52 protein-coding genes and 1 pseudogene (2 of these 53 cut by a window edge) are annotated in these 57,671 nt (G+C 41.5%); 39 read left to right on the top strand and 14 right to left on the bottom strand.

The window, feature by feature from the left end:
* Together HMPREF0556_RS04615 and HMPREF0556_RS04610 are read left to right on the top strand one after the other, a co-directional pair.
* Positions 1-686: the 3' portion of an alpha-ketoacid dehydrogenase subunit beta gene (locus HMPREF0556_RS04615; RefSeq protein ID WP_040486476.1), read on the top strand. The gene continues 298 nt to the left of window position 1, outside the view; 686 of the gene's 984 nt are visible here — the last part of the coding sequence; the start codon falls outside the window, past its left edge; the stop codon is at positions 684-686.
* A 24-nt stretch (positions 687-710) separates the two neighbouring features.
* Complete coding sequence (locus tag HMPREF0556_RS04610; RefSeq protein ID WP_003756005.1) at positions 711-1,964, top strand: dihydrolipoamide acetyltransferase family protein; 1,254 nt, start codon at positions 711-713, stop codon at positions 1,962-1,964.
* A gap of 153 nt (positions 1,965-2,117) precedes the next feature.
* On the opposite strand, the gene prli42 is transcribed toward HMPREF0556_RS04610, so the two are convergent.
* A complete protein-coding gene (prli42, locus tag HMPREF0556_RS13305) occupies positions 2,118-2,213 on the bottom strand; it encodes a stressosome-associated protein Prli42 (RefSeq protein ID WP_115345574.1) in 96 nt (31 codons plus the stop codon).
* Between the two features lie 127 nt (positions 2,214-2,340).
* Here prli42 and HMPREF0556_RS04605 point away from each other — a divergent pair, with 127 nt between their 5' ends.
* The 5 genes from HMPREF0556_RS04605 (at position 2,341) to HMPREF0556_RS04585 (ending at position 7,673) form a co-directional block, all read left to right on the top strand.
* Positions 2,341-3,378, top strand: a complete 1,038-nt coding sequence (locus HMPREF0556_RS04605; RefSeq protein ID WP_003756003.1) for a M20/M25/M40 family metallo-hydrolase — start codon at positions 2,341-2,343, stop codon at positions 3,376-3,378.
* 115 nt (positions 3,379-3,493) lie between these two features.
* Positions 3,494-4,933, top strand: coding sequence for an NADP-dependent phosphogluconate dehydrogenase (gndA, locus tag HMPREF0556_RS04600; protein ID WP_256595288.1), 1,440 nt, complete (start codon positions 3,494-3,496; stop codon positions 4,931-4,933).
* 204 nt (positions 4,934-5,137) lie between these two features.
* Positions 5,138-5,818: a response regulator transcription factor gene (locus HMPREF0556_RS04595; RefSeq protein ID WP_003755998.1), complete on the top strand. Its 681-nt coding sequence runs from the start codon at positions 5,138-5,140 to the stop codon at positions 5,816-5,818.
* Positions 5,815-7,272, top strand: coding sequence for a HAMP domain-containing sensor histidine kinase (locus HMPREF0556_RS04590; RefSeq protein ID WP_003755995.1), 1,458 nt, complete (start codon positions 5,815-5,817; stop codon positions 7,270-7,272). Before HMPREF0556_RS04595 ends, HMPREF0556_RS04590 begins: the two co-directional genes overlap by 4 nt.
* Positions 7,273-7,325: 53 nt before the next feature.
* Positions 7,326-7,673, top strand: coding sequence for an iron chaperone (locus tag HMPREF0556_RS04585; protein WP_003755994.1), 348 nt, complete (start codon positions 7,326-7,328; stop codon positions 7,671-7,673).
* Between the two features lie 32 nt (positions 7,674-7,705).
* Here the strand turns inward: HMPREF0556_RS04585 and yidC are convergent, their stop codons facing one another.
* The 3 genes from yidC to HMPREF0556_RS04570 all read right to left on the bottom strand — a co-directional run bounded on the left by yidC (position 7,706) and on the right by HMPREF0556_RS04570 (position 9,204).
* On the bottom strand, positions 7,706-8,530 hold the full coding sequence (gene yidC / locus HMPREF0556_RS04580; protein WP_003755991.1) for a membrane protein insertase YidC: 825 nt from the start codon (positions 8,528-8,530) through the stop codon (positions 7,706-7,708).
* A gap of 37 nt (positions 8,531-8,567) precedes the next feature.
* On the bottom strand, positions 8,568-8,849 hold the full coding sequence (locus HMPREF0556_RS04575) for a hypothetical protein (protein WP_050776988.1): 282 nt from the start codon (positions 8,847-8,849) through the stop codon (positions 8,568-8,570).
* 73 nt (positions 8,850-8,922) lie between these two features.
* Positions 8,923-9,204 (bottom strand): acylphosphatase, encoded by a 282-nt coding sequence (locus HMPREF0556_RS04570; protein ID WP_036104200.1) that lies wholly within the window; start codon positions 9,202-9,204, stop codon positions 8,923-8,925.
* A gap of 136 nt (positions 9,205-9,340) precedes the next feature.
* On the opposite strand from HMPREF0556_RS04570, the gene HMPREF0556_RS04565 reads away from it, so the two are divergent.
* Both HMPREF0556_RS04565 and fni read left to right on the top strand, forming a co-directional pair.
* A complete protein-coding gene (locus HMPREF0556_RS04565) occupies positions 9,341-9,682 on the top strand; it encodes a DUF1033 family protein (protein WP_003755987.1) in 342 nt (113 codons plus the stop codon).
* Between the two features lie 12 nt (positions 9,683-9,694).
* Complete coding sequence (gene fni, locus HMPREF0556_RS04560) at positions 9,695-10,738, top strand: type 2 isopentenyl-diphosphate Delta-isomerase (RefSeq protein ID WP_003755985.1); 1,044 nt, start codon at positions 9,695-9,697, stop codon at positions 10,736-10,738.
* 49 nt (positions 10,739-10,787) lie between these two features.
* On the opposite strand, the gene trhO is transcribed toward fni, so the two are convergent.
* Positions 10,788-11,756 carry an oxygen-dependent tRNA uridine(34) hydroxylase TrhO gene (gene trhO / locus HMPREF0556_RS04555; protein ID WP_040486475.1) on the bottom strand — a complete coding sequence of 323 codons (969 nt, stop codon included), beginning with the start codon at positions 11,754-11,756 and terminating at the stop codon, positions 10,788-10,790.
* Between the two features lie 205 nt (positions 11,757-11,961).
* Here trhO and HMPREF0556_RS04550 point away from each other — a divergent pair, with 205 nt between their 5' ends.
* The 23 genes and pseudogenes from HMPREF0556_RS04550 (at position 11,962) to pflA (ending at position 42,484) form a co-directional block, all read left to right on the top strand.
* Positions 11,962-12,849 carry a YitT family protein gene (locus HMPREF0556_RS04550; RefSeq protein ID WP_050777007.1) on the top strand — a complete coding sequence of 296 codons (888 nt, stop codon included), beginning with the start codon at positions 11,962-11,964 and terminating at the stop codon, positions 12,847-12,849.
* 153 nt (positions 12,850-13,002) lie between these two features.
* Entirely contained in the window at positions 13,003-15,261 is a 2,259-nt protein-coding gene (locus tag HMPREF0556_RS04545; protein ID WP_040486474.1) for a DNA translocase FtsK, read from the top strand.
* A gap of 262 nt (positions 15,262-15,523) precedes the next feature.
* Positions 15,524-16,588, top strand: coding sequence for a BMP family lipoprotein (locus HMPREF0556_RS04540; protein WP_003755976.1), 1,065 nt, complete (start codon positions 15,524-15,526; stop codon positions 16,586-16,588).
* Positions 16,589-16,941: 353 nt separating this feature from the next.
* Positions 16,942-18,477, top strand: a complete 1,536-nt coding sequence (locus tag HMPREF0556_RS04535; RefSeq protein WP_040486473.1) for an ABC transporter ATP-binding protein — start codon at positions 16,942-16,944, stop codon at positions 18,475-18,477.
* The gene (locus HMPREF0556_RS04530) at positions 18,470-19,522 is read left to right on the top strand and encodes an ABC transporter permease (RefSeq protein WP_003755971.1); all 1,053 of its coding nucleotides are present in this window, start codon (positions 18,470-18,472) and stop codon (positions 19,520-19,522) included. Before HMPREF0556_RS04535 ends, HMPREF0556_RS04530 begins: the two co-directional genes overlap by 8 nt.
* On the top strand, positions 19,519-20,475 hold the full coding sequence (locus tag HMPREF0556_RS04525) for an ABC transporter permease (protein WP_003755968.1): 957 nt from the start codon (positions 19,519-19,521) through the stop codon (positions 20,473-20,475). Before HMPREF0556_RS04530 ends, HMPREF0556_RS04525 begins: the two co-directional genes overlap by 4 nt.
* A 146-nt stretch (positions 20,476-20,621) precedes the next feature.
* Positions 20,622-22,574 carry a cation:proton antiporter gene (locus HMPREF0556_RS04520; protein WP_003755967.1) on the top strand — a complete coding sequence of 651 codons (1,953 nt, stop codon included), beginning with the start codon at positions 20,622-20,624 and terminating at the stop codon, positions 22,572-22,574.
* A gap of 75 nt (positions 22,575-22,649) precedes the next feature.
* Positions 22,650-23,946, top strand: a pseudogene (yfmF, locus tag HMPREF0556_RS04515) (EF-P 5-aminopentanol modification-associated protein YfmF); the annotation flags it as partial.
* Positions 23,930-25,219, top strand: a complete 1,290-nt coding sequence (gene yfmH, locus HMPREF0556_RS04510) for an EF-P 5-aminopentanol modification-associated protein YfmH (RefSeq protein WP_003755963.1) — start codon at positions 23,930-23,932, stop codon at positions 25,217-25,219. The pseudogene yfmF and the gene yfmH, both read left to right, overlap by 17 nt.
* A gap of 160 nt (positions 25,220-25,379) precedes the next feature.
* Positions 25,380-26,111, top strand: a complete 732-nt coding sequence (ymfI, locus tag HMPREF0556_RS04505) for an elongation factor P 5-aminopentanone reductase (protein WP_040486472.1) — start codon at positions 25,380-25,382, stop codon at positions 26,109-26,111.
* 34 nt (positions 26,112-26,145) lie between these two features.
* Complete coding sequence (locus HMPREF0556_RS04500) at positions 26,146-27,081, top strand: helix-turn-helix domain-containing protein (RefSeq protein WP_003755958.1); 936 nt, start codon at positions 26,146-26,148, stop codon at positions 27,079-27,081.
* Between the two features lie 78 nt (positions 27,082-27,159).
* Positions 27,160-27,738, top strand: coding sequence for a CDP-diacylglycerol--glycerol-3-phosphate 3-phosphatidyltransferase (pgsA, locus tag HMPREF0556_RS04495; RefSeq protein ID WP_036104180.1), 579 nt, complete (start codon positions 27,160-27,162; stop codon positions 27,736-27,738).
* A gap of 127 nt (positions 27,739-27,865) precedes the next feature.
* Positions 27,866-29,107 carry a competence/damage-inducible protein A gene (locus HMPREF0556_RS04490; RefSeq protein WP_040486471.1) on the top strand — a complete coding sequence of 414 codons (1,242 nt, stop codon included), beginning with the start codon at positions 27,866-27,868 and terminating at the stop codon, positions 29,105-29,107.
* A gap of 218 nt (positions 29,108-29,325) precedes the next feature.
* Positions 29,326-30,369: a recombinase RecA gene (gene recA, locus HMPREF0556_RS04485; protein ID WP_003755952.1), complete on the top strand. Its 1,044-nt coding sequence runs from the start codon at positions 29,326-29,328 to the stop codon at positions 30,367-30,369.
* Positions 30,370-30,648: 279 nt separating this feature from the next.
* On the top strand, positions 30,649-32,217 hold the full coding sequence (gene rny, locus HMPREF0556_RS04480; RefSeq protein WP_003755951.1) for a ribonuclease Y: 1,569 nt from the start codon (positions 30,649-30,651) through the stop codon (positions 32,215-32,217).
* Between the two features lie 91 nt (positions 32,218-32,308).
* Positions 32,309-32,812, top strand: a complete 504-nt coding sequence (locus HMPREF0556_RS04475; protein WP_003755950.1) for a GNAT family N-acetyltransferase — start codon at positions 32,309-32,311, stop codon at positions 32,810-32,812.
* A gap of 43 nt (positions 32,813-32,855) precedes the next feature.
* On the top strand, positions 32,856-33,659 hold the full coding sequence (locus HMPREF0556_RS04470; protein WP_003755948.1) for a TIGR00282 family metallophosphoesterase: 804 nt from the start codon (positions 32,856-32,858) through the stop codon (positions 33,657-33,659).
* 16 nt (positions 33,660-33,675) lie between these two features.
* On the top strand, positions 33,676-34,029 hold the full coding sequence (locus HMPREF0556_RS04465; RefSeq protein WP_036104171.1) for a YlbF/YmcA family competence regulator: 354 nt from the start codon (positions 33,676-33,678) through the stop codon (positions 34,027-34,029).
* Positions 34,030-34,134: 105 nt separating this feature from the next.
* The gene (gene mutS / locus HMPREF0556_RS04460) at positions 34,135-36,705 is read left to right on the top strand and encodes a DNA mismatch repair protein MutS (RefSeq protein ID WP_003755943.1); all 2,571 of its coding nucleotides are present in this window, start codon (positions 34,135-34,137) and stop codon (positions 36,703-36,705) included.
* Positions 36,706-36,725: 20 nt separating this feature from the next.
* Positions 36,726-38,543, top strand: a complete 1,818-nt coding sequence (mutL, locus tag HMPREF0556_RS04455; RefSeq protein WP_003755942.1) for a DNA mismatch repair endonuclease MutL — start codon at positions 36,726-36,728, stop codon at positions 38,541-38,543.
* A gap of 18 nt (positions 38,544-38,561) precedes the next feature.
* On the top strand, positions 38,562-39,107 hold the full coding sequence (locus HMPREF0556_RS04450) for a glycerol-3-phosphate responsive antiterminator (protein ID WP_003755940.1): 546 nt from the start codon (positions 38,562-38,564) through the stop codon (positions 39,105-39,107).
* Positions 39,108-39,442: 335 nt separating this feature from the next.
* Positions 39,443-41,674, top strand: a complete 2,232-nt coding sequence (gene pflB, locus HMPREF0556_RS04445) for a formate C-acetyltransferase (protein ID WP_003755939.1) — start codon at positions 39,443-39,445, stop codon at positions 41,672-41,674.
* Between the two features lie 69 nt (positions 41,675-41,743).
* Positions 41,744-42,484: a pyruvate formate-lyase-activating protein gene (gene pflA / locus HMPREF0556_RS04440; protein WP_003755937.1), complete on the top strand. Its 741-nt coding sequence runs from the start codon at positions 41,744-41,746 to the stop codon at positions 42,482-42,484.
* 32 nt (positions 42,485-42,516) lie between these two features.
* On the opposite strand, the gene HMPREF0556_RS04435 is transcribed toward pflA, so the two are convergent.
* Positions 42,517-43,053 carry a PadR family transcriptional regulator gene (locus HMPREF0556_RS04435; protein WP_040486615.1) on the bottom strand — a complete coding sequence of 179 codons (537 nt, stop codon included), beginning with the start codon at positions 43,051-43,053 and terminating at the stop codon, positions 42,517-42,519.
* Positions 43,054-43,206: 153 nt separating this feature from the next.
* Between HMPREF0556_RS04435 and HMPREF0556_RS04430 the strand changes: the two genes are divergently transcribed.
* The 7 genes from HMPREF0556_RS04430 to HMPREF0556_RS04405 all read left to right on the top strand — a co-directional run bounded on the left by HMPREF0556_RS04430 (position 43,207) and on the right by HMPREF0556_RS04405 (position 50,522).
* The gene (locus tag HMPREF0556_RS04430; protein ID WP_040486470.1) at positions 43,207-44,403 is read left to right on the top strand and encodes an MFS transporter; all 1,197 of its coding nucleotides are present in this window, start codon (positions 43,207-43,209) and stop codon (positions 44,401-44,403) included.
* A gap of 173 nt (positions 44,404-44,576) precedes the next feature.
* The gene (locus HMPREF0556_RS13770; RefSeq protein WP_077904781.1) at positions 44,577-44,912 is read left to right on the top strand and encodes an HTH domain-containing protein; all 336 of its coding nucleotides are present in this window, start codon (positions 44,577-44,579) and stop codon (positions 44,910-44,912) included.
* Complete coding sequence (locus HMPREF0556_RS12990; protein WP_003755931.1) at positions 44,804-45,484, top strand: helix-turn-helix domain-containing protein; 681 nt, start codon at positions 44,804-44,806, stop codon at positions 45,482-45,484. The genes HMPREF0556_RS13770 and HMPREF0556_RS12990 overlap by 109 nt, the downstream gene beginning before the upstream one ends.
* 73 nt (positions 45,485-45,557) lie before the next feature.
* Positions 45,558-46,142 carry a TetR/AcrR family transcriptional regulator gene (locus tag HMPREF0556_RS04420; protein ID WP_077904780.1) on the top strand — a complete coding sequence of 195 codons (585 nt, stop codon included), beginning with the start codon at positions 45,558-45,560 and terminating at the stop codon, positions 46,140-46,142.
* 67 nt (positions 46,143-46,209) lie between these two features.
* Positions 46,210-47,046 (top strand): oxidoreductase, encoded by an 837-nt coding sequence (locus HMPREF0556_RS04415; RefSeq protein WP_003755925.1) that lies wholly within the window; start codon positions 46,210-46,212, stop codon positions 47,044-47,046.
* 122 nt (positions 47,047-47,168) lie between these two features.
* On the top strand, positions 47,169-48,692 hold the full coding sequence (gene cls, locus HMPREF0556_RS04410) for a cardiolipin synthase (protein ID WP_003755924.1): 1,524 nt from the start codon (positions 47,169-47,171) through the stop codon (positions 48,690-48,692).
* A 150-nt stretch (positions 48,693-48,842) separates the two neighbouring features.
* Positions 48,843-50,522 (top strand): glycosyltransferase, encoded by a 1,680-nt coding sequence (locus HMPREF0556_RS04405; RefSeq protein WP_003755922.1) that lies wholly within the window; start codon positions 48,843-48,845, stop codon positions 50,520-50,522.
* Between the two features lie 186 nt (positions 50,523-50,708).
* Here the strand turns inward: HMPREF0556_RS04405 and HMPREF0556_RS13395 are convergent, their stop codons facing one another.
* The 8 genes from HMPREF0556_RS13395 to HMPREF0556_RS04370 form a co-directional block, all read right to left on the bottom strand.
* The gene (locus HMPREF0556_RS13395; RefSeq protein WP_003755920.1) at positions 50,709-50,879 is read right to left on the bottom strand and encodes a hypothetical protein; all 171 of its coding nucleotides are present in this window, start codon (positions 50,877-50,879) and stop codon (positions 50,709-50,711) included.
* Between the two features lie 61 nt (positions 50,880-50,940).
* Positions 50,941-51,288: a MerR family transcriptional regulator gene (locus HMPREF0556_RS04400; RefSeq protein ID WP_040486469.1), complete on the bottom strand. Its 348-nt coding sequence runs from the start codon at positions 51,286-51,288 to the stop codon at positions 50,941-50,943.
* Between the two features lie 102 nt (positions 51,289-51,390).
* Positions 51,391-52,149 (bottom strand): SDR family oxidoreductase, encoded by a 759-nt coding sequence (locus tag HMPREF0556_RS04395; protein WP_003755914.1) that lies wholly within the window; start codon positions 52,147-52,149, stop codon positions 51,391-51,393.
* Positions 52,150-52,228: 79 nt separating this feature from the next.
* Positions 52,229-54,301 carry a right-handed parallel beta-helix repeat-containing protein gene (locus tag HMPREF0556_RS04390; RefSeq protein ID WP_003755911.1) on the bottom strand — a complete coding sequence of 691 codons (2,073 nt, stop codon included), beginning with the start codon at positions 54,299-54,301 and terminating at the stop codon, positions 52,229-52,231.
* Between the two features lie 41 nt (positions 54,302-54,342).
* Positions 54,343-54,753, bottom strand: coding sequence for a right-handed parallel beta-helix repeat-containing protein (locus tag HMPREF0556_RS04385; RefSeq protein ID WP_040486468.1), 411 nt, complete (start codon positions 54,751-54,753; stop codon positions 54,343-54,345).
* A 151-nt stretch (positions 54,754-54,904) separates the two neighbouring features.
* The gene (locus HMPREF0556_RS13390) at positions 54,905-55,759 is read right to left on the bottom strand and encodes a glycine betaine ABC transporter substrate-binding protein (protein ID WP_003755907.1); all 855 of its coding nucleotides are present in this window, start codon (positions 55,757-55,759) and stop codon (positions 54,905-54,907) included.
* Between the two features lie 13 nt (positions 55,760-55,772).
* Complete coding sequence (locus HMPREF0556_RS13385) at positions 55,773-56,636, bottom strand: ABC transporter permease (RefSeq protein WP_003755905.1); 864 nt, start codon at positions 56,634-56,636, stop codon at positions 55,773-55,775.
* Positions 56,633-57,671, bottom strand: the 3' portion of a protein-coding gene (locus HMPREF0556_RS04370; RefSeq protein WP_003755903.1) for a quaternary amine ABC transporter ATP-binding protein. The gene runs 176 nt beyond the window's last position; only the last 1,039 of its 1,215 coding nucleotides appear in the window; the start codon falls outside the window, past its right edge — the gene reads right to left on this strand; its stop codon occupies positions 56,633-56,635. Before HMPREF0556_RS04370 ends, HMPREF0556_RS13385 begins: the two co-directional genes overlap by 4 nt.

The raw sequence follows: 57,671 nt of genomic DNA, 5'->3' as shown, positions 1-57,671 counted from the left end.
GTATTCGCTATCGTTCTAATAACGACTGGAGCTGTCCGATCGTGATCCGTGCTCCATTTGGCGGCGGTGTCCATGGTGCTTTATACCATTCACAATCCCTTGAAAAAGTCTTTTTTGGGCAACCGGGTCTTAAAATCGTCGTACCATCGAATCCTTACGATGCGAAAGGCTTATTGAAAGCTGCTATCCGCGACGAAGATCCCGTGCTTTTCTTTGAACATAAACGGGCTTATCGCTTATTAAAAGGCGAAGTTCCGGAAACAGATTATACGGTTCCGATCGGCAAAGCAAATGTAGTTCGCGAAGGAGACGACATTACAGTCATCACTTATGGACTAGCTGTTTCGTTTGCGGAGCAAGCCGCGGAAATTTTGGCAGAAGATGGAATCAGCAGTCATATTCTCGACTTGCGGACGATTTATCCACTTGACCAAGAGGCTATCATCGAGGCTGCTAAAAAAACGGGTAAGGTATTATTAATAACAGAAGATAATAAACAAGGAAGCGTCATCAGCGAAGTTGCTGCTATCATTGCAGAGCATTGCTTGTTTGAGCTGGATGCCCCAATAAATAGACTTGCAGGTCCAGATACACCGGCGATGCCATTTGCACCAACAATGGAAAAATACTTTATGATCAATCCTGAAAAAGTAGAAGCGGCGATGCGGGAATTAGCAGAGTTCTAATCGTGGATAGAGGAGTGAAATAACGTGGCAATTGAAAAAATAACGATGCCCAAATTAGGTGAAAGTGTGACAGAAGGAACCATCAGCAGCTGGCTGGTCGCTCCCGGAGACAAAGTCGAAAAATACGATGCATTAGCAGAAGTTTTGACAGATAAAGTAACAGCAGAAGTACCATCTTCTTTCAGTGGTATCGTCAAAGAATTAATCGCTGCAGAAGACGAAACACTAGAAGTCGGTGAAGTGATCTGTACGATCGAAACGACGGAAGCAAGAACAACTGAGAGCACAGAAACCTCTGAACCGAAACAAGAACAACCAAAGGAAGCCCCGAAAACAGAAATAGCTAGCGAAAAGTCGGCAGCAACTGGACGTTTTTCGCCAGCAGTACTTCGTTTAGCAGGGGAACATAATATTGATCTCGCGCAAGTTTCCGCAACTGGGAAAGGCGGTCGAATCACTAGAAAAGATATTCTTCGTTACGTGGAAAATCCACAGACCGAAACAGTTCAAGCAACAAATGTCTCAGCATCAGAACCAGCTAAACCGGCTACTGCTAGCCCTGTAGCAACTACTGAACAAGGTGATAAAGAGATTCCTGTAGGCGGCGTTCGGAAAGCAATAGCGAAGCACATGGTAACAAGCGTACAAGAGATTCCGCATGCATGGATGATGGTAGAGGCGGATGCAACGTCCCTCGTTCGTTACCGTGATAAGATCAAAGCGGGATTCAAAAAAGAAGAAGGTTACAACATTACCTACTTTGCCTTTTTCATCAAAGCAGTTGCACAAGCGCTGAAAGAATTTCCTGAACTCAACAGCACTTGGGCTGGCGAAAAGATCATCCAACGCAAAGCGATCAACATTTCGATCGCCGTTGCCACAGAAGACCTGCTCTATGTGCCAGTGATCAAGCATGCCGATGAAAAATCGATCAAAGGTATTGCCAGAGAAGTCACCGAACTTGCCAATAAAGCTCGCAGCGGCAAATTGACCTCAAGCGATATGGAAGGCGGAACTTTCACTGTCAACAGTACGGGTTCGTTCGGTTCGATCCAATCGATGGGGATCATCAACCACCCGCAAGCAGCTATTTTGCAAGTAGAGTCTATCGTAAAGCGTCCGGTCATCATTGATGAAATGATCGCTGTACGCGATATGGTCAACTTATGTCTTTCCATCGATCATCGTATATTAGATGGGCTGATCGCAGGGAAGTTCCTGCAAGCTGTGAAAGCGAATATCGAAAAGATTTCCGAAGCAAATACAGAAATTTATTAAGGTTTGATTTATAGGCATGCGGGTAAAGTATCATACATCTAGATCCATACCCCTAAACTCCCTAGATGTTTTTGAGTAGTACGCTTTGTACTACTCTTTTTTTTGCACCAGTAAAGCACAAAAAGACCCACTCCTGGAGTGGGTCTTTTAAAACTATAAAAGCATTAAAACGCCAGTCATGACGCTAGAAGCCACGATTGCGACTAACATCAAGATAACCACAAAACGTACAAATTTTTTGTTAGACATGAAAGCATTTTGCTCCTTCCCGACTGAATCATTACCCTTATTTTACTGATTAATAAAGGAAACTGCAAGTCATTTCTGCAAATTAAATAGGTTTATTGGTATACTAGAAAAAAGGAGGCAGCAAAACGTGATAGAAACAAACGCAATCGATTATTTTTTAACGATCGCCAAGATGGCAACTCCATCGGGTGGTGAAGATGAATTGATCGCTTACATAGAGACGAAAGCAAGAACATTGGGATTAAAGCTTACAGCGGAAGCGAAGGAATCAGGCTGTCTTGTAGTCCATCAGGAAGGAAGCTATGGCGATCATCCACATTTATTTTTCTTAAGCCATTTAGATACAAGTACTTTTCTAGGTCATTTTAATGGAGTTCGTAACACAGAAGGAGTCATTCGCGCTGAAGATGGGGGATATCTGGGAGCAGATGACAAAGCTGGGGTGGCAGCGATGCTTGCGGCAATGGAATATCTCGTAAAAGCAGAGGTGGCACATGGGCCAATAGACTGGATCTTTACAACAGAAGAAGAAGCCGGACTGATCGGGAGCAAACGTTTTCCCGCTGAGAAAATTGCTGCCGAATTTGGCTATTGTCTAGATGCTCCAGGAGATGTGGGAGGATACCAGTCCTACAGCGATAGCCTTTTTATCTGGACAATCGACATGGATTTGCCAGAAACGCAATCAAGAGCCGCTTTAACCAAACGATTTTTGCAAATTTTAAAAGCGTATCCTGGCAAAATAACTTGGCAAGTCGAGCAGTTTTTTGGCAAGGCAGCAGCTAGTTTCACGCTTCAAGTCCGTATAGAGACACCAGAAGCAGTGACGGGATTGTCTACTTATCTCCATCAAGCTGTAACGATGCTACAACAAGAAATCCTAGGTGCTGTCAAAAGCGAGTTGGAAATTATTTACCCTGGTTTTGCACTTGAAAATGGGCATCCAGCGATCCAGTTATTACGCAAATCCACTAATATACCTTTATATGAAATGAAATTATCAGGCGGCACCGATGCAAATATTTGGAATACAAAAGGAAAACCGACACTGCTTCTTGCAGCAGGCTTTGCCAACATGCATACAGCCGAAGAAAATATATCGATCCATAACTTGCAAACTTTAGCTGCATTAGTTTGCTCACTTTGCACAAAAGCGGTAGATTAAATGAAGAGAAACATCAAGCTGAAACATTGCGAGAGTTCTATTTCTTTGATATAGTAAATACTGTTGAAAGAATTAGCTAACATCACAAGAGAACAAGTAATATTGTTCAATTATATTGGAAAGGAAGAATAAAAACATGGCAAAACAAGAAATTGGCGTTATCGGAATGGGCGTAATGGGACGTAACTTGGCTTTGAATATTGAAAGTCGTGGACATAGCGTATCTATTTTTAACCGTTCTTCTGAAAAAACAAAAGCAGTAATGGAAGAAAATGCAGATAAAAAATTGGTTCCGACTTATAGTTTAGAAGAGTTTGTTGGTTCCCTTGAGATCCCACGCCGCATTCTGATTATGGTAAAAGCTGGAGAAGCTACCGATATGATGATCGATGCCTTGAAACCTTTCCTTGATGAAGGGGACATATTGATTGATGGCGGAAATGCTTTCTTTGAAGATACGATCCGCCGCAACAAGGAACTTAGCGAAGAAGGATTCAACTTCATCGGCACTGGTGTATCCGGCGGTGAAGAAGGTGCGCTAAAAGGTCCTTCTATCATGCCTGGTGGTCAACGTCGTGCGTACGATCTAGTTGCTCCTATTTTACAAGAAATCGCAGCTGTAGCAGACGGAGAACCATGTGTCACTTACATTGGCCCTGACGGTGCTGGACACTACGTAAAAATGGTGCATAATGGTATTGAATATGGAGATATGCAATTGATCGCCGAAGCCTATCACATTTTAAAAGATGTTGCTGGCCTATCTCATGAAGAATTAGCAGATGTCTTTGAAGAATGGAATGAAGGCGAACTAGATAGCTATCTTATTGAGATCACTAAAAATATCTTAAAAGTAAAAGATCCAGAAACTGGTAAACCGATCGTTGATATCATCTTAGACAAAGCTGGACAAAAAGGTACAGGTAAATGGACAAGCCAAAGCGCATTAGATCTTGGCGTGCCGCTTTCCTTGATTACAGAATCTGTATTTGCCCGTTATATCTCAGCACTTAAAACTGAACGTGTTCATGCAAGTTCGATCCTAAAAGGTCCTAAAAAAGCGGCATTCAGCGGCGACAAAAAAGCATTTATCGAATCCGTACGCCGTGCCCTATACTTCAGTAAGATCGCATCTTACGCACAAGGTTTCGCACAAATGAAATCTGCAAGCGATGAATATAACTGGGACTTGCAATACGGTGAGATCGCGAAGATTTTCCGTGCCGGCTGTATTATTCGTGCTCGTTTCTTACAAAAAATCACAGATGCTTATAATAACGACAAAAATCTTAACAACCTATTATTGGATCCATACTTCACAGACATCGCGGATAACTATCAAGATGACTTGCGTAATGTCATTGCAGAAGCAGTCAAAGCTGGTATTCCAGTACCGACATTTGCCGCTGCAATCAGCTATTACGATAGCTATCGTGCGGAAGTATTACCTGCTAACCTTATCCAAGCACAACGTGACTACTTCGGTGCTCACACTTATGAACGTGTGGATAAAGAAGGCATCTTCCATACAGAATGGCCAGAAATCCAAGAATAATTATTGGAAAGAGCGCTTAGACGAACGGTGTCTAAGTGCTCTTTTTTTATGCATAAAATGAGAATTCCATGACAAAAAACGACTTATTCTGATAACTTGCTGAGTTTAGCAAGAAATGTTTATCATTCCGCCTATTATTAGTTGTTTTTAACCAAAAGTTCGTTACAATAGAAATAGGAATGCTCGAAAGAGAGGAAGAGACTAGTGAGTAGAATTTTAATCATAGAAGACGAAAAGAATTTATCGCGGTTTATTGAACTAGAACTGCAACACGAAAATTACGAAACACAAGTTGCCAATGACGGACGCAGCGGTTTGGAACTTGCTTTGAATGAAGACTGGGATGCGATCCTGCTCGATTTGATGCTACCACATTTGAATGGTGTAGAAGTCTGTCGCCGCTTACGCCAGGTCAAACAAACACCGATCATCATGATCACTGCCCGTGATTCCGTGATCGACCGTGTTTCTGGACTTGATCATGGTGCGGATGATTATATTGTTAAACCATTTGCGATCGAAGAATTACTGGCACGTCTGCGCTCTTTATTGCGACGCGTAGAGCATGCGGAAGAAGCCGCAAAACAGACCACATTGGAATATCGGGATATCGTTGTTGAAAAAGAAAACCGTATCGTCAAACGTGGCGATGAGATCATCGACCTGACGAAGCGTGAATACGAGTTATTGTTGACATTGATGGAAAATATCAATATCGTACTGACTCGAGAAGTATTGTTAAATAAAGTTTGGGGCTATGAAACTGAGGTGGAGACGAATGTAGTCGATGTATACGTCCGTTATTTGCGGAATAAAATCGACCATCCTTCCGAAGAGAGCTATATCCAAACAGTACGCGGTACGGGATATGTGATGCGTACATGAAGCAGAGCGTATTCTCATTAAAAAGCCGCTCACTGAAATTTAAATGGACATTTGGTGCGAGCGCAGCGATCTTTCTGACATTTTTCTTGTTTTCTTACGCGATTTTTCAAGGGATCGGCCAAATGCTGCTAAACGAAGAAGAGAAAAAAGTAAACGACCTGTTAGCTTCTACGACTAGTTTGCTGAAAGCACGCAATCTTAATGATTCGCAAGCAGTCATGGAACTTTTTCGTGAAAACCTTAGTGTGAGCGGAAAGATCCAGGATCAAGTGTTGATCACGTACAATGCGAACGGCGATTTTATCAATAAATATATCTTCCTACAGAGTAAAGAAGTAGCAAAACATGATTTCAGCAAATACTTTATGAATAATACGGGCTTTTCTTTTTCAAGTAAACCAAAGATCGACGGTAAAAAAATGATCATTGCCCAAATGCCGATCGTTGGCCGTGATAATTCCAAGATCATCGGCTATGCCCAAGTCGTCAATCCGCTCACTTCTTATAATAAGATGATGAACAAACTACTTATCACTATCATTGTGCTTGGCGCCGTTGCATTGTTTCTAAGTGGTATGTTAGGGTATTTGTTAGCGCAAAATTTCCTAAACCCGCTCACAAAAATGGCAAAAACAATGAATGATATTCGTAAAAATGGCTTTCAAAAGCGGATCGAACCAAAAACAAATTCCCGAGATGAGATCGGCGAATTGACGGTTATCTTCAATGATATGATGACACGGATCGAAACGAGCTTTGAACAGCAGAAACAATTTGTAGAGGATGCCTCGCATGAATTGCGGACACCTGTACAGATCATGGAAGGACATTTGAAGCTCCTCAACCGCTGGGGGAAAGATGACCCTGCCGTTTTAGACGAGTCGCTGCATGCTTCGTTAACAGAACTAGAACGAATGAAAAAACTAGTCCAGGAAATGCTGGATCTCTCCCGTGCTGAGCAAGTTTCACAAACAAAAGAACTACAAATATCAGATATCAACGCTACGGTCGAGCAAGTATGCCGTAACTTTGAAGTGATGTATGAGCAGTTTACTTTTCATCTCGATGAGAAGGTGAAGGGGCTTAGCGCACTGATTCAGCTTAACCATTTGGAGCAGATTCTTATCATCATTATGGATAATGCGGTGAAATATTCTGGTGATTCCAAGCAAATCGATGTGGAGATCACTGCCAACAATGATAAGGCGGTTATTACCGTCCGTGATTACGGTGTCGGTATTTCCAGCGAAGAAATCGATAAGATCTTTAATCGCTTTTATCGGGTAGATAAAGCTCGAAGCCGTGAAAAAGGCGGCAATGGCTTAGGTCTTGCTATCGCGAAACAGCTAGTAGAAGGCTATCTGGGTACTATTTCTGCAGAAAGCGAAGTAGATAAAGGGACCTCCATCCATATCACATTGCCAATGATCGATCGGATCGAAAAGAAAGCTTAACAAAAGGCACCAATGCTTGCCATTGGTGCTTTTTTTAGAAAGGAGCAGTTAGTATGAATAGCCAAACAGTTGAAGCGTATATCGCCAATACTCCTGCGGCAGTGCAACCAATCTTAGAGAAGGTAAGGAAGACGATTCGAGCAGCTGCGCCGGAAGCCAATGAAAAAATAAGTTACGGCATTCCGACATTTCATCAAGGAGAAAATCTGATTCATTTTGCCGCAGCGAAAAAACATTTAGGGATTTATCCGACACCAAAAGCGATCGTCCACTTTCAAAAAGAGTTGGCCAACTATCAAACGTCCAAAGGAACAGTCCAGTTTCCATACGATCAACCAATTCCATATGATCTGATCACGAAAATGACGAAGTATCGTGTTGCTGAAACAGCAAACAAATAAAAGCCACTTATCGCTGGATAAGTGACTTTTTCTTATTTTTCTTTATTTTTGTCGAGCATGTCTTGGATTTCTTGCTCTTCTTTTTCGATCTCTTTGATCTCCGGATGTTTATTCATGTAAAGTTTTTTGGTCAATAATGTTTGTCCGGCTAAGAAAAGACCACCAACTGCCCAGTAAAGCGCAAGTGCTGACGGCGCTGAGAAAGAGATGAACAGGATCATCGCTGGGGAAATCAGTCCCATCACTCGCATTTGTTTCTTTTGTTCCGGCGTATTGCCGATCATGGAAACAAAGTACTGCAGCAAGTAAACAAGTCCGGCTAGGATCGCTAAAACCATATCAGGATGTCCAAGGTTGAACCACAAGAACGTATGTGTTGCGATTTCTTGGGAACCACGGATCGCATAGTAGAATGCCATCAAGATCGGCATTTGGATAATCAGTGGCAAACAGCCCATTTGCAATGGATTGATGTCATATTTTTGATATACGAGCGTCATTTCTTGCTGGATCTTGACTTGTTCTTCTTTCGTAGCAGCTCGTTTTACTCGTGCTTGGATATCATCAATCTCAGGTTTGGCAGCAGCCATCTTTGTTTGCATGCCCATTTGCGCTTTTGCCGTACGCAGATTTAATGGCATGATGATGGCACGGATGATGATCGTTGTGATAATGATCGCGATCCCATAGCTACCATCAAAGAAAGAAGCAAAGAATTTAATAACGCTTGCGAAAGGCTTGATCAAATAAACATTGAAGAAACCATCTTGATTTTGGGAAGGGTCTAAACTACAACCACTTAATACTAAGAGCGCTCCCAATGCGACTAACATGAGTATGACATATTTCTTTTTCACTATTACTATTTCCTCCTAATTAAAAAATCTATGTTCGTCAGTTAGAAAAGGAAATAGAGGCATCTTCATCCGTAAAGGTATGTTGCCGCTTCAAAAGACTTAACCAAACGATCAGCGAGTCCAGTAGAATCGGAAAGGTTTCCTTTTCCTTATTGAGCGGTAATTCGATCGCTGGAAAAAATCCCTGTCCCACTGTCATAGAAGGTTTCAGAAACGAAATGACGGTCCAATACCTTAGCACAGTAAGAACCAAGAGGAATGTGACTGTCATTGCGATGAAATCTGGTTCTTGGAATATTTGTAGGGTGGATAACAACATGAATTGTCGCTCCTTTATCATTATAGATTACTTCTCTAACTATAATCCAAACGACTTGTTAATTCAACAACTATTAGTAAATAATATCAAATGTACGGCGCTCTTCGACGGGAGCGTTCATATACATATAGACATGTTCGATGCGGGCACTTGGAGAAGGCCCTTTTTTGACAGCCTCAATAAATTGATCTAGCTTGGACTCCTCACCGAGCGCTTGGATCTCCACACTGCCGTCATCCAAATTTTTGACGGTACCGCTAATGTCGTATTTATACGCAATGTGCTTCGTCGTATAACGGAATCCCACACCTTGCACCATTCCAGTAACACGTAGTATTGCTGTTTTCTGTGTCAAGTGACTCACCATTCCTTTCGTATCTACTATATCTCTAGTGTACCCGTTTTTTTACCCGCTTTCAAAACATAGAATGCGAATTTGTTAAATGTAGTATGTTATAATAAACCCATTAAGAAAAGTTAGGGGTTTTACCATGACACAGTGGCAAGTACTAGTAACAGAAGCTGATTATGAACCATGGTGGTTTTTTGAAGAATGGGAAGAAACAATAACAGAAACCTACGAATTTCAAGATAAGAACGAAGCGCTGGAAAAATATCATGCGATCGCCTCGGATTGGCGCGTAAAATATCCGGAACACGCTGTCAAAAAAGATATTCTTCTGGCAGCATGGAATCCAGAAGAAGTCGTCTACTGCGAAGATTGTGAAGATGATATCCAAAATTATCACGGACTCTTACTGCTCGCAGACGGAGAAGTATATCAGCCCAACGCAATGGAGAAAAAAACCTACTTTGAAAGAAAAGAAAAATGACAGGAGAAGAAAATGGATAAAAATGAAAACCTGCAAAGAGAACGAAGAAAAGACGAGCATGTCACGCTAGCGCTCAAACAAAATCAAGAGCTGGCGGGCGATACATTCAAAGAGATAGAAGTCATTGGCATGTCCGTTCCAAAATATGATTATGCAGATATTGATCTATCAACGACGATCGCAGACATCGCCATACCATTTCCGCTTTACATTAATGCAATGACTGGCGGAAGCAGACATACTAAGGAAATCAATGGCAACCTTGCTGAAATTGCCGCAGCTACTGGAATACCAATGGCTGTTGGCTCACAATCTTCTGCTTTGAAAAATGCCGAATTAGCAGACACCTTTCAAATCGCGCGGAAAAGGAACCCGAATGGCGTCTTATTTGCTAATGTCAGCCCAGAAATAAAAGTGGCGGACGGGCTTCGTGCGGTTGAAATGATCGAAGCCAATGCGCTGCAGATTCATATCAATCCGGTTCAGGAACTTGTGATGAAAGAAGGCGATCGCAATTTTGCCCATTGGCTTAAAAGCATCGAAACGTATCAGAAAGAGCTTTCGATTCCGATCATAGTCAAAGAAGTCGGATTCGGGATCACGAGGGAAACAGCGGAATTATTGAAACGAATCGGTGTCAAAACGATCGATGTAGGAGGCAAAGGCGGAACTAATTTTGCAGCGATTGAAAATGACCGTCGACGCGATCATGCTTATGATTATTTGACAGATTGGGGAATCACGACCCCACAGTCGCTGCTTGACTGTCAATTAGTCACAGATGTTGATTTTCTTGCCTCCGGCGGTGTGAAAAATCCACTTGATATGCTTAAGTCACTGATTCTTGGTGCAAATGCGGTTGGCATGTCTGGTCCATTGTTGCTGAAGTTAAAAGAACATGGGGTCGAAAAAACGATCGCGCAAATCGAAGCGTGGAAAGAACAATTGACATCGTTATTTTTGCTTGCCAATGCAAAAGATATCCAAGAAGTAAGACAAACACCGATCGCTTTATACGGGCATCTGAAAGAATGGCAGGAAAATCGCAGCAAATAAAAACGCGTGAGCAAAACCATCTACATGGTGCTCACGCGTTTTTTTTTATTTAACGAGACGTTTCAGCTTGCAGAGTTTCGCCGATCGCTTCAAGGCGAGCTTCTAATTCTGCTTCGCTCAGTTCCTGTTTTTTCACATATAAATTATCGGGATGAACGCGGCATTCATGCGAACAGCTATGCAGATACTTTTCTTCATTTTCTTCCGAAGCAAGGATCTGCTTATTGCAGTACGGATTCGCACAATTGATATAACGTTCGCAAGGTGTACCGTCAAAATAATCATGTCCGACGATCGTTGGGTCGACTTGGTTGATCGGCACGCTGATACGTTCATCAAAGACATACATTTGACCATCCCAATATTGACCTTTCATTTCTTCGTCTTTACCATAAGTTGCAATTCCGCCATGTAACTGACCTACATCCTCAAAGCCAGCTGTTTTTAGCCAACCAGAGAATTTTTCGCAGCGGATACCACCTGTACAATAAGTAACGATTTTTTTGCCATCTAATTGTTCGCGGTTTTCTTCTACCCATTCAGGAAGTTCCCGGAATGTTTGGATATCAGGACGAATGGCACCGCGGAAATGACCTAAATCAAATTCATAATCATTACGAGCATCTAAGATCACAGTTTCTTCATCTAATAAAGCTTCTTTAAATTCAGCAGGGCTAAGGTAATCACCAGTCACTTCTAGTGGATCGACATCTTCTGTCAACGAGAGTGAGACGATTTCTGGACGAGGCCGAACGTGCATTTTTTTGAATGCGTGCTTGTCAGCGGGGTCGATTTTGAATACCATGTCGTGGAAACGGCTATCGGCATGCATATGCTCCATGTATTTTTCTGTAGCTTCGATTGTTCCAGAGACTGTTCCGTTGATACCTTCCGTTGCAACTAAGATCCGTCCTTTAAGACCGATGCTATTGCAAAATTGGAGGTGTTCTTTAGCAAATTGTTCTGGATCATCAACCGTTGTGTATTTGTAATATAACAACACTTGATAATTATTCATTCTTTTATCACCCTTATTATTTATTCCTGTGAAAATTCTCCACAAGTTGCGCATAATATACTATACTATAGCCGCGATTTTGTGGCAAGTCCAAAGGAATTATACCTAGAAAAACAGCGCTTTCTTATGCTATAATAAGAAAAAGACATAGAAGAAAGGTGGGGATTCGGTTATTGTGCAGCTGAACGAACAGTATTTAGAAAAAATGGCGCTTCGTAATGTAAAAGCGCATCGCAGAAGACGGTTAAGCACATTCGTCTATCGATTCTTACTGATTACAGTAGGTGCTGTTTGCATGGGGATCGGACTGGAATTATTTTTAGTTAATAATCAGATCCTAGATGGCGGAGTCGTCGGAATCTCCATTATTATTTCGCAACTTACACCGCTACCGCTAGGAATATTGACATTTGTCTTGAATATCCCGTTTTTTATTATCGGTTACAAAAAAATCGGCAAATCGTTTGCCATCAGTACGTTATATGCCATTGCTGTTATGTCGGCAATGACATTGCTCTTACATAAAGTCGACCCTGTAACCGATGATTTACTGCTGGCTACCGTCTTTGGCGGGATCACACTGGGTTTGGGAGTGGGACTCGTCATTCGTAATGGCGGTGCTTTAGATGGAACAGAGATCGTTTCTATTATCGTCAACGGCAAAACGCCATTTTCGACAGGACAGATCATCATGGCCATCAATATCGTTATTTTCTTGATAGCTGGCTTGGTTTTTAACTGGGACAGAGCAATGTATTCACTGATCACCTATTTTCTAGCTTACAAAATCATTGATATCGTTATTCAAGGCGTCGATGAACGGAAAAGTGCCTTTATTATTAGTCGTTATTATGAAGAGATCGGCGAAGCCCTTGGCGAACAGCTTGGAAAAGGTGTGACCTATATCGAAACTTCGAGTAATTACTTAGAAGGCGGGCAAAAATTGATTTTCATCATTATTTCTCGTTTTGAAGAAGTAAAAGTAAAAGCAATCCTCGACGACATTGATCCAGATGCTTTTCTTGCAGTAGGAGGGAGCATGTCTGAAATCAAGGGCGGCCGAGTTATGAACCAAAAGACGCCGAAATTATAAAAACGACAAGGAAGGCGCCCAACGTCATCCTGTCGCCGGCGTTTTTATTTTTTGTCCAAGCGGCGAACGTATGTACTTTATTAGGACTAAAGAATGACGGAATACATATGGTTTTGTGGTATAATAAGCAAAAAAGGAAAGGGAGGAAATAAAGTGGCAACAAAACGAAAGAAGACGAATACCAAGCGAAAAAAAACTACACGCAGAAATACAAAAAAAACCTCCTATTCTTATGAGATAACAGGCAGTATATTTGTTTTGGTCGGATTGATCGGTTTGTTCCGCCTTGGGTTTATCGGACGCTTTTTCTTCGCACTCGGAGAATTAGTAGTCGGATCGGCAAGTTATTTACTATTGCTGGCAGGAATCTTATTAGGCGGCTATTTATTTGTTAAGCGCCAAGCACCGATATTTTTCTCAAAACGATTGGTCGGTTGCTATGCGTTAGTAACGGCACTCGTCATTTTCTTACATATCCCGCTGGCGGATCACTACCGAGAAGCAGGTACTATTTTGACTTCGAGTGCCAAGCAATTGATCAGTCATTTATTCCATCCGGCACAGTCCATTTCAACCGGTGGAGGCATCTACGGCGCAGCATGGACGGCGCTTGGGTATTTTTTGATCGCAAAAATCGGGACGATCTGTTTGGCGCTCCTTTTCATTTTGATCGGGATTTCCTGTATCACGAATATCCCGGTGAGAGAGCAATTAGGAAAAATAGCCGGAGTGGGTCGTTTTATCGGTCAGAAAGCCCGCAGCTTTTTTGAAAAAAGACGCACCACCAAACGAGCAAAACAAGCAGAGAGAGCAGTCAAACCAGAACCAATCATTGAGGCAGAACCGATCTCTTCAGAGCGTTCCGAAGCGGTGCCACCAATCATTTCCGGTTTTAGACCTCCAACAGAAGAACGTCCGGCAGAAAAAGATCCAGCAGCCGAAGAAAAAGAGCCGGAGTTAGTATCGTTTGAACAAGAATCTTTTGAAAATGAGATCTATCAATTGCCTTCGATTGACCTGCTTGCAAAAGCCAAACCAACGGATCAAAGCGAAGAATACGCAAAAATCAAAGAAAATGCCAGTAAATTAGAGCAAACATTTGACAGTTTTGGCGTAAAAGCAAAGATCACCCAGATTCATCTGGGACCGGCGGTGACAAAGTATGAAGTGCAACCAGCAGTCGGCGTAAAAGTAAGCAAGATCGTTTCCTTAGGAGATGACATCGCGTTGGCACTTGCTGCGAAAGATATTCGGATCGAAGCGCCGATTCCCGGGAAGTCCGCGATCGGAATCGAAGTGGCGAATCAAAACGTCGCGATGGTCTCTCTGCGCGAAGTTTTGGAAAACAACCCACAAAACAAAGCGGATGAAAAACTTCAGATCGCCCTTGGCCGCGATATTTCCGGAGAAGCAGTCATGATCAGCTTGGATAAAATGCCGCATTTACTCGTTGCAGGAGCGACGGGAAGTGGTAAATCTGTATGTATCAATGGAATCATCACCAGTATCTTGATGCGCGCCAAACCACATGAAGTCAAAATGATGATGATCGACCCGAAAATGGTCGAATTAAATGTTTATAACGGTATTCCTCATCTGCTTGCACCTGTCGTTACGAATCCGAAAAAAGCAGCACAGGCACTGCAAAAAGTAGTAGCAGAAATGGAGCGTCGTTATGATTTATTCTCTCATACAGGTACGCGAAATATGCAAGGATATAATGAGCAGGTGCGCCGGCACAACGAAGAGAATGTGGAAAAACAGCCGGAATTACCTTACATTGTGGTGATAGTAGATGAATTAGCTGACTTGATGATGGTAGCTTCCAATGATGTCGAAGATGCGATCACTCGATTAGCACAAATGGCCCGAGCAGCCGGAATCCATTTGATTATCGCAACGCAGCGTCCTTCCGTTGACGTCATTACCGGCGTCATCAAAGCCAACATCCCGTCCCGGATCGCTTTTGCTGTTTCCAGCGCGATCGATTCCCGGACGATCCTCGATACGGGCGGTGCAGAAAAACTGCTTGGTCGCGGCGATATGTTACTTTTGCCTGTCGGAGCGAGCAAGCCGACACGGGTGCAAGGCGCCTTTTTATCGGATCAAGAAGTGGAGGACATCGTCAATTATGTTGTTTCTCAACAAAAAGCGCAGTACAACGAAGAGATGATTCCGGATGAGATCCAAGATGTCGAAGGCGAAGCAGAGGACGAATTATATCAAGAAGCAGTGGAGCTGGTAGTCGAAATGCAGACTGCCTCCGTTTCAATGCTGCAGCGGCGTTTTCGCGTTGGTTATAATCGAGCTGCCAGATTGATCGATGAAATGGAAGCAAGAGGAGTCGTTGGCCCTCATGAGGGAAGTAAACCCCGAAAAGTAAACATCGAAGCATTTCCAGATAACGAATAAAGCTCAGGACACTTAGTAGATTTCCCCGCTAAGTGTCTTTTTAGCAATTACATGAATTTTCAAAATAAACTGCTATTAGTAAAAATAGAAATTCGTTGTTTATTTATTTTTAGTTACATGATATATTAAAAACAGTTAGAAAACCTTTTCATTAAACAAAGCGGAAATCGCCTAACTCTTTACATAATTTCATACTTTTTCCACAATGTTCGTGAATTGGTGATTATAACCATACTATTTATCTCTTGGGAGGGGTTTAAAGGTGAAAAAGCGTACATTTGCTTTAGCACTATCATTGGTCCTAGCTACTGGGGTTATCCTAGGTGCTTGTGGAGCTAACAGTAAGTCCGGAAGTGGTAAGAAAGGTGATAATTTCACATTAGCAATGGTAACAGATACTGGTGGTGTTGATGATCGCTCATTCAACCAATCAGCTTGGGAAGGTATCACTAAATTTGGTAAAGACAACGATTTAACAAAAGGTAAAGATGGTTACAATTACTTGCAATCCGCTTCTGAAGCAGATTTCAAAACAAACTTGAACACAGCAGTTCGCAGTAACTATGACTTGATTTACGGAATTGGATATAAATTAAAAGATGCAATCACAGAAATCGCGAAACAAAATCCGAAAAAACACTTTGCTATCGTAGATGACCAAATCGACGGTCTTAAAAATGTTGCGAGCATTGGTTTCAAAGATAACGACGGTTCATTCCTAGTTGGTGTTGTTGCTGGTCTAACAACTAAAACAAACAAAGTCGGCTTTGTCGGCGGCGTAAAAGGTCCCGTTATCGACCGTTTTGAAGCTGGATTCACAAAAGGCGTAAAAGCAGTGAACCCGAAAGCGAAAGTAGAAGTACAATATGCAAATGACTTTGCAAAAGCAGATAAAGGGCAACAAATCGCTGCAACAATGTACAGCGGCGGTGCTGACATTATCTTCCATGCAGCTGGTGCAACTGGTAACGGTGTATTCGCTGAAGCAAAAAACTTGAAGAAAAAAGATCCAAAACGTGGCGTTTGGGTAATCGGTGTTGACCGTGACCAATGGGACGAAGGTAAAGTTACAGCTAACGACGGCAAGAGCTACAACGTAACATTGACTTCTGAAATCAAACGTGTTGACGTAGCAGTAGAAGATTTAGCGAAACGTGCAAAAGATGGTAAATTCCCTGGTGGCGAAAAAATCCAATACGGTCTTGACAAAGATGCTGTAGGTCTATCTGATCACCAAGAAAACATTTCTAAAGACGTTCTTAAAAAAGTAGATGAATACAAAGAAAAAATCGGAAAAGGCGACATCACTGTTCCAGAAAAACCTTGATCCGTTTTTAATGCTTAGTAAAACAATTTACGAAAGCCGAATTCAACGTTCGGCTTTCCTTTTCAATCAAATTTGAAAGCGCTTCCTGGTTAGGTAAAACCTTTTACTATTTAAAATTATCAAATAATTTCTTCTAAAACCAAAAATTAGATTGCAATAGGCCAGGTTTAGAAATAAAATAAAGTGATGTCGCAATTTTATATTGTTCACCACAGTTAAAAGAGACATTCTTTAAACGGATAAAAAACTCAAAAACTTTTAGTAAGCTGATTGAGGAGAGGCGGCGTTATTCGAGAGAATCACGCGTGTGGCTGTTTTTCCGTAATTCAAAAAGAATTAAGGAGCGTGAGGAAGTGGATTATGTTATTGAAATGTTAGGAATCAGAAAAGAATTTTCTGGATTTGTAGCAAATGATAACATTACCTTACAGTTAAAGCAGGGAGAGATCCATGCGTTGTTAGGTGAGAATGGTGCTGGTAAATCCACACTGATGAATGTTCTGTTTGGCCTTTATGAGCCAGATGGCGGCGAGATCCGTGTACGCGGAGAAAAGAAAATGATCAATAATCCGAACGTAGCAAATGATCTCGGCATTGGTATGGTGCATCAGCATTTTATGTTAGTCGACAAATTTACCGTCGCTGAAAATATCATGCTTGGAAAAGAGCCAACGAAACTTGGTATTATTGAGCGAAAAAAAGCTATCAAAGAAATCAGCGAGATCTCGGAGCGCTATGGATTGCGCGTTGACCCGAATGCAGTAGTTCGCGATATCTCGATCGGTATGCAACAACGAGTAGAAATTTTAAAAACATTGTACCGTGGTGCTGATATCCTGATTTTTGATGAACCAACAGCTGTACTGACACCACAAGAAATCAAAGAGTTGATTCAAATCATGCGAACCTTGATCAAAGAAGGAAAATCGATCATCTTGATCACCCATAAGTTAAAAGAGATCATGGATGTTTGTGATCGTGTAACGGTTATCCGGCGCGGTAAAGGGATGGGAACAGTAGATGTTTCCGAGACAAGTCCGCAAGACCTAGCTAATCGTATGGTGGGCCGCGAAGTTGTTTTCAAAACAGAGAAAAAACCAGCGACACCAGGCGAAGATGTACTAGAAATCAAAGATCTCGTGGTGAAAGAGAGCCGCGGCGTGGAAAGCGTACGTGGGTTAAACCTTTCGGTGCGTGCTGGTGAGATCGTCGGTATCGCCGGCGTAGATGGGAACGGCCAAAGTGAATTATTGGCTGCAATCAGCGGACTGACTAAAGTTGCCAGCGGTTCAATCAAGCTGAACAACAAATCGATTGAGAATAAAAAACCGCGTAAGATCACAGAAGCAGGACTTGGGCATATTCCCGAAGATCGCCATAAACATGGCTTAGTATTGGAAATGTCGATCGGTGAAAATATTGCTTTGCAAACTTATTATAAAAAACCGATTTCGAACCACGGCTTCATCAATCACCGCAGCATGTATGATTTTGCGAGAAAATTGATTGAAGAATACGATGTTCGGACAAGCAGCGAATATGTGCCAGCTAAATCATTATCCGGTGGTAATCAGCAAAAAGCCATCATTGCTCGTGAAGTCAGCCGTGATCCGGATTTCTTGATCGCAGCACAACCGACGCGTGGTCTTGATGTCGGAGCGATCGAATTTATCCATCGTCGCTTGATCGAGCAACGTGATAAGGGGAAAGCGGTCTTATTGATGTCATTTGAATTAGAAGAAATCATGAATGTCAGTGATCGAATCGCTGTTATCTACGAGGGCAAGATCGTTGCGATCGTAAAACCCGAAGAAACAACGGAACAAGAATTAGGACTGCTTATGGCAGGTTCTAAAACTGCAGAAGTGGGGGTAGAAGAAAATGTCTAAACGTGTACAAACGCTTGTTATCCCGGTGACAGCAGTTATTTTAGGACTGCTTTGCGGTGCGATCATTATGCTTGTCTTTGGTTATGATCCAATCGGCGGTTACTCCTCTCTAATTGAAGGTGTCGTAGGTCAACCGTTTTACATTGGGGAAACGATCCGTCAAGCAACACCTTATATCTTGATCGGACTTTCAGTAGCGATTGCTTTCAAAGCTGGTTTGTTCAATATCGGGGCAGAAGGTCAAATGCTGATGGGCTGGATCGGTTCTATCATTATTGCTACCAATTTCCATGATTTGCCAAAATGGATCCACTTGCCATTCGCCATTATCGTCGGCGCGCTATTCGGAGCTTTTTGGGCATTCATTCCTGGTATTTTAAAAGCAACATTGCGTGTGAATGAAGTTATTGTCACAATCATGCTCAATTATACGGCTCTTTATGTATTCAATTACATCGTGCAGTATCGATTGACAAAAGGACTGGATAAAACGAAAATGATTGACAGTTCTGCCTCTTTGCAATCTACTTTCTTACAAAACATTACCACCCATTCTTCTCTTCACTGGGGGATTTTGATCGCACTTGGCGTCGCGATCATCATGTGGTTTGTCCTTAAAAAGACAACATTCGGTTACGAAATCGAAGCGGTCGGCTTTAACGAAAATGCCTCCCAATATGCTGGTATGAGTGTTAAAAAGACAATCATAATGGCAATGGTACTAGCTGGTGCGTTATCGGGCCTTGCTGGTGTTATGGAAGGCCTAGGCAACTACGCTAATGCGTATGTGCTAAGTTCATCGCCAGGAATCGGCTTTGATGGTATTGCGGTAGCATTACTAGGCGGAAGCTCTCCAATTGGAATCATCCTGTCGGCATTGCTGTTTGCAGCACTTAAGATCGGTGCGTTGAATATGTCTGCTATTGCAGGTGTTCCGAACGAATTAGTCGACATCATTATTGCATTAATTATTTTCTTCGTCGCTTCTAGCTATATTATTCGCTGGGCAATGGCGAAATTCAAGAAAGGGGCGAATGTAAAATGACGCTTACAGTTATGCTTGCGACAATCGTATCGAGCACGCTCTTAATGGCTGGCCCACTAATTTTTACAGCGCTTGGCGGAGTTTACTCTGAACGCGGCGGTATTGTTAATATTGGACTAGAAGGAATGATGGTAGTCGGTGCGTTTTCTGCGATCGTCTTTAACCTGACATTCCAAAATGTTTTCGGAAACTTGACTCCTTGGATCGCGTTGATCGCTGCCATGGTCGTCGGAGCATTATTCTCATTGATCCATGCCGTTGCAACGATCAACTTCCGTGCTGACCATGTGATCAGCGGGGTTGCGATCAACTTGCTAGCGACAGGATTGGCGCTCTTCTTAGTAAAAGTATTTTACGATAAAGGGCAAACAGACCAAATTAAATATTACTTTGGCAAACCGGATATTCCTGGTTTGAAAAACATTCCTTTTGTTGGCGATATTTTCTTCAAAAATGTCCCAGTAATGAGTTATGTCGCGATTGCTTTTGCCATTATTTCTTGGTTTATCATCTATAAAACAAGATTCGGTCTTCGCCTTCGTTCTGTCGGCGAGCACCCACTAGCAGCTGATACAATGGGTATCAAAGTTAAATGGATGCGATATCAAGGTGTCATCATTTCGGGGATCCTAGGCGGACTGGGCGGAGCTGTTTATGCCCAATCATTTACACTTGATTTCGGTCACGCAACGATTTCGGGACAAGGCTTCATGGCACTAGCTGCCATGATCTTCGGTAAATGGAACCCACTTGGCGCAATGGGCGCGGCTATTTTCTTTGGATTCGCCCAATGTTTGGCAATTACTGGCGGTTCGCTGCCATTGTTCCAAAACATTCCAGACGTTTACTTGCAAATTGCGCCTTATGTCTTAACAATCTTGGCGCTTGTTGGTTTCATCGGAAAATCCGAAGCACCAAAAGCAGATGGCGTGAACTATATCAAAGGAAAATAAAGGGAACTTTCGAAGGACTGCGATCTTATGATTGCAGTCTTTTTTTGCGGTTATGATTAGATTTTTCAGTCGGAGTATTGTATGATGAAGCATATTGAAATAGAGACAACTGTATATAGAAAACCTACATAAAAGGGGAATTGCAAATGGAAATTTTTGAGAACATTTTATTGATGTTAAGCGCTGTGTTTTTATCTAATGTATTGAGCCGTTTCGTGCCAAATGTGGCTATCCCGCTCATTCAAGTTTTTTTAGGAGTATGTCTGACGATACCACTAGCAGCAAATGATCATTTGATTGAGATCAGTCCCGAATTGTTTTTACTGCTTTTCCTAGCACCATTGCTATTTAATGACGGGACGAATGCAGATAAAGTATCATTTTGGAAATATCGGAAATCGATCTTATCCTTATCAGTTGGATTAGTGTTTATCACAGTGGGCGTTTTAGGCGGCTTCATTCACTGGCTTTTACCGCAAGTTCCCTTAGCTGCATGTTTCGCGTTAGCTGCAGCACTTGCTCCAACTGATGCTGTCGCAGTATCAGCGCTTGCCGAGAAATTGAAGATCCCTTCTAAAATGATGCACACTTTAGAAGGAGAATCACTGATCAATGATGCTTCAGGCCTAGTTTCCTTCCAGTTTGCCGTTGCAGCACTTTTGACGGGGACATTCTCCTTTGTAAATGCTGGAACGAGTTTTTTGATGCTTTCGATTGGCGGTATTTTGCTTGGACTTGTCATGACTGCACTGAAAATCAAAGTAATGTCGCTGCTTCGTAGTGCGGGCATTGAAAATGCTGTGTCCTTTATTTTAATGGAGTTACTATTACCGTTTTTCATTTTTGTTACCGCAGAAAAGATCGGTGTCAACGGTATTTTGGCAGTTGTCAGTGGCGGTATGCTTCATTCTTTTAGTTATCGCAAATTAGATCCCGGTATCGCTCAATTAAACTTATTGTCACGCAATACTTGGGCGGTGTTGACATTCAGCTTGAATGGCTTGGTATTCATTCTTCTAGGAACACAATTGCCGCATATCATTCGTACCATCTGGCTCTCAAATAAAGTAAGCAATGTTACTGTTTTTCTTTATATTTTCGCCATAACAGCTATCTTGTTAGCGATTCGGTTTATTTGGATATGGCTTGCAAGGAATTTCGACGACACAAAAGTGGCGCCCGGTGAGCGACTGAAACAAGCGCTGCTATATACTGTTTCTGGAGTCAGAGGAACAATCACCCTCGTCAGTGCGTTATCACTACCATTTGTGTTGAGTGGAAATCAAGATTTTGTCGCCAGAGACTTGCTCGTATTTATTGCTGCCGGGGTAATTACAGTAACGCTCTTACTTGCTAATTTCACAATGCCATTGCTTGCCCCTAAAAAAGCTGAGGCACTGGGAGAATCCGATACTGAAATCGAGGCAGATATCTTGCGGGAAGTAATCAATAAGTTAAAAAGTTATCAAACCGACGAAAACAAGCAAGAGGTTGCCGGTGTGATCAGCATGTATAATGACCGGATACTCACACTTAATAATTTTTTCGATAATAATGAAGAAAATCGGAAAATACGCACACTTGTGATGCAATGGCAATATGAAAATATCCTGCACATGCTATATAAAAGAGAAATCACCATGCAGGCAGCGTATCCTACTTTAAGGCGCTTGAAAAAACGACTTTACGGGCTTACTAAGAAAAAAGAGTATAAATCCAATCTTTTCTACGATAGAGCTTTCCGTAAAAACCTGCGAGCGCTCAATATACTGCCGCTTACTTTTGAAGAACGCAGAAAACAGCGGTATAAAATCATTCGTTCTAATAATACGTATATTATTGAACAGTTGGAAAAACTGCCAGCTAATGATTTTTCACAAGATTTGATCGACCGCTACATTTTTACTTACGAACGCATCGGCAACGAAAATCGAAACTTTTCGAGCGAATCTTTACAGGAATGGATGGATGTGGCGATTCAAGAGGAACGAAAACTAATCCAGCAATATTTTGAAACAGGCAAGATCGATCGTGCGGAAATGAAGAAGTTCCGCGATAACGTGCTAGCTTTGGAAAACTCGAGTTCGTTTACCAACTAACAGCTATGCAATAAAATTGTGTATCGGGAATGCGTACGATACAATGAACAAGAGAATAAAGGAAGGGGCTTACCTATGGCAAATCCAGAAACGATTTCTAATCAACAGGTCGGGGCAATGAATGTAACGATCATCCCGACAACTAAATTTAAAACCACAAAAATTGTATTCAAATTCCGTGCGCCGCTTGATCGTGCGACTGTGACAAAACGCTCCTTACTGGCGGTCCTATTTGAGACAAATAACGCTGCTTATCCAACGCAGACGGCATTTCGTCGTAAATTAGCTGAATTATACGGTGCCAGTTTTTATACTTCTGCAAGTAAAAAAGGCGATGAGCACATCATTTCAGCTGTATTCGACTTTGTCGATCCGCAGTACTTAATGGAGAAAACAGACCTGCTTCGGGAAGTTGTTCACTTTTTGAGAACGATCTTTTTCGATCCAAATGTCCGTGACAATCAATTTGAAAAGGCGACATTTGAGCGGGAAAAAGAAAATTTGAAGTCCCAATTAGAAAGTATTTATGATGATAAGATCACATATGCTGCCAAGCGGACGATTGAAGAGATGTATCAATCGGAAGGTTATCAATATTCGGCAAATGGGATCATTGAAGATTTGGATAACCTTACTGCTGCTGAAACATACGACTACTATCAAACTGATTTTTTGAAAAATGACGTGATCGATGTTTTTGTGTGTGGGGATATAGATTCCAGCGTACTGCTCGATCATTTGCAACTGCTTCCATTTGCCGAAAGACCAAATCGGGCTTTCCATTCCGTTCCTAAGGTTGCTCCGGGAAAAGTGCATACGATCCATGAAACGCAAGCGATCAATCAAGGGAAACTCGTTCTTGGCTATCAAACTGGCATTCTCTTCGGGGATGAAAAGTTTGTTCCGCTACAAATCGCGAACGGATTATTGGGCGGTTTTGCTAACTCGAAAATTTTTATCAATGTCCGTGAAAAAGCGAGCCTGGCATATTATGCTTCGAGCCGGATCGATTCTTTTAAAGGATATCTATTGATTCAAGCAGGAATCGAAGAAACAAATTATGAGCAAGCCGTTGCGATCATTAAAGAACAAGTAACAGCAATGAAACAAGGCGATTTCACCGACGAAGATATCGAACAGACTAAACAGTTGTTAGTCAATCAAATGCTTGAAGCAAGCGATCAAGCCGGCGGATTAGTAGAACTGACCTATAATAATATCGTGAAACCAAGCGATTTGGCTATTTCGGAATGGATCAGCAAAATCAAAGCCGTGACCAAAGCAGAAATCATAGCGGCTATGGCAGATGTTTTGCCAGATACCATCTATTTCCTAAGCAAAGGAGGAGAAGCTTGATGGAAAAAATCCAATTCGAGCAAGTAAAAGAGCAAGTAGTGCACGAAAGACTGGAAAACGGATTAGAAGTTTACTTGCTGCCTAAAGAAGGGTTCCATAAAACATTTGCGATCTTTACGACAAAATATGGTTCGGTCGATAATCGCTTTGTCCCGCTTGGTGAAAAAGATTTTACTACTGTTCCAGATGGGATCGCCCATTTTTTAGAACATAAATTATTTGAAAAAGAAGATGGGGATGTCTTTTTCAAATTTGGTGAAAAAGGCGCTTTTACTAATGCTTTTACATCCTTCACAAAAACCGCTTATCTTTTTTCCAGCACTTCAAATGTATCTGAGAATTTAGAAACGCTGCTCGACTTTGTCCAAGAGCCGTATTTTACCAAAGAAACCGTTGAAAAAGAAAAAGGGATCATCGGTCAAGAGATTCGGATGTATGACGATGATGCTGATTTCAGGGTGTATTTCGGAGCAATTGAAAACATGTATCACAACCATCCGGTGAAGATCGATATTGCTGGAACTGTGGAATCAATCGCTGAGATCGACAAAGATCTGCTTTACTTGTGTTACCATACTTTCTACCACCCGAACAACATGGTCTTATTCGTAGTAGGGAATTTGGAACCGGAAGCATTATTAGCAGAAATCAAAGCAAATCAATCCAGCAAGACCTTTGCGCCACCGACTGAGATAGAGCGTGAATTCCCTGAAGAGCCTGCTAGTGTAGCGATTCCTGAACGAAAATTGGCATTTCCTGTCAAGATTGCTAAAAACCTTATCGGTATCAAAGAAGACTTTGGCCCGTTAAAAGGAATTGCCGGCGTGAAGCATGAGATCGTTGCAGACATGGCACTTGAAATGCTGTTCGGAACGACTTCCGACAACTACCTGACACTTTATAATGAAGGAATCATCGATGATACTTTCGGATTCGACTACACCAATCAAGACAGCTTCTCTTTTGTTTTGATCGGTGGCGATGCGAAAGATCCTGATAAACAGAAAGAAGCCGTGCTCACGATCTTGAAAGAAGCCGCCGAAAAAGGATTGGATCAAGCCAGTCTGGATCTGGTTCGTAAAAAACGGATCGGTGGTTTCCTCGGAGCATTGAACTCGCCGGAGTTTATTGCCAATAAATTTACACAATATGTAATGCGAGATGCCTCGTTATTCGATATCTTGCCGGCTTTAAACGAGGTCACATTGGAAGAAGTTAATCAGTTTTTAACTTCACTTGTAGCGCACGAAGACCGCATCACTTCGTTTCAATTAATACCGGAAGAATAATAAAAAACACGAAAATAAGGCGATTTCTTCGTTCTTATTTTCGTGTTTTCTACATAAAGTTTAATATTTTCTAAAAAAAATCAAATTAGCAAAGAAAAAATGGCAAATTCACACAAGACATGCTATCATGAAATAAATGGATCAGAAAGGTGTGCAAGCTTTGAACACGAAGGTGAAGTATGCCCTGATTACTGGTGCTAGCGGCGCGATCGGACAAGCGATTGCTTTGAAACTCGCGAAGCAGGGATTTCATTTATATTTACACTACCGGGCGAACAAGGACTCGATCGATCAGTTGATACCGAAGTTGTTAGCAGAAGGGGTCGATGTGATTCCGATTCAAGCCGATTTTTCGAAATCGGAAGATGTGAGTCATGTGGAGGCGCAACTTTTTCAAATCGATTTGTTTGTTCATGCAGCGGGAAATAGTTATTATCAGCTTTTTCAAGATACCGAAATGGCAACGGTCGACGAACTTTGGGATATCCATGTCCGTTTTCCGATGCAATTATTGCAAGGTATCCTGCCAAAGTTGCTTCAAAATAAAGAAGGACGAATTATTTTTATCAGTTCGATCTGGGGAGAAATTGGTGCGTCCATGGAAGTAGCCTATTCTACTGTGAAAGGTGCGCAGATTGCATTTTGCCGTGCTTTAAGCAAGGAAATAGCTTCCTCCGGAGTGACTGTAAATGTTGTTTCACCAGGTTATATCGAAACAGCAATGAATCAAGGTTTTGATGAAGGGGAAAAGCAGGCGATCCAAGCAGAGATCCCGTTAAGACATTTTGGGAAAAGTGATGATGTCGCAGAAGCCGTCGCTTTTTTGGCAAGTTCGGATTCCCATTATATTACAGGACAAGTGCTACGGATCAACGGCGGTTGGCTGATGTGAAAAACGAAAAGAAAATAATGGCAGGTGTTTACGATTGACAGAATTAGGAGAGAAATTGAAACAAGCTAGACAGCAAAAAGGAATCAGTCTAGACGAATTACAACAAATTACCAAGATCCAAAAGCGGTATCTGATCGCGATCGAAGAAGGAAACTTCTCTGTTATGCCAGGGAAGTTTTACGCGCGGGCCTTTATCAAGCAGTACGCAGAAGCTGTGGATCTTAATAGTGCAGAACTGTTTGCGGAGTTTGAACAAGAAGTTCCGGATACACCAAACGAACAAGGGGCAGAATTGTCGCGTGCGACGCAGAAACGTGCTTCTATCGCCTCAAGACAAGTAGGCGCAGCAAGTGCTCATCGTAATCGCTTTTTAGATGTGCTGCCGAAGATATTGATCGCTGTTTTTATTGTATTCATTTTATTTATCGTATGGCTATTTGTTTTCAACCGTCCAGGGAACGACGCGCAGGAAGTGAAAAATAAAACGGCTGAAAATGCGATCAAAGTGGATAACAGCACAGAAGAATCGAATAACGATAAATCAAAAGATACCGCGAAAGATTCGAAAAAAGATACAGATGCTGACAAAAAAGAAGCGGACAAGGACGATTCTAAAGAAGCAGATAAAGACAAAGAAAAAGAGAAAAAAGAGGTAAGCGTCGATAAAGGACAAACGCAGGGAAACAGCACAACTTTCAACGTTAAAAACACCGACAAGTTGTCTATCTCGCTTGGTGCAACGAATGCCCAATCTTGGGTAAGTGTAACAGATGCGAACGGTGCAAGCTTATTCACAAAGACTTTGAATCCAGGCGACTCTGAGACCGTGGATGCCAAAGACAGCCAAACGGTGAAGTTGACGATCGGAAATGCTCCGGCTACTTCGCTAAAAGTAAATGGCAAGACACTTGAATTACCGGCAAACCTTGTGAAACAACTCGTAACGATCCAGTTGCAAAAAGATGAATAAAATGATGAAGAGTTCAGCTTCTGTTAAATGAGAAGTTGTGCTCTTCCATTTTTAAAAGGAAAGAAAGAGGGGATGAAAATGAATTTACCTAATAAATTAACTGTTTTGCGGATCTTTATGATTCCGATTTTTGTTATTATTACCGTTATTCCATATACATGGGGAACCGTGCACTGGATAGGCTCAGATATTGCAGTCACACATCTCGTTGCGACGATCATCTTTATTGTTGCGGCTGCAACGGATTGGTTCGACGGCTATTTAGCCCGTAAATATAATTTGATCACGAACTTCGGAAAATTTGCCGATCCAATGGCAGATAAATTATTGGTGGCTGCTGCCTTTATCATTTTAGTCGAAATGAACATCGCGCCGGCTTGGGTCGTGATCTTGATCATTTCCAGAGAATTGGCAGTAACAGGATTACGTTTGTTATTAGTAGAAGGCGGCGAAGTTCTTGCAGCTGGACAATTAGGGAAAATCAAAACATTTACGCAAATGATCGCGATTCCGTTGATGCTGCTACATAATTTCCCATTTGCTTGGTCAGGAATTCGCGTTGATCTGATTTTCTTATATGTATGTGCCTTTTTTGCAGTTTGGTCGGGAATCGACTATTTCTACAAAAATCGCGGTGTGTTTAAAGGCTCCATGTAAGTGGGTATAGTCATGCAGTTACGGCTTTACTCAGCTTATGACATGGATAGTATTTCAACTGGAGTGCAGCTTGTCCATAGCTGCACTATTTTTTATTTTTAGTGAGGATTCGGAAAGGGATGGAAACATGACACGAACAGAAATCATAGCAGTAGGAACAGAAATTTTAATGGGACAGATCGTCAATTCTAACGCGGCATTTATCTCTGAAATATTAGCCAATCAAGGCATTTATGTCTATCACCATACTGCAGTCGGTGATAATCCGGGTAGACTGACAGAGGTCATTAAAAATGCCGAAGACCGCAGTGATCTCATCATCTTAACGGGCGGATTAGGACCAACAGAAGATGATTTGACCAAACAAACTTTAGCCAAACATTTAGGGAAAAAACTAGTTGTGGATGAAGCACATATGCAAAAAATCATCCACTATTATGAAGCGCAAAATAAGGTCATGACCGAAAATAATAAACTGCAAGCAATGGTGATCGAAGGAGCAACCGTGCTTAAAAATGAATTCGGTTTTGCAGCAGGGATGTATTTGGAAACGAAAACACACCGCTATGTATTGCTGCCAGGTCCACCTTCTGAAATGAAGCCGATGTTTCAAAATCAAGCGATTCCGCTTTTGGCGAAAGCAGAGGGGAACAGTCATCTGCAATCCAAGATCCTACGCTTTTTCGGAATCGGTGAATCAAAACTTGCTGATGATTTGAAAGATCTGATCCATCAACAAACCAACCCGACTTTAGCCACTTATGCAGGGGAAAACGAAGTGGTGATCCGCATAACCGCCACGGGTGAAACAAAAGAAGAAGCAGCAGAAAAAATTGCTGGACTTGAAGCTGAGATTTTGAGACGCGATGGAGAATTTTTATATGGCTATGGCGATAAATCTCTTGCCGAAGTGGTGATTTCTAAGCTGTTAGAAAAAAATATCACGATCTCTGCTGCGGAAAGCCTGACTGCTGGATTATTTCAATCTTCATTAGGCGAAAAAACAGGGATCTCGCAAATATTCCCAGGTGGAGTCGTTACTTATAGCTCAGCAGCTAAACAAAAACTATTAGGGGTTTCCGCTGATACAATCAACAAGTATGGTGTGGTCAGCAAAGAGTGTGCTAGAGAAATGGCAATGCAGGTGAAAAAACAGTTTGATACAGAGATCGGTATCAGTTTTACCGGAGTAGCCGGACCGGACTCATTAGAAGGTCAAAAAGCCGGATCTGTGTGGATCGGACTCAGCACTCCAGATGGCAAAACCGATGCATTCTTCTATCAATTTGGTCGCGATCGCAACCATAATCGCCACCGCGCGGTCAAACAAGGATTTCAACTGATAAAAAACTATTTAGACCAACAATAAAGCTGCTTTTTTACTTGAAAGTCAGTTAGCGCCGCTAAAAAAAACATCGACATTTTGCCCCTACTAAACGTATACTAATGATATGTACCGGTACAAATAAAAAAGCGAACATTTATTCGCTTTTTCCTTGCTTCTTGCTTTAAAATCATGTATAGTATGTGTAGGGTAAAAAAACAAAGAGAATAGTTACTCGTTATCTATTTGAAGGAGGCAAAATCGTGACTGATCGTCAAGTAGCTTTAGACCAAGCGTTAAAACAAATTGAAAAACAATTCGGTAAAGGTTCCATTATGAAATTAGGAGAACACTCTGATCAAAACGTTTCCACCGTATCCAGTGGTTCTTTGGCAATAGATGTTGCATTAGGTGTCGGCGGTTATCCGCGCGGACGTATTATTGAAATTTATGGTCCTGAAAGTTCCGGTAAAACAACTGTTGCGCTTCATGCGATCGCAGAAGTACAAACTCAAGGCGGTACCGCTGCATTTATCGATGCAGAGCATGCGCTTGATCCTACTTATGCCAAAAATTTAGGTGTCAATATCGACGAATTACTTTTATCGCAACCAGATACGGGCGAACAAGCGCTTGAAATCGCAGAAGCCTTAGTCCGTAGTGGTGCGGTAGATATTTTAGTCATTGACTCTGTTGCAGCATTAGTTCCCCGCGCTGAAATCGAAGGCGAAATGGGCGATGCTCACGTTGGTTTACAAGCACGTTTAATGTCTCAAGCATTGCGAAAACTTTCTGGTGCTATTAATAAAAGTAAAACGATCGCTGTCTTCATCAACCAAATTCGAGAAAAAGTCGGCGTTATGTTCGGTAACCCGGAAACTACTCCAGGGGGACGTGCGCTTAAATTCTACTCAACGGTTCGATTAGAAGTGCGCCGTGCAGAACAATTGAAACAGGGCACAGAAGTTATTGGTAACAAAACAAAAGTCAAAGTCGTAAAAAATAAAGTGGCTCCTCCATTCCGCGTGGCAGAAGTGGATATCATGTATGGAGAAGGAATTTCTCGCGAAGGCGAACTATTAGACATGGCTTCCGAAGTGGATGTCGTGAATAAGAGTGGCTCTTGGTATTCTTATAACGAAGAAAGAATCGGCCAAGGTCGTGAAAATGCGAAACAATTCCTGAAAGAACATGCGGAATTGCTGGACGAGATCTCTAAAAAAGTAAGACGAGAATACGATATCGATGGTACAGCTGTAGTTCCTGCTGAAGAAACAGAGGAAACTCTCGATTTATTAGATGAATAAAAAAGCCAAGTGGATCGTTTTTAACTAGCTAAGTTGCGCGTTATTTATACGCGCAACTTATTTTTATACATAAAAGTTGAAATATATATAGCTTTCCTTGACAATGAACATTTTCAACTATAAAATTAAATTGTATATTTTATACGGCTGACTTACCCATTAAGTCAGTTTCAATTAGACCATTCTAATTGTTTCTAAAAATACACATTGTGTTAGCAATGGATTTGCTAACCACCGACATAATCAAAAGATAAATTGAATAGCAAAGGAGGTGGAAGGATGACGAATCTAATTATTTTCACCAGCATCTCCGGTTTGCTTTTCTTAATCGTCGGTCTCGTTGTTGGTTATGTATTCTTTAAGTCTAGTACAGAGAAAAAATTAGCAGCTGCCAGAGGAACTGCTGAATTGATAGTAGAAGATGCGAAAAAAGAAGCAGAAACTGCGAAAAAAGAGGCGTTGCTTGAAGCTAAAGAAGAAAACCATAAGTTACGTACTGAAATCGAAAATGAACTTCGTGGGCGAAGAACAGAGTTACAAAAATCAGAAAATCGCTTATTGCAAAGGGAGGAAAACCTCGACCGTAAAGATACTTCTCTAAGTAAGCGAGAAGCTGCACTTGAGAGAAAAGAGGAGAGTATCAGTAAACGACAACAACATATTGAAGAGGAAGAAAGCAAACTTGCTGAGATGGTTCGACAAGAACAGGTGGAATTAGAACGCATTTCTGCGCTTAGCAAAGAAGAAGCGAAAGGGATCATCCTGAACCAGGTAGAGGAAGAACTTAGCCACGATACAGCAATTATGGTGAGAGAATCAGAGGCAAGAGCAAAAGAGGATGCGGATAAGAAAGCGAAAAACATTCTATCCTTAGCCATCCAACGTTGTGCAGCCGATTTTGTAGCTGAAAACACTGTATCCGTTGTTACCCTTCCAAATGACGAAATGAAAGGCCGCATCATCGGTCGTGAAGGACGAAATATCCGTACACTGGAAACATTGACTGGTATTGATCTTATCATTGATGATACGCCGGAAGCTGTTATATTATCTGGCTTTGATCCGATTCGTCGTGAGATTGCTCGAATCGCACTTGAAAAACTTGTCCAAGACGGACGTATCCATCCTGCACGTATCGAAGAAATGGTCGATAAAGCGCGCAAAGAAGTGGATGAACACATTCGTGAAATCGGAGAACAAGCGACATTTGACATCGGAATCCATTCGATTCATCCCGATCTTATTAAGATCCTTGGTCGTTTGCGCTACCGTACAAGTTATGGTCAAAACGTCTTGAATCATTCGCTGGAAGTAGCGAGACTGGCTGGCATCATGGCTGGTGAGCTAGGCGAAGATGTGACACTTGCCAAACGTGCTGGTTTGCTTCATGATATTGGGAAAGCAATTGACCATGAAATTGAAGGAAGCCATGTCGAAATCGGCGTTGAGCTTGCTACGAAGTACAAGGAAAATGAAGTAGTCGTGAATAGTATCGCTTCCCATCACGGGGATACCGATCCAACTTCGATTATTGCTGTCATTGTTGCTGCCGCAGATGCACTTTCTGCAGCGCGTCCGGGTGCACGAAGCGAAACGTTGGAAAACTACATCCGTCGTCTTGAGAAACTGGAAGAAATTTCCGAATCTTATGATGGTGTAGAAAAATCTTACGCGATCCAAGCTGGCCGTGAAGTTCGTATCATGGTGGAACCAGACACGATCGATGATTTAGCTTCTTACCGTTTAGCACGCGATATCCGCAAACGGATTGAAGATGAACTCGATTACCCTGGTCATATCAAAGTAACGGTCATTCGTGAAACAAGAGCAGTAGAATATGCCAAATAAAAACGTTGCCGCTAGCCGGCAGCGTTTTTTTGTGATTGCAGAACAGTCTGCTTTTCGGGTATAATCAGTTTTAAAAAGAGGAGGAAGTTATATGACCAAGCCGCTACTACGAAAGATGCAACCAGAAGATTATCCGGCTATGCAGGCCATCTATCAAGAAGGTATCTTGACGAAAAACGCGACCTTTCAAAAAGAAGTAATGGCTTTTGAAGAATGGGATCATAAATATTTATCCACCTGTCGATTAGTTGCGGTACTTGAAAAGGAAGTAGTCGGGTTTGCTGCGTTATTGCCATTTTCTAGTATGGAAAGCTACCGGGGCGTTGCCGAAGTCAGTATTTACATAAGCAGCAAAGCAAGAGGAAATGGTATTGGTTCGCTATTGATGCAACAGTTGATCGAAGCGAGCGAGGAAGAGGGCTATTGGACTTTGCAATCCTTGATATTCCCAGAAAATGTAGCCAGTATTTCCCTGCATCATAAAGCCGGCTTCGAGCTGCGGGCCAGACATCCTCGTCTAGGCGAGATGGATGGGATTTTTAGAGATGTTCTTTTATTAGAACGCCGCAGTCAGACAGTTGGACTAGATAGATAAAGAAAAATGAGCTATACTGGACGAAGATAGGAGTTTTAGACGTATGAAAATATTATTTATCGGGGATGTAGTTGGCTCATTAGGAAGAAATGCCGTAACTGAATTTCTTCCACAACTAAAAAAGAAATACAAACCGACGATCACTATTATTAATGGTGAAAATGCTGCTTCAGGAAGAGGGATCACTGAAAAGATCTATAAACAATTCCTTGAGCTAGGCGCGAATGCCGTAACGCTTGGAAACCATGCGTGGGATAATCGGGATATCTTTGAATTTATTGAAGAAGCAAAATATTTAGTACGACCGGCCAATTTTCCCGAAGACACTACCCCGGGAACTGGAATCGTATTTGTCAAAAGCAACCAAGTAGAGATAGCCGTCATCAACTTGCAAGGTCGCACTTTTTTAGCGGATCTCGACGACCCATTTCGAAAAGCGGATGAATTGATCGAAACAGCTAAAAAACGTACTCCGCTGATTTTTGTTGATTTCCATGCAGAAACGACAAGTGAAAAAGAAGCCATGGGTTGGTATTTGGATGGCCGTGTCAGTGCTGTCGTTGGCACACATACTCATGTACAGACTTCTGATGAACGCATCTTGCCAAATGGAACAGCCTATTTGACCGATGTCGGGATGACTGGACCTTATGATGGGGTGCTGGGAATGAACAAAGAAGCTGTATTACGCCGTTTCTTATCTTCCCTACCTACTCGTTTTGAAGTTCCTAAAGAAGGCAGGACGGTGCTGTCCGGCTGTCTGATCGACATTGATGATACAACTGGGAAAGCGAAAAAGATCGAGCGTGTCTTGATCAATGAAGATCATCCTTATTTGTTTGATTAGAAAGAAGGTTTGCGAAGTGACCTATTCAAAAGCAGAGATTCTGCAGGCAGCTGAAAAGCTGAAACAGCAGCTTGAAAATACAGAAGAGATCCAGTTTTATAAATTAGCGGAAGAAAAGATCAATGCCAACAAAAAAGTAGCAGCCAAAGTAGCGCAGATCAAGGCTTTACAAAAGGAAGCTGTTAATTTAGAGCATTATCAAAAGTATGAAGCTATGAAACTGACAGAAAAGAAAATCGATCAAGTACAGGCGGAAATCGATAACTTGCCGATCGTTGCCGAATTCAGACGGGCACAAGCAGAAGCAAATGAATTGCTCCAATCGGTGACCAAAGAAATCAATGTGGAAGTTTCGGAATCAGCCGATTAGCCATTTTCTCCGGAAAGTGGCTTTTTTTGTGGAGCAAGACAAGAGAATTTACGGCGATTATGCTATAATGGAGAAATGAAAAACATAGAGAAGGACTGATGAGGGATGACAGAATATACACCGATGATGCGCCAATACCTAACGATCAAGGCAAACTATCAAGATGCCTTTTTATTCTTCCGGCTAGGAGATTTTTACGAAATGTTCTTTGATGATGCACTGAAAGCATCGCAAATTTTGGAGATTACACTGACAGGTAGAGAAGGCGGAGGGACGGAGAAAATCCCGATGTGCGGCGTTCCGTATCATTCTGCAAGCGGCTATATCGAAACATTGATCGATAAAGGCTATAAAGTGGCGATCTGCGAGCAAGTAGAAGATCCTAAAACCACCAAAGGCATGGTCAAGCGAGAAGTCGTCCAATTGATTTCGCCAGGAACGGTCATGGATGAAAAAGGGCTAAAAGAAAAAGAAAACAATTATATCTCGGCATTATACAGTGATGGCGATGCTCGTTTTGGTTTTGCCTACTGCGATCTTTCCACCGGAGAATTAAAAGCAACGACCTTGCAGGCAGAGACCAATAAGCTGCTAAATGAACTGACAACACTATCAGCAAAAGAACTGATCGTCGACAGCGCCAATCAAGCCCTTTTATCTAATAATTTAAAAGAAGAACTTGGACTGACGATTTCACTGGAAGAATCCACCGCGCTCCAAGCTGACTACCAGCATTTAGTTGACGGCGAATGGGGGGGAGTCGAGCAAAAAGCGGTCGCGAAACTGATTACTTATCTAGCAGAGTCACAAAAACGCGATCTTGGCCACTTGCAGCAAGCGGTTCATTATGAAACGAGCCATTTCATGAAAATGGATTATTATTCGAAACGCAATTTGGAACTTTCCGAATCGAATCGCGGGAAAGGTAAGCAAGGAACCCTATTATGGCTACTCGACCATACCAAAACAGCAATGGGCGGACGGCTGCTCAAGCAATGGATCGACCGACCGCTTATCGACAAAGAGATCATCACGCAAAGGCAAGATGATGTTGCCGCTTTTATCCGTGCCTTCTTTGAGCGCATGGATCTCGTCGAACATCTGAAAAATGTGTATGACTTAGAACGACTTGCTGGACGTGTGGCTTATGGGAACGTCAACGCTAGAGACCTGATCCAGCTGCGAAATTCCTTATATCAGATTCCGAAAATCAAAGCGATTCTTGCTTCGATCGAGTCAGATAGCCTGCAGACGATTGCTGATAAATTAGATCCATGCGAAGAATTGATGACGATCTTAGAACAAGCGATCATTGACAGTCCGCCAATCTCGATCCGCGAAGGCGGCATCATCAAAGACGGTTACAATGAACAGCTTGACACTTATCGCGATGCCAGCCGCAATGGCAAAAGCTGGATCGCTGAATTAGAGAGTAAAGAACGAGAAATCACTGGAATCAAGTCACTCAAAGTCGGCTTTAATCGAGTTTTCGGATATTATATCGAAGTAACAAGAGCAAATACCCACCACCTTCCCGAAGGACGTTATGAACGCAAACAAACATTGACCAATGCCGAGCGTTATATCACGCCTGAATTAAAAGAGAAAGAAAAATTGATTTTAGAAGCCGAAGAAAAAAGTGTGGAGCTCGAATATCAATTGTTTATCGAAGTGCGTGAGCAAGTGAAGTCCTTTATCCACCGCTTGCAAGCTCTTGCGAAATTGGTTAGTGAGATCGACTGCTTGCAGAGTTTCGCAGAAGTCAGCGAAAAGAATCACTTTATTCGCCCAGTTTTGAGTGAAACAGGCAAACTTTCTGTCAAACAGGGACGTCACCCCGTAGTCGAACGCGTCATGGGGGCACAGAGCTATGTAGCGAACGACTGTCAAATGGATGATGACCGAGAGATATTATTGATCACCGGTCCGAATATGTCCGGTAAGAGCACGTATATGCGCCAAGTCGCTTTGACCGCGATCTGTGCTCAAATTGGTTGTTTTGTACCGGCAGAAGAAGCAACCTTGCCAGTTTTCGATCAGATTTTTACTAGAATCGGTGCAGCAGACGACCTGATTGCTGGTCAAAGTACATTCATGGTAGAAATGCTTGAAGCCCGCAATGCGATCGTTAATGCAACGAAAGACAGTTTGATCCTTTTCGACGAGATCGGCCGCGGGACAGCAACTTATGATGGAATGGCGCTTGCCCAAGCGATCATTGAATATATCCATGAAAATGTCAAAGCAAAAACATTATTCTCGACCCATTATCATGAACTAACTGTTTTGGATCAAGAACTTGCATCCCTTGCCAATATACATGTAAGTGCTGTCGAAGAAAACGGCAAAGTCGTATTTCTGCATAAAATAAAAGAGGGACCCGCAGATAAAAGCTATGGGATCCATGTTGCTCAGCTGGCAGAACTTCCTGCTGATCTTATCAAACGGGCGAGCCAGATCTTGGCGGAACTGGAAGCGGAAAAAGAACAGACTACTCCCCAAGTTGAAAAAACAGAAGAAGACATCCAGCTTGCGATGTTCCAAGTAGAAGATATCCCTGCTCCTAAAAAAGCAGATCGCGATCTCCGCAAAGAAATCGCGCAACTTAATTTGATGCAAATGACGCCAATGGAAGCAATGAACGTACTTTACAAGTTACAGCAAAAAGCGATGTAAAGAAAAAGAAGGTGAGCCAAATGGCTAATAAAATTGTTGAATTGACAGAACTTTTATCCAATAAGATCGCAGCTGGCGAAGTAGTAGAACGCCCGGCTTCCGTTGTCAAAGAATTGACGGAAAACGCGATCGATGCCGGAAGTACCGTGATCGATATTTTGATCGAAGAAGCTGGTCTAAATAAGATCACCGTGATCGACAACGGTAGCGGAATCGAGCCTGAAGATGTAGAAACGGCTTTTCTGCGTCATGCTACTAGCAAAATCAAAAATGAGCACGACCTTTTCCGCGTGCACACATTAGGTTTCCGCGGGGAAGCATTACCAAGTATCGCCTCTGTCGCGCAAGTGAAAATCACCACGTCGACCGGAGAAAAGCAAGGCAAGCATTTAACGATCCAAGGCGGAAAAATTTTAGAAGAAATAAGCAGTGATGCTCGAAAAGGTACGGAAATCGAAGTCACACAATTATTCTATAATACACCGGCTCGCTTGAAGTACTTAAAGAGTCTGCCGACAGAACTTGGAAATATCACAGATATCATCAATCGCCTAGCGCTATCCCATCCGGAAATCAGTTTCCGACTTTCTCATAACGGAAAATCACTGTTGCAAACAAGCGGGAATGGAGATCTGCGTCAAGTGATCGCTGCGATCTACGGCGTGTCGATCGCCCGCAAAGCGCTTCCGGTAAGTGCTGAATCGCTTGATTTCAAAGTGAATGGCTATGCGATCTTGCCAGAGATCAACCGGGCCAATCGTAATTATGTCTCCATGATCGTTAACGGTCGTTATATCAAAAATTTTGCCCTTGTAAAAGCGATCCAGGAAGGGTATCATACGCTCCTGCCGATCGGTCGTTATCCGATCATTGTCCTGCAGATCGAAATGGATCCGATCATCGTGGATGTCAATGTGCATCCGGCTAAACTGGAGGTGCGACTCAGCAAAGAAAAAGAATTAGGGCAATTGATCGCGCAAATGCTGAAAGGAGCTTTCCACCAGCAACAGCTTATCCCAAGCGGTGAAGTTTCCAAAAAGCAGAAACTCGCTTCCGAGCAACTGCAGATCGACTTTGATAAAAAACAGTCGGAACCGCCAAGACTCGATCAACCATTTCATTACAAGCAGCCGCCCGAACAAGATAATTCCTATGTGGCCGAAGAAAATGCTTTATATGAAAGTTTAGATGCGCTCCTGGATCGTCCAGAAGAAAAGCAGGAGGAGCAAGAAGAAGTCACCATCACACCAACGGAACGTTTGCCAAAACTATATCCGATCGGACAGATGCATGCGACGTACATTCTGGCACAAAATGAAAAAGGCCTTTATATCATTGACCAGCATGCTGCACAAGAACGAATCAAATATGAGTTTTATCGCGAAAAAATCGGTGAAGTAGCAAGAGAATTACAAGATTTGCTTGTTCCGATCGTGTTGGAATTTTCAACAGATGAATATGTGCGGTTAGAAGAGCAAAAACAGAAACTGGAAGAAGTGGGCGTTTTCTTGGAATCATTTGGTCAAAACAGTTATATCATTCGTTCGCATCCGAATTGGTTCCCGAAAGACCAAGAAGAGGAGACCTTGCGGGAGATCATTGACGAAGCGCTTAATGCGCCGAGCATCAGTATCCATAAATTGCGGGAAGATACAGCCATTATGATGAGCTGCAAAAAATCGATCAAAGCCAACCATTATTTGACAAAAGAAGACATGGAGGCTTTGCTGGATACGTTGCGCGAGGCAAGCGATCCATTTACCTGCCCGCACGGTCGACCAGTCGTTATCGAATATACCACTTATGAACTGGAAAAAATGTTTAAACGTGTTATGTAGCCAAAGGAGTGGACAAAAGTGTTTGGACAACAGAAAATCATCCCTGCAGCGCACCAAGAGCGTGACATTGAAAAAATAATCGCTTTAGACGGAGAATATCTCGTCATGCTGGAAACGCATATTGCGCAATTAAAATCGCTTGTCAATCTGGCTAAGTCTGCAAATAAAAAAGTCATCTTGCATGCAGATTTGATCAATGGGTTAAAAAACGATGATTATGGTGCGGAATATCTTTGTCAAGAGATTCGGCCAGCAGGAATCGTTTCTACAAGAAGTAATGTCGTGATCAAAGCTAAACAGCAGCACATTATTGCGATCCAGCGCTTATTTACGATCGATTCAAGCGCGTATACAAAAGGGATTGCGATGATTGAGAAAACAAATCCAGATGCGATCGAATTACTGCCAGGTATTTTGCCAAATCAAATCGCGCGCATGAAAGCGATGATGAATATACCACTCATTGCCGGCGGATTGATCGAGACGGAGGAACAAGTGAACGCTGCACTAGAAAATGGGGCTATCGCGATCACAACTTCCAATAAAAAATTATGGAATCTGTGAGGGGGAATTCTCCTCACTTTTTTCATGAAAAACAGTTTGATGAAAACGCTTGTTTATAGCGAATTTCGCTTGTGTCACAGTACACAAGCGTTTTTATCTGTATTATAACAATTTTCACCATTCGGCTAATACAGAACGCCACTTTAATAAGAGCAGTAAAAAAGTAATTGGGGCTATTAGTGACTTTTAGCCTGTTTAATAATTTTTTCACAAAAAGTTTCTCAAAAACTGTAGCATTTTTTGAGAAATGTGGTATCATAACAGTGTAAGCATTTACAAATAGTTATGCTCATTATTTAACGCTCAAAATTGAACAAAAATTGGAGGCTATTTAAATGAAAGAACAATGGAAAGAATTTGTCGGTGGAACTTGGCAAGAGGAAATCGATGTAAGAGACTTTATCCTAAAAAACTATCGACTTTATGAAGGTGATGATTCCTTCTTAGTCGGCCCAACTGATGCGACCAATAAATTATGGGAACAAGTAATGGATCTTACCAAACAAGAACGCGATAATGGCGGCGTCCTTGATATGGATACTAAAATCGTTTCCACGATTACTTCTCATGATCCTGGCTACCTGAACAAAGATTTGGAAAAAGTCGTTGGTTTCCAAACAGATAAACCATTCAAACGCAGCTTACAACCATTCGGTGGTATCCGCATGGCAGAAACTGCAGCAGAAGCATACGGCTTTGAGATCGATGCAGAGATCAGCCACATTTTCTCAGAATATCGTAAAACACATAACCAAGGCGTGTTCGATGCCTATACACCTGAAATGCGCGCAGCTCGTAAATCTGGTATCATCACTGGACTTCCAGATGCTTATGGTCGTGGACGTATCATCGGTGACTATCGCCGTGTAGCATTATACGGTATCGACTTCTTGATCGCAGAAAAGAAAAAAGATTTGAACAACACAGGTCTTCGCACAATGAGCGATGATATTATCCGTTTGCGTGAAGAACTTAACGAACAAATCCGTGCATTAGGCGAATTAAAAGTACTAGGCGAAAAACACGGATTCGATCTTTCCCGCCCTGCAGAAACAGCTCAAGAAGCTTTCCAATGGTTATACCTTGGCTATCTAGCAGCAATCAAAGAACAAAATGGTGCAGCAATGAGTCTAGGCCGTACCTCTACATTCTTAGATATTTATGTAGAACGTGATCTTAGAAATGGTGTATTAACAGAAGAACAAGCACAAGAAATCGTAGATCATTTCATCATGAAATTACGTCTAGTGAAATTTGCTCGTACTCCAGATTACAATGAATTATTCTCTGGCGACCCAACATGGGTAACAGAATCCATTGGTGGTATCTCAGAAGACGGCATCCCGCTTGTTACAAAAAACTCCTTCCGTTTCTTGCATACATTAGATAACTTAGGACCTGCTCCAGAACCTAACTTGACTGTTCTTTGGTCCACACACTTGCCATCAGGATTTAAAAAATTCTGTGCCAACATGTCGATCAAAACAAGTGCGATCCAATACGAAAACGATGATGTGATGCGTCCTAAATGGGGCGATGATTATGCGATCGCTTGTTGTGTATCCGCAATGCGTGTCGGCAAACAAATGCAATTCTTCGGCGCACGTGCTAACTTAGCGAAAACATTGTTATATGCCATCAATGGTGGTATCGATGAAAAATCGAAAGCACAAGTTGGACCTGCTTACCGTCCAATCACAAGCGACGTTTTAGATTACAAAGAAGTGCTTGAAAAATACGATGCGATGATGGAATGGATCGCAGAACTATACTTGAATACATTGAATGTTATTCACTATATGCATGATAAATATGCGTACGAAAGATTAGAAATGGCGCTTCATGATACACATGTCTTACGTACAATGGCAACTGGTATCGCTGGATTATCTGTAGCGGTCGATTCTCTTTCGGCAATCAAATATGCAACTGTAAAAGCAGTCCGCGATGAAAATGGCGTAGCAGTTGACTTTGAAATCGAAGGCGATTATCCGAAATACGGCAATAATGACGATCGCGTTGACCAAATCGCAGTCGACCTTCTAAAAACATTCATGACAAAAGTGAAAAAACACAAAACTTATCGTGACTCTGTTCATACAACTTCAGTGCTTACCATTACTTCCAATGTTGTTTATGGTAAGAAAACAGGGAACACACCAGATGGACGCCGCGCAGGCGAACCATTCGCACCAGGAGCTAACCCAATGCATGGCCGTGATACGAAAGGTGCATTAGCATCCTTATCATCCGTTGCTAAGCTTCCATATGAATACGGGCAAGACGGAATTTCCAACACATTCTCGATCGTACCGAAAGCACTAGGCCGTGATGACAGTGCGCAAGTCGACAACCTAGTAGCAATGCTAGACGGTTATTCTACAAAAATGGGACATCACTTGAACATCAACGTTTTCAACCGCGATACATTATTAGATGCGATGGATCACCCAGAAGAATATCCGCAATTAACGATCCGAGTTTCCGGATATGCTGTAAACTTCATCAAATTAACGCGTGAACAACAATTAGATGTTATTCACCGTACGATGCACGAATCCATGTAAGAATAGTGATCAAAAGCTGGAGGCGGACTTTCCGCCTCTCGATTGAAAAGAGAAGGGATTGGATAAAAAATGACAAACACAATTGGAAGGGTTCATTCGATAGAAACAATGGGGACAGTAGATGGGCCGGGAATTCGTTTTATTGTCTTTATGCAGGGATGTCTGCTTCGTTGTCAGTTTTGTCACAACCCAGATACTTGGAAAATCGGAAAAGGAACAGAACGCACCGCACAAGATGTATTTGATGAGGCTATCAAATATAAAGAATTTTGGGACGCATCCGGCGGCGGTATCACAGTAAGCGGTGGAGAGCCCTTGCTGCAAGTCGATTTTTTGATCGAATTATTCACGCTATGCAAACAAGCAGGTGTGAATACGACTATTGATTCTTGCGGTGGCTGTTTCAGCAGAGATCCAGAATTTATTGAAAAATTGGATCGTTTGATGGAAGTGACCGATTTGATCTTATTAGATATCAAACAGATCAATCCGGAAAAACACTTGAAGCTCACAACGCGTCCAAATGCACCAATCTTGGACTTTGCAAATTATTTGAAAGAAAAAAATCAGCCGATCTGGATTCGCCACGTCTTAGTACCAACGAAAACAGATGATGTGGATGATTTGACCAACTTGCGCCATTTCATTGATACGCTTCCCAATGTGCAGCGGGTAGAGGTACTTCCTTACCACACAATGGGTGTTTATAAATGGAAAGAAATGGGGATTCGCTATCCGCTTGAAGGAATCGAACCGCCAGAAGAAGCAAGTGTGAAATTAGCAAAAGACATTTTAGAGTTTGCTAAATAATAAAAAACGCCATCTAACATAGATGGCGTTTTTTAATTAGCTCGATTGGCTAGCATACGCTCGCACCATTCCAACTCTACAACAAGCAATTCTCGTTTGCGAGCATATACTTGGTAGGGCATATCCGCTTGCCTAGCAGCATCCGTATCTAAATGTAGCAGTTTTTCAAAATGATGAAGTGTTTCATCGACCATTTCCAGCTGTTCTTCTAAATAGGTTTGACGTTCCTTCAGCAAACTTTCTGTCCGGATTTTATTGACCCAATCAAGCTGTAACTTAATAATAAATTCATCTTTGGTGACTGGATTCTTTAAAGGCGTTTCCGACCATTCTGCTAAGGCATCGATCCCTTTTTCTGTAATCGCATAGATCTTCTTATCAGGAAGTTTTTCCTGTGCTTGCCTGTGGACAGTCAAGTAGCCATCTTCTTCTAATTTTGATAAAGCGGGATAAATCTGACTATGATGCGTGTTTTGCATGATCCGTAAACGGTGCACCAGCTCATAACCATTTGTTGATTCCCTGGCAATCATCTGCAGAAGTGTATAACCGAGTAAATTAGGCATTATTTCCACCCTTTTGCTTTTTTTATTATTGTAAGCTTTTTCCGCCTAATTGTAAAATACTAACATATGTAAGTTTTTACATATGTATATATTGACATCTATTTAACGCAGGCGTACAATAATAGATAGAATTTGGAAAGGGAAGTGTATGAAGAAATGATAGAAGAAAACCCGAATCAAAATGGGGTAGCGAAATGGATCACAGCAGCAGGGTGTCTGCTTGCATTTATGGGAATCGGGGTAGTTGATCCGTTATTGCCTTCGATCGCAGCAAGTATTGGTGCATCACATTCGCAAGTAGAAATGTTGTTTACGGCTTATATCTTTACAATGGCGATCATGATGATACCAATTGGTATTATTGCAAATAAAGTTGGAGATAAAAAATTGATTGTTACTGGCTTATTTGTTGTCACGATTTTCGCTTTATTATGCGGCTTTTCTAATTCGATTGGCGCACTGTCGATTTTTCGTGCAGGATGGGGATTTGGGAACTCGATGTTTCTAGCTACAGCGATGACTATGTTGATCTCCTTATCGAGAACACCTGGGCACGCGATCGGCCTTTATGAGGCTGCCATGGGACTGGGAATGGCATTTGGTCCTTTACTTGGTGGCGTACTGGGGAATGAATCTTGGCGTTTTCCGTTTTTCGCAACTGCTGGTTTGATTTTTATCGCCTTTTTACTTATCTTATTAAAAGTGAAAGAACCTGAAAAAGAGATACTTGCTGATCCAAGTGCTGTCAAACAGCAGCCGATCAAGCAAATGCTGCACTTATTTACGTACAAACCATTTTTGCAAATCGCATTTAGCGGTATGTTTTATTACTATTGTTTCTTTACAATCTTAGCCTATTCACCGTTAGTACTTGGTTTGAGCGCTATCAAGATCGGATTCGTATTCTTTGCTTGGGGACTTTGCCTAGCATTAGGATCCGCAAAAATCTCGCACATGCTGGAAGTGAAATTTGATTCGAAAGCAATTTTACGAGGTTCACTATTCATCTGTGCCTTGATTTTGATCGGACTTGGTTTCTTACCAGGCTTAGCCGTGAAGATCGTCTTGATCGTTCTATCCGGACTTGTGCTAGGTATCAATAACGCAGTATTCACAACGACCGTCATGGAGCACTCCCCATATGCACGAAGCGTGACAAGTGGGGCATACAACTTTGTCCGCTGGCTTGGCGCTGCCTTCGCTCCAATTTGTTCTGGTTTGATCAGCGAAGCATTTGGCTTCAATATACCGTTCGTTGTTGCAGCTGTGATCTGCCTTGTTGGTATGGGGCTACTGTTCCTCACATTGAAAACACCACATACATCTGAAGATACAACTGCTGTTACAGAATAATAAGTAATGGATAAACTCCCTAAAACTGCTATAGTTAAGAGGGGGTTTATTTTTTTTACCTCATTACTGGAAAAAAATTAGGATTTGCAGAACGAATAAAAGAAGTTAGGATAAAACTATCAAGAAGGCCTTCTTGCATAGTTTTAAAAGTTGATAGGAATTCAGGTGAAAAAATGTTGAAGGAAAATCAGTATACGCTTTTAAAATTATTATTGAATGAACATGAGTACCAATCGGCCGAATATTTTGCGGCGGGATTGGATGTAAGTACAAAAACGATTCAAAATTACTTGCAGCAAATGGAGCCATACTTTGCGGCGCATCAATATCAATTATTGCGAAAAAGAGGACGGGGATTGAAGCTACTTTCCACTGCAAAAAGGACCGATCAGAAACAAAAATGGAAGCGCTTCATCAAGATTCGGCATCGCTTCGCCGGGAAAAACTCAAACTTTTTTTGCTCTTCAATTTTAATGGCTACACGCGCAAGACTTCGATCAAGCAATTAGTCGCTAAATACTTTGTGGGCAAGAATTCGATTGTAGCTGACCTGAATACGATCAAACCACAGCTAATGGAATATCAGCTCCAATTGATTCGTGATAAAGATGGCACACAGATCAAAGGACGGCGGAAAAATATCAAGACAGCGATCTTGGATTCGTTCCATCGTTTTCAAAAAGAGTTGCTATTTGATAATCTTGCTGAATTTCAAACAGATAATCCGCTTGACAAGATCATCTTCGACAACCATTTAAAAGAAGTCGTCCTGATACTGATCGAAGAAATGCAGAAGGATTACGGCTACCAATTTGACCGGGATTTTAAATATAGCTTTTTGATCAATTTAATGGTCGATATCAAATTTTCAGGAATCATGCGGATCGTTGGTTCCGTTGAAGTGAAGAAGCTAGGCAGCAGTAGATGGTCGTGGTTGCTAGGAGTTGGAGTATTGGAAGCCGTTATCGGGTTCGCAACTTTATTCAATCCAGTCTTGGCCGTTATCGGGATCACAGCAATTATTGTTATTTTATTCTTAATGGAAGGTATTGCGACGATTGCGCTGGCTTTCCATAAATAAAAAGGATCTCTCCAAGCATTAAATTGTTTGGAGATTCTTTCTTGTTGAAAATAAGTGAATAATCATTTATTATATGTCTATGAGAATAAAAGATGAAGCGAAAGTTACCGCGATCAGTCAAGCTGTATTTCAAATCACGAAGCAAGAAGGGCTAAATAATGCCAGTATCTCTAAAATCGCCAAACTTGCAAGTGTAAGTCCTGCTACTGTGTATATCTATTATCAAGATAAAAGCGATATGCTCAGTAAAATCTATCTACAAGTAAAAGAATTGATGGATAGAGGGCTGGCGAAAAAATTACAAAGTGAAACAAATGTCAAAGCACAGATACGAGCTGCGATGCAACACTTTGCCAGTCGTTTTAGAGAGTACCCGGACGAAGCTCAATTTATGCGTGCGATCCATTCCAATCCGCAATTTGTGACAACAGAAACGCATCAAATCGCGGATGAGATCGCTAAACCACTTAATGATGTCATCGAATATGCCATAACTCATAAGTTGTTGGTGACCCAAAACCGAGATATCATTTACGCATTCTTTGCTGGCCCCCTTACTTATTTGCTTGAAACACGCCAAGTACATGATCGCGTGACGACGAATGAAGAAATAGAAGAATTGATCGAAATGGTGGTTCAATCTCTTTGCGCCGATTAAAATCGGCTTTTCTTCAACGCTTAAATAAATGATTATTCACTTATAATTGAAAGGATGGTAAATTAAAATGACAGAAAAGAAAATTGCAGTCGTTACAGGAATATCTTCGGGAATCGGAAAGGCAACCGCATTGAGATTGGTAGAAGAAGGCTTTATCGTATATGGAGGAGCACGCCGGGTAGACCGTTTACAAGAACTGAAAGTACAAGGTGTTCGCGTGCAAGCACTAGATGTCACTGATGAAGCATCGAACCGAGCGCTTATCGATCGGGTATTGAATGAAGAAAAACGGATTGATATATTAGTCAATAACGCTGGCTATGGAGAGTATGGAGCATTGGAAGAAGTGACTACAGAAGCAGCTAAGAAACAGTTCGATGTGAACTTATTTGGACTCGCAAATATCACTCAACTGGTTTTACCGACGATGCGGGCTCAGCAATCAGGACGGATCATTAATATCAGTTCGATCGGAGGAAGGATATATTCTCCAGTTGGAGGTTGGTACCATGCTTCTAAACATGCGCTAGAGGTTTATTCCGATGTCCTAAGGATGGAAACTAAATCCTTCGGAATCAAAGTGATCGTGGTTGAACCATCAGGAACAAAGACCGAATGGGGGGCGATCGCCTCCGATAATGCAAAAGCAGCAACTAGTCAAGGTTCTGCTTATTCTGAAATGATCCATACTTACAGTAATTTTGAAAATGCTGCTGGAAGTTCTGACAGCGCAGAGGACATCGCTTCACTCATTTACAAAGCAATCTCGGATAATAAACCAAAATATCGCTATTTACCTAGTTTCAGCGCTAAAATGATTACATTTATCGCTCGAAAATTCCCGGTAAGCTGGTATGACCGTTTTATTACTGCTATGATGAAACGATTATTACGAAATAAATAAATATTACTTGTATTCCTCCATTTCAGGTCATTATAATAAAGGTAGTAATGCGGGTTGGGGGAATTGTCTTTCTAATTCGCTCTTTACATATTGTAAGAATGCCGCAAAAAGGAGGAATACATATGAAAAAACGCTTTCAATTACCACTTATTGTACTTGTTATCTTAGCAATCGGCTATTTTCTCATGCAATGGTCTGGTTCTGGAACGCTAATTGTTATTTTAGGAACCTTAGTTGAAATCGTTGGGGTCATTATCACGATCCGTTTATTACTTTGGGATCGTCGCGTCACTACTTCAAAAGTTGCCTGGATTGCGGTTATCTTTATTCTTCCTATTTTCGGTGTTGTTTTCTATTTGTTTTTTGGAAGAAATCCGCAAAAGCGCATTTTTTTACCCAATCAAACTAGAGAAATGAACAAATTAACCGACAAGATACACCACTTGCCTAGTTATCATTCGGAAGGAGAACCGCCAACTTTATCTAAAAGCATCGCACACCTAACTGGTATCCAGCCAATCAGCGGTAATGATGTCCAGCTTTTGACAAATGGGGAAGAAACTTTCCCTGCTATAATCGCTGCACTGAAAGAAGCGAAGAATCATATCCATATGCAATATTATATTTACAAGGCTGATGCGATCGGTACTGAGATTCGCGATATTTTGATCGAACGCGCGCAAGCAGGTGTCAAAGTCCGCTTTATGTATGATGCTTGGGGATCCGCCAAGCTCACACCAGCCTTTTTAGCACCACTCAAAAATGCTGGGATCGAGACAGTTGCTTTTGATCCGATAAGCTCATTGACGTTCGCCCGCACAGCCAATCTCCGTAATCATAGAAAAGTCATTATCATTGACGGGCAAACTGCTTTTACTGGTGGGCTTAATGTCGGCGAAGAGTATCGCAGTAATACGCCTGACTTTGTGATTTGGCGGGATACACATCTCCGCTTAGCCGGTCCGGCAGTTATGGAATTACAGGAATCCTTTTTGGTCGACTGGATCTATATGCAAAACCGCGCTGGTTCGGCAACTGAATTTATCAGTAAAAATGGGATTGCTCGCTATTTCAGTCCCACAGCAGCCGGCGTGGACTGGGCACAGGTCATTTACGGTGGACCCTATGATAAAGAGAAGTGGGTAAGAGATGCCATGCTAGATCTGATCGATTCTGCAAAAGAAAGCGTCTGGATTGCCTCGCCTTATTTTGTGCCTGATGAAGAGGCATTAGCCGTTGTCAGGCGCGTTGCCATGAGCGGTATCGATGTCCGAATCATCTTACCAGGAAAAGGTGACCGTGGCATCTCGTTTCACGGCAGCAATGCTTATATCGAAACACTGATTGAAGCAGGCGTGAAGGTATATGCTTATCGGGCTGACTCCTTTGTGCATAGCAAACTCTTGCTAGTAGATGGAAAACGCGCCGCTGTCGGAACGGCTAATTTTGATATCCGTAGTTTCCGTTTAAATCATGAATTGATGGTGTTTTTATATAACCGTGATCCAGCCATTGTTCAAATGGAAACTGATTTTCAGGCTGATTTTTTGGAAAGCACACTATATACAATGGGCGATATGCGAGCGAAATCATTATACGTCCGGTTGAAGGAAAATCTTTCCAGCTTATTGTCGCCGATATTGTAAACAAAAGCAGCTAAACTTTAGTATTCCTGAGTATAAAGGGAGTTCTGGAGTTTAGTTGCTTTATAAAGAGGGAAAAGAAGGAAGTAACATTCTAACTCAGAGGTACCAGATTGATTGAAAAATATAGGTACGTCGAGAGGAACATGTAGCATGAATGGAAAAACAGAATATGTAAAGGCTTATAAAAATAATCAACTAATACACAATAAAGTGATTTTTTTCACAAAAGAAAAGGAAAAAGCTCAAGCGCTATTAGCAAGTAATCTACATTTTATTGGAAAGAGCATTTCTTATTTACAAGATATAACCACAAAAGAAGCTGCGATCGCTCTAGCTGAGGCAGAGTGGATTCTTTCTACAATAGAATTACCAACTTATTTTATCAAAAAAGAAAACCAAAATTACCTGCAAATCTTGCCTGAAGAAACATTAAATGCCAACCAAATACGACTACTATTGCACGCAGATTTTATCATGCAGGAAAATGCACCGCAATCGCTCGCGCAGATCAAACCAATTCTCACGGCTGATTTCATTTCAGTTAAAGACTGGGCTCAATATGTTTTCACTAAAACACCTATACAACAAAAAGTGAAGAAAAATATCGTAATGTATTGTGGTGGCTTTAAAAAGAATGGAGTAACAACTTCCGCGCTGAATCTTATGCATAATCTCGATAAGGAAAAATATCAACTGATTGTTATAGAAGAAGATAATTTGGGTTACTATGAACAGAAAAACTTTGACAAGATCCCAGCAAACGTTGTTAAAGTACAAATTCCCGGCGATTGTAATATTTTCCCAGAAGAAACAGCAGCATTCACCCAATTTCATGAGGAACCACTGCCACATCTTATAAAAAATGGAAAAGCTAACTTTTTAACAGCAGATATCAAAGCAATCTACCAACGTGAACTTAAACGGATTCTTGGGCCAACAAAGATCGATATCGCCTTAGATTTTGATGGCTATTTCAAATATTGGACGCTCTTATTCGCTGCTTCACAAGATTCCAAGAAAATTATTTTCCAACATAATGAAATGATGCATGAATATAGCAAAAAAACAGCTGGAAATTATAAACATCGTGACGACTTAAATATTATTTTCCCGTTATACAACTATTTTGACCATGTTGTTTCCGTTGCTGAGCACACTGGAGATGTCAACAAAGATTTCTTGAAGCATCTAGTAAAAGATACGTCCAAAATGACTTATGTACACAATAGCATTGATTATAAGCGCATCTTAGAAGCCTCTGACGAAGAAAACGGCGTACAATTACCGGCAGATACTTTTAATTTCGTTACAATGGGCCGTTTAGCACCTGAAAAAAATCAGAAAATGATGATTGATGCATTTTATCAGTTACAAGAAAAATACTCGGCTACTAGTTTATATATCATTGGTTCTGGTGAATTGGAAGCTGAATTAACGGAATATGTAGCTGATCCACGATTACAAGGAAAAGTGCATTTGTTAGGTCAGCTCGATAATCCGTTCCCAACAATAAAAGCTGCTGATGCGTTTGTTTTATCATCTGTACATGAAGGCCAGCCAATGGTATTGTTAGAATCTTTAGTATTGGATACAAATATCCTGTCCACAAATATCCCTGGTTGTTATAGTATTTTAAAAGATGGCTACGGTTTATTAGTAGACAATGATACAACAGGTTTGGTCAATGGGATGGAAAAAATGTATACGCACGAATTTAAACAAAAACGATTTGATTATAAGAAATATAATGAAGAAGCAATTGAAATGATTGAAAATATGCTGGATGACGTATCAATAGCACAAATTAGTAAGATCGATATTGAGATTTAAGTAAAGCTAATACTTCCTATAATATATATTATGTAAACTAGAAAATTTTAGACTTATGAAGAGGAAGTTTGGCTTCCTCTCTTGATTTATAAACAGTTAATTGTATTCACTATTAAATAACACAGTTAGCATACAATGAATGTAATTAACTGTTTATAGATTTTCTATATCAATATCTTATGTAAATTATTTATGATCTCTTTGGATTGAGACGGATTGATATATTATATCGCCTTCTTTAAAGCCCTTCTCTGCAAAAAAAGCTTTTATTTGAGCATCAAAATCTTCAAATTTAGTAGCAATGCTGTTAGATATCTTCTCCGAATTAAATCTTCTAGAACCCTTTTTCGTACTCACGTTTGTTTACCCCATTCTTTGTAAATGATCAGACACACTGTTTCAAAGCAACCTCGTAAATTCACTCATTATCCAAGATCTTAAACTTTTCATTTAACTTCCTAAGTGCAATATCAATCAACTCTTTTTGTTGAAGCAAATTAGCGCGATGATTTTCAAAAATTTGTCGCCGCTCTTCTTTGGTGGATCGGCCTTCTTCAAATAACTCAGCGATTTTGCGAAGTTCTGTGATTGGCATGTGTGTAGAACGCATGCAGCGGATAAATTCCACCCAATAAACATCTTCTTCGGAAAAATTGCGATAACCATGTTCATCGCGGTCGATAAAAGGAAATAGTCCCTCTTTATCATAATAACTGATAGTATGTGTACATATTTGAAGCATTTCTGAAATTTCTTTTACATTCATCATTTTCAACACCTTTAAATGAGATTGTCCCTCTATTTTAGCGACATAAAGAAGTAATTGCAAAAAAAGCCTCTCAGAAATTAATTGGAGAGGCTTTTTTTGTTATCTTGTTGTGTAACCACCATTTGCAAATATAGTTTGGCCATTGATCCACCAGCCATCTAACGTCAGAAACATGATCAGCGGAGCAATATCCTCAATCTTCGTGAGCTGATTGTGCAGCGCTTGTGATTTATGAAATGTTACCGCCTCTTCTTCTTCTTGTGGATAGAAGAAAGGTGTATCCATTGGTCCAGGCGCTACTGCGTTTACTGAGATGCCTCTTGCCATAAATTCTTTGGATGCTGCACGCGTATAATGTTCGATTGGTGCTTTTTCACCGGCATAAGTGGAGTAAAATCCAGTATATGCTGCTAACAGCGAAGTAGCTAATGTAATAATCTTACCGTTGTCATTTAAATACTTTTCCGCATATTTAATGAAAAAATAAGCAGATTTAGCGTTGATATCGGACATGCTGTCGAATTCAGCTTCTGTCGTTTTCGAAATAGGCTTTTTCAATACTCTTCCAACTGTATTGATAGCAATATCTACTTTCCCGAAAGTTTTTTTAGCGTGGACGAAAAGAGCTTCTACATTTTCAACGATCGTGAGGTCTCCAGAAAATAAGCTACCTTCTGCTCCTTGTGCTTCGACTTTTGTTAAAGTGGCTTTTGCATCTTCTAGTGATTGGCCATCATGATGATGGATCACGACTTTAGCACCTTCCTTCGCGTACAATTCGCTGAGCAAACCACCTAAGTTTTTTGCTCCTCCTGCGATAACTACAACTTTGTCTTTTAAAGTATCCAATTTTGCCATGAATAAAACCTCCTTAAATGATATGACTCTAGTGTAAACCTTAGAGTGTTCTATCAAGCAAGGAGGAAAATGAAAGTTTTTACTTAATTGTAGCTAAAATCCCTTTATAGATATCTGCCTGTGTCAATGTCACGATTTGGTCTTTAACCAATTGTTGGTCTGGTTCAGCCAGCAGTCGGTCTGATTGGCTCTGAATGATAGCTTGTATGACTTCTTCAGGCCATCCGGCTTGGCTTTTAGCTGGAAAATTATCCATTACAGCTTGCTTTAAGAATGCGGTATCAAAAACAAACTGGAGATCTGTTAATTTTGATTGGATGATCGCTGCTGTGTCCGTTGCTGTAAAATCATCGAAAATCACTTGATGTCCAATTTTTGCGTATAGTTCGGGAGCGTTTTGGGCAAGCGCATGTACTTCTTCTTCTGTCCCGGTGAAAATAATCGCTCTTTCTTCCACGATACGAGTGATTTCTGTTAGAAAGGCTGTATCGCTCCAAACCTTTTCAAGCTGGTCGATCCAAAGTAAGCCATTTTTTGCGGTCTCTAGATAAAGAGAGGGATCGGTTTCAGATAAGCGATAAGTATTATCTTCGGAAATGAGGTTAGACTCGTAAAATGCTTGTTTTGTTTGTGCTACATAATCGATGACATCCGTGATTCCTTTTTCAATCCAAAGCATGGACCAGTTATGTGGTAGCGTTATTCCCTGACTAAGGCGGACTTGATAAAGGGAGGCCTGTTTTAACAAGCGTTGCATTGTTTCTTTATAAGCAGTTGGCCCTGCCAGCGAATAGGATGCTTGAGGTGGTAGTTCTGTTGGTGGCGCTGGATTTGTTTCCGGCAGTGGCGGCACTGGTTTTACTGCCGGATTTGTATTCGCTGTAAAATCATGTTGCACAATCGCATGTGCCGGCTTTAGCAAGTTGCTTTCCAATTTACTAGTCAGATCTTTAACATAGGAAATCGAATCATTTGGGTTATCGAATTGAACATTGGCGGTTGCATGTAGCAACAATTTAAAATGGATCGGTTCTTTTTCCAAATTGATAAACATAAGGTGTTCGGCTTGGAAATCGCTTTCCATATTAAAAACACCGCCGGATAGTCTAAGGGAGTTTCCTTGGAAACGGCTTTGTTTTTGCAGGGAGATCGATGCCGTCTTGTCGCTGATAGTGAGATTCGTCGCGGAAACTCGAGCATTGATAATGGAAACCGACGCATCTACTCTCTTAGGGATCTCGGAATCTAGTTCATATTCTGGCTTGCTGAGCAGATTGTTGCTTTCGATGTGGCTGTTAGTAATAGTAACGGGGCTTTGCACAAAGAATGCCGCGTTTTTCAAGCAATTTTTGATGGTGATATTTTCAACGGAGAGCGGTGTTTTTTCTACATAGATACCGACGTCTGTGGCATCGATCGTCATGTCTTTCAATACGGCATTTTGAAGTTCAGCCATATAAATAGCATCATTCGCGGAATTACTGATGGTCGTCCCTTCTACATGCAAACTTCCTTGCTCGCGCATAATCACGACCGGATAGTTTTTATCATGTTTTCCAATGACACATTCATCAAAATGAGAGTCTTTGACAGTTACTTCTGCATTACCAGCGATGCTCAGGGCGTTAAAAACAGTTTGAGAAATATGTACCTTATCCAGGGTGACTTTGGCTTGTTCGCGAATGAAAATCCCCATATATACGTTAGAGATCTGGCTATCACTTATTTTTAATCTGGATTGATATACTTGGATAGCATCTAGCTTAGAATCGTGGATATTCACTTTTTCAAGAGTGACAGTGGAATTGTTTTTCACAAACACGGCTGGATAATTTGCCTTTTCATCGACATCCTTGATCTCGCAAAAATGTTGGATGTCAGCATCGGTCACTGTCAATTCACTATGATCGACGCGAAAAACATCGCGATAAGTGTGATTGGTCGTGATCCCATGAATTGCCCCTTTACCGTCTTCCAGGATCGCTGCTACACCGCCGCCTGTCATTCTAGTGTCACGCATCTCGAAATGCCCTTCTTTTGCAAACACGCCATAACTGCTGGGATGACTTATTTTCAGACCATTTGTGGTCAGCTTAGCTTTTTGATAGACATAGATACCAAAGCCTTTGATGGTGCAGTTTTCTAGTTGCATCGTCGATTCTTGCAGATGAATGCTGTTCGAAGTATGTCCGATCAGTGTTGAATCTTGAATAAAAACAACTTATCCAGCCCTACCCATAGCGCTGGATAAGTTGTTTTGACGTCTTTGTGATCCTCACCTTCGATTGTACATGAATCGATCTTGACCTTAGAGTTTTCTTTTATATATACTGCGTTTGTGTGTCCTTTTTGGATAAACGTAAGTCCTTTTAACGAAAGTGTTGTATCAATGGTTGTGATCAGCGGATAATCTATTTCTCCTGTGACGGTTACATTTCCTTGACCAACCAAGGTCACATTTTTTCCGTCCAAGATTATTCTTTCTTGATAAACACCACTTTCAATATAGACAGTCCCGCCCTCATCCACATCATTGATTCCTTGTTGGATGGTGCGATATTTATTTAAGAAACCGCCTTTTTTTACCGTTATTGTCTCTTTCATTGCAATTTCCTCCCCACTAGAAATTGAATATATATATACATATGATAGCGGAAATAAGGGAGTTTCGCTAGTTAAATAGTAAAGATAGCCCCTCTTACCTATAAAAAACAAACGCCCTGTAAATTTCGCAAGGCGTTTGTCCGGATATTCTTTATTTTGTCCATTCCGAAACTTCTTTTTTATGTTTCTTGACCCAATCAGCTGCGGCATCTTTTGGATCTTTACCATCATTGATCTCAAGCATGACGTCTTCGATATCTTGTTTGGACCAGTTGAATTTATCTAGGATCTTATATGCTTTTGGATCGTCTTTTTTCAAACCTTGTCTTGCCATGGTATGAATCGATTCAGCATCGCCAAAGCTTTTCTTCGGATCTTCTAAATATTTCAGTTTATACTTAGCGAACATCCAGTGTGGTGACCAGCCAGTGATAACGATATCTTGTTTGTTTTTCAGTGCTTTTGCTAATGAAACGGTCATTGCGCCTGAAGATGAGGTATCAACCTCCCAGCCTTTTAGGTTCGGGTAATCTTTGGTTGCTTTTTCAGCAGCGCTCACGACCCCAGCGCCTGGTTCGATTCCAGTGATCTTTTTATTTGCTTGATTTTTCAGATCTTCAATGGAATCGACATTCATATATGCGGGAACGGTCAAGCCGATCTTAGCACCTTTCAGATTGACCCCTAGATCATCGACCTTGCTTTTATACTTCTTGTATTGTGCAGCGTGTGTATTGGGAAGCCATGCTGCTACCATAGCATCAGATTCTTTGTTGGCAACTGATTGCCACATAACAGAATTATCCAGTGGGGTATACGTCACTTTATAGCCTTGGTCTTCCAGTACTTTACCAATAACGTGTGTCGAAGCAACTTCTGTATCCCATTCCACATAGGATAAATTGATTTTCTTATTCTTGTCAGAGGATGCTCCCCCAGCACCACAACCTGCCAGCACTAAAACTAGTGCTGCTACTAAACTAACTGCTAACTTTATTTTCTTCATTTTAACAAACTCCTTATTGGTTTTTTGTCTTCCGTTTGCGTGTATTGAAATATTGTGTGAAGCGATCCATGATGATGGCTAAGATAACAAGTGATACGCCGGCAACGAAGCCATTTCCGACTTGGGCGCGTTGCAATGCCTGTAGTACTTGTCGTCCTAAACCAGGTGCACCGATCATTGAGGCGATAACTACCATCGATAATGCCAGCATGACGGTTTGATTGATTCCCGCCATGATCGTTGATTTCGCGATTGGCAACTCCACCTTGATCAGCTTTTGCCATCCTGTTGTTCCGTAAGAGTCAGAGGCTTCCACTAATTCAACCGGCACTTGCCGAATACCGAGATTCGTAAAGCGCACAGTTGGCGGTAATGCGAAGATCACGGAAGCAAATACACCTGGAACAACTCCAATGCCGAAAAAGGCGACGGCTGGAATCAAGTATACAAATCCCGGCATCGTCTGCATAAAGTCTAAGATCGGTTTGATAATACTTTCTGCGATCTTGCTCTTCGACATCCAGACACCTACGGGAACACCAATAATAATCGCAACTAAACTGGAGACGATTACTAAGGTGATCGTATTGACAAGTGCGTCCCATAATTCTTGGTCACGAATAAATAATAGCCCAATAATCACAAACGCGGTCAAGCCGATTTTTTTACCAGAAATAAAAAAGGCTAATACGGCAAGGATCAAAATAAATACGAGCGGCGGGATCAATCCCAATAAGTACGTAATATTGTCCATTAGTCCCTGCCCGATCGTTTGGAAAAAATCGAAGAAGGATGCGAAGTTCGTTGTCATCCAATCTGTCAAGTTTTCAACGGATTCAGCGACAGGGATCTTTCCTAATACAAATGTAGTTGTCATGATTCAACTCCCTTTCGCGCTTCGCTGTCTGCTGCATTTTCGCTTGTTGCAAGCGCCTCGATCACAATTCCTTTAACAATGACGCCAGCGATCTTTCCTCCATCCAGAACAATGACTGGGGAAGAAACTTGGTGAATGATGTTGAAAATATCATGGAGTTTCATATCTTTTTCAATGGTGGGGATATCTTGTTTGAGGAATTCGCGAAGTTCTTTTTTCTCTTTATTGGCTGTGTAGGCATCTTCGGCAGTAATATAGCCTACTAATTGTTTACTCGCATTTGTTGCGATCAATAGACTGATTTCTTCTTGGCGCATCCGATTGAGTGCTACTCTTGGTCCATCGACATCTATATTGATTGTCACTGCTGGAATCATAATGTTCTCTGCTGTCAAAATACGTGATTTATCAATATCTTCAATAAAACTTTCGACATAGTCATTTGCCGGGTTCGTCAATATTTCTTCACCCGTCCCGATCTGAACGATTTCTCCGTCTTTCATCAATGCAATTCGGTCCCCGATCCGCAATGCTTCGTTCAGATCGTGGGTGATGAAAATAATCGTCTTTTTAAGCTGATCTTGGATGTTGAGCAGTTCGGTCTGCATTTCTCTTCTTATCAAAGGATCCAATGCAGAAAAAGCTTCATCCATCAAAAGGATTTCCGGATCATTGGCGATCGCTCTTGCCAATCCTACGCGCTGCTGCATACCTCCGGAAAGCTGATTCGGGTACTGATTTTGATAATCCAGTAGTCCAGAGTTTTGCAAAGCTCCTCTTGCTTTCTCGATGCGTTCCTTCTTGCCAATGCCACGTGCTTCCAAGCCGAATTCTGTGTTTTCCAGAATCGTGCGATGCGGGAATAATCCGAAATTCTGGAAGACCATGCTCATTTTCTGCCTGCGGATCTGCAATAATTCTTTCTTACTGACAGAGGAAATATCCTGATTGTCAATAAAAACATGGCCATTTGTCGGGAAAATCAACCGGTTCAATAATCGGATCAACGTGGATTTCCCACTTCCTGAAAGTCCC

Source organism: Listeria grayi DSM 20601, from assembly GCF_000148995.1.
Taxonomy (GTDB): Bacteria; Bacillota; Bacilli; order Lactobacillales; family Listeriaceae; genus Listeria; species Listeria grayi.
This window is presented reverse-complemented; position numbering and strand designations above follow the sequence as displayed.

Bases quoted from the DNA above. Each gene is read 5' to 3' on its own strand.
- HMPREF0556_RS04530 (WP_003755971.1), top strand. From the start codon at position 18,470: ATGTCTAAACGTGTACAAACGCTTGTTATCCCGGTGACAGCAGTTATT.
- HMPREF0556_RS04490 (WP_040486471.1), top strand. From the start codon at position 27,866: ATGACACGAACAGAAATCATAGCAGTAGGAACAGAAATTTTAATGGGA.
- HMPREF0556_RS04430 (WP_040486470.1), top strand. From the start codon at position 43,207: ATGATAGAAGAAAACCCGAATCAAAATGGGGTAGCGAAATGGATCACA.
- HMPREF0556_RS04565 (WP_003755987.1), top strand. From the start codon at position 9,341: ATGACACAGTGGCAAGTACTAGTAACAGAAGCTGATTATGAACCATGG.
- prli42 (WP_115345574.1), bottom strand. From the start codon at position 2,213: ATGTCTAACAAAAAATTTGTACGTTTTGTGGTTATCTTGATGTTAGTC.
- cls (WP_003755924.1), top strand. From the start codon at position 47,169: ATGAAAAAACGCTTTCAATTACCACTTATTGTACTTGTTATCTTAGCA.
- HMPREF0556_RS04470 (WP_003755948.1), top strand. From the start codon at position 32,856: ATGAAAATATTATTTATCGGGGATGTAGTTGGCTCATTAGGAAGAAAT.
- HMPREF0556_RS04575 (WP_050776988.1), bottom strand. From the start codon at position 8,849: ATGTTGTTATCCACCCTACAAATATTCCAAGAACCAGATTTCATCGCA.
- rny (WP_003755951.1), top strand. From the start codon at position 30,649: ATGACGAATCTAATTATTTTCACCAGCATCTCCGGTTTGCTTTTCTTA.
- fni (WP_003755985.1), top strand. From the start codon at position 9,695: ATGGATAAAAATGAAAACCTGCAAAGAGAACGAAGAAAAGACGAGCAT.
- pgsA (WP_036104180.1), top strand. From the start codon at position 27,160: ATGAATTTACCTAATAAATTAACTGTTTTGCGGATCTTTATGATTCCG.
- HMPREF0556_RS04585 (WP_003755994.1), top strand. From the start codon at position 7,326: ATGAATAGCCAAACAGTTGAAGCGTATATCGCCAATACTCCTGCGGCA.
- HMPREF0556_RS04550 (WP_050777007.1), top strand. From the start codon at position 11,962: ATGGCGCTTCGTAATGTAAAAGCGCATCGCAGAAGACGGTTAAGCACA.
- HMPREF0556_RS04590 (WP_003755995.1), top strand. From the start codon at position 5,815: ATGAAGCAGAGCGTATTCTCATTAAAAAGCCGCTCACTGAAATTTAAA.
- HMPREF0556_RS04405 (WP_003755922.1), top strand. From the start codon at position 48,843: ATGAATGGAAAAACAGAATATGTAAAGGCTTATAAAAATAATCAACTA.
- HMPREF0556_RS04420 (WP_077904780.1), top strand. From the start codon at position 45,558: ATGTCTATGAGAATAAAAGATGAAGCGAAAGTTACCGCGATCAGTCAA.
- HMPREF0556_RS13770 (WP_077904781.1), top strand. From the start codon at position 44,577: ATGTTGAAGGAAAATCAGTATACGCTTTTAAAATTATTATTGAATGAA.
- HMPREF0556_RS13390 (WP_003755907.1), bottom strand. From the start codon at position 55,759: ATGAAGAAAATAAAGTTAGCAGTTAGTTTAGTAGCAGCACTAGTTTTA.
- yfmH (WP_003755963.1), top strand. From the start codon at position 23,930: ATGGAAAAAATCCAATTCGAGCAAGTAAAAGAGCAAGTAGTGCACGAA.
- trhO (WP_040486475.1), bottom strand. From the start codon at position 11,756: ATGAATAATTATCAAGTGTTGTTATATTACAAATACACAACGGTTGAT.
- pflA (WP_003755937.1), top strand. From the start codon at position 41,744: ATGACAAACACAATTGGAAGGGTTCATTCGATAGAAACAATGGGGACA.
- HMPREF0556_RS13385 (WP_003755905.1), bottom strand. From the start codon at position 56,636: ATGACAACTACATTTGTATTAGGAAAGATCCCTGTCGCTGAATCCGTT.
- mutS (WP_003755943.1), top strand. From the start codon at position 34,135: ATGACAGAATATACACCGATGATGCGCCAATACCTAACGATCAAGGCA.
- HMPREF0556_RS04385 (WP_040486468.1), bottom strand. From the start codon at position 54,753: ATGAAAGAGACAATAACGGTAAAAAAAGGCGGTTTCTTAAATAAATAT.
- HMPREF0556_RS12990 (WP_003755931.1), top strand. From the start codon at position 44,804: ATGGAAGCGCTTCATCAAGATTCGGCATCGCTTCGCCGGGAAAAACTC.
- HMPREF0556_RS04475 (WP_003755950.1), top strand. From the start codon at position 32,309: ATGACCAAGCCGCTACTACGAAAGATGCAACCAGAAGATTATCCGGCT.
- HMPREF0556_RS04525 (WP_003755968.1), top strand. From the start codon at position 19,519: ATGACGCTTACAGTTATGCTTGCGACAATCGTATCGAGCACGCTCTTA.
- HMPREF0556_RS04520 (WP_003755967.1), top strand. From the start codon at position 20,622: ATGGAAATTTTTGAGAACATTTTATTGATGTTAAGCGCTGTGTTTTTA.
- HMPREF0556_RS04415 (WP_003755925.1), top strand. From the start codon at position 46,210: ATGACAGAAAAGAAAATTGCAGTCGTTACAGGAATATCTTCGGGAATC.
- pflB (WP_003755939.1), top strand. From the start codon at position 39,443: ATGAAAGAACAATGGAAAGAATTTGTCGGTGGAACTTGGCAAGAGGAA.
- mutL (WP_003755942.1), top strand. From the start codon at position 36,726: ATGGCTAATAAAATTGTTGAATTGACAGAACTTTTATCCAATAAGATC.
- HMPREF0556_RS04390 (WP_003755911.1), bottom strand. From the start codon at position 54,301: ATGCAACTAGAAAACTGCACCATCAAAGGCTTTGGTATCTATGTCTAT.
- HMPREF0556_RS04400 (WP_040486469.1), bottom strand. From the start codon at position 51,288: ATGAATGTAAAAGAAATTTCAGAAATGCTTCAAATATGTACACATACT.
- HMPREF0556_RS04395 (WP_003755914.1), bottom strand. From the start codon at position 52,149: ATGGCAAAATTGGATACTTTAAAAGACAAAGTTGTAGTTATCGCAGGA.